54 protein-coding genes, 3 tRNA genes and 1 pseudogene (2 of these 58 only partly in view) are annotated in these 56,674 nt (G+C 62.2%); 27 read left to right on the top strand and 31 right to left on the bottom strand.

What is annotated here, in order from left to right; genetic code table 11:
* From pyk to ABEA58_RS02815, 6 genes are all read left to right on the top strand, one after another.
* Positions 1-634, top strand: partial view of a pyruvate kinase gene (gene pyk, locus ABEA58_RS02840; protein ID WP_345548652.1) — the 3' portion only. It extends 806 nt beyond the left edge of the window; the window shows 634 of its 1,440 coding nt (coding positions 807-1,440); its start codon lies off the left edge, out of view; it ends in the stop codon at positions 632-634.
* 346 nt (positions 635-980) lie between these two features.
* Positions 981-1,469, top strand: a complete 489-nt coding sequence (locus ABEA58_RS02835) for an ankyrin repeat domain-containing protein (protein WP_345548650.1) — start codon at positions 981-983, stop codon at positions 1,467-1,469.
* A gap of 36 nt (positions 1,470-1,505) precedes the next feature.
* Positions 1,506-1,934, top strand: coding sequence for an ankyrin repeat domain-containing protein (locus ABEA58_RS02830; RefSeq protein WP_345548648.1), 429 nt, complete (start codon positions 1,506-1,508; stop codon positions 1,932-1,934).
* Positions 1,935-2,133: 199 nt separating this feature from the next.
* On the top strand, positions 2,134-2,748 hold the full coding sequence (locus ABEA58_RS02825) for an NAD(P)H-dependent oxidoreductase (protein WP_345548647.1): 615 nt from the start codon (positions 2,134-2,136) through the stop codon (positions 2,746-2,748).
* A 558-nt stretch (positions 2,749-3,306) separates the two neighbouring features.
* Positions 3,307-4,032 (top strand): SapC family protein, encoded by a 726-nt coding sequence (locus ABEA58_RS02820; protein ID WP_345548645.1) that lies wholly within the window; start codon positions 3,307-3,309, stop codon positions 4,030-4,032.
* A 100-nt stretch (positions 4,033-4,132) separates the two neighbouring features.
* Positions 4,133-5,143: a sulfite exporter TauE/SafE family protein gene (locus ABEA58_RS02815; protein ID WP_345548643.1), complete on the top strand. Its 1,011-nt coding sequence runs from the start codon at positions 4,133-4,135 to the stop codon at positions 5,141-5,143.
* Between the two features lie 427 nt (positions 5,144-5,570).
* On the opposite strand, the gene ABEA58_RS02810 is transcribed toward ABEA58_RS02815, so the two are convergent.
* From ABEA58_RS02810 to ABEA58_RS02760, 11 genes are all read right to left on the bottom strand, one after another.
* Positions 5,571-5,645: transfer RNA gene (locus ABEA58_RS02810), tRNA-Gln, on the bottom strand.
* Positions 5,646-5,682: 37 nt separating this feature from the next.
* A tRNA-Met gene (locus ABEA58_RS02805) sits at positions 5,683-5,759 on the bottom strand.
* A gap of 123 nt (positions 5,760-5,882) precedes the next feature.
* Entirely contained in the window at positions 5,883-6,797 is a 915-nt protein-coding gene (locus ABEA58_RS02800) for a DMT family transporter (RefSeq protein WP_345548641.1), read from the bottom strand.
* 71 nt (positions 6,798-6,868) lie between these two features.
* The gene (gene ychF, locus ABEA58_RS02795; protein WP_345548639.1) at positions 6,869-7,960 is read right to left on the bottom strand and encodes a redox-regulated ATPase YchF; all 1,092 of its coding nucleotides are present in this window, start codon (positions 7,958-7,960) and stop codon (positions 6,869-6,871) included.
* A 71-nt stretch (positions 7,961-8,031) separates the two neighbouring features.
* Positions 8,032-8,640: an aminoacyl-tRNA hydrolase gene (gene pth, locus ABEA58_RS02790; RefSeq protein ID WP_345548637.1), complete on the bottom strand. Its 609-nt coding sequence runs from the start codon at positions 8,638-8,640 to the stop codon at positions 8,032-8,034.
* An 11-nt stretch (positions 8,641-8,651) separates the two neighbouring features.
* The gene (locus ABEA58_RS02785) at positions 8,652-9,281 is read right to left on the bottom strand and encodes a 50S ribosomal protein L25/general stress protein Ctc (RefSeq protein ID WP_345548636.1); all 630 of its coding nucleotides are present in this window, start codon (positions 9,279-9,281) and stop codon (positions 8,652-8,654) included.
* 275 nt (positions 9,282-9,556) lie between these two features.
* Complete coding sequence (locus ABEA58_RS02780) at positions 9,557-10,486, bottom strand: ribose-phosphate pyrophosphokinase (protein ID WP_345548811.1); 930 nt, start codon at positions 10,484-10,486, stop codon at positions 9,557-9,559.
* 361 nt (positions 10,487-10,847) lie between these two features.
* Positions 10,848-10,922: transfer RNA gene (locus ABEA58_RS02775), tRNA-Gln, on the bottom strand.
* 13 nt (positions 10,923-10,935) lie between these two features.
* Positions 10,936-11,874 carry a 4-(cytidine 5'-diphospho)-2-C-methyl-D-erythritol kinase gene (ispE, locus tag ABEA58_RS02770; RefSeq protein ID WP_345548634.1) on the bottom strand — a complete coding sequence of 313 codons (939 nt, stop codon included), beginning with the start codon at positions 11,872-11,874 and terminating at the stop codon, positions 10,936-10,938.
* Between the two features lie 129 nt (positions 11,875-12,003).
* Positions 12,004-12,699 (bottom strand): lipoprotein insertase outer membrane protein LolB, encoded by a 696-nt coding sequence (lolB, locus tag ABEA58_RS02765; RefSeq protein WP_345548633.1) that lies wholly within the window; start codon positions 12,697-12,699, stop codon positions 12,004-12,006.
* On the bottom strand, positions 12,683-14,716 hold the full coding sequence (locus ABEA58_RS02760) for a tetratricopeptide repeat protein (RefSeq protein WP_345548631.1): 2,034 nt from the start codon (positions 14,714-14,716) through the stop codon (positions 12,683-12,685). The genes lolB and ABEA58_RS02760 overlap by 17 nt, the downstream gene beginning before the upstream one ends.
* Positions 14,717-15,089: 373 nt before the next feature.
* Between ABEA58_RS02760 and hemA the strand changes: the two genes are divergently transcribed.
* The 4 genes from hemA (at position 15,090) to ABEA58_RS02740 (ending at position 19,306) form a co-directional block, all read left to right on the top strand.
* Positions 15,090-16,361, top strand: coding sequence for a glutamyl-tRNA reductase (hemA, locus tag ABEA58_RS02755; RefSeq protein WP_345548629.1), 1,272 nt, complete (start codon positions 15,090-15,092; stop codon positions 16,359-16,361).
* 54 nt (positions 16,362-16,415) lie between these two features.
* Complete coding sequence (gene prfA / locus ABEA58_RS02750; protein ID WP_345548628.1) at positions 16,416-17,501, top strand: peptide chain release factor 1; 1,086 nt, start codon at positions 16,416-16,418, stop codon at positions 17,499-17,501.
* Positions 17,501-18,334, top strand: coding sequence for a peptide chain release factor N(5)-glutamine methyltransferase (prmC, locus tag ABEA58_RS02745; protein ID WP_345548626.1), 834 nt, complete (start codon positions 17,501-17,503; stop codon positions 18,332-18,334). The genes prfA and prmC overlap by 1 nt, the downstream gene beginning before the upstream one ends.
* A gap of 69 nt (positions 18,335-18,403) precedes the next feature.
* Positions 18,404-19,306 (top strand): cation diffusion facilitator family transporter, encoded by a 903-nt coding sequence (locus ABEA58_RS02740; protein WP_345548624.1) that lies wholly within the window; start codon positions 18,404-18,406, stop codon positions 19,304-19,306.
* Between the two features lie 44 nt (positions 19,307-19,350).
* Here ABEA58_RS02740 and ABEA58_RS02735 read toward each other — a convergent pair whose 3' ends face one another.
* Both ABEA58_RS02735 and ABEA58_RS02730 read right to left on the bottom strand, forming a co-directional pair.
* Complete coding sequence (locus ABEA58_RS02735) at positions 19,351-20,844, bottom strand: succinylglutamate desuccinylase/aspartoacylase family protein (RefSeq protein ID WP_345548622.1); 1,494 nt, start codon at positions 20,842-20,844, stop codon at positions 19,351-19,353.
* 209 nt (positions 20,845-21,053) lie between these two features.
* Entirely contained in the window at positions 21,054-22,424 is a 1,371-nt protein-coding gene (locus tag ABEA58_RS02730; RefSeq protein WP_345548620.1) for an MATE family efflux transporter, read from the bottom strand.
* A gap of 117 nt (positions 22,425-22,541) precedes the next feature.
* Here ABEA58_RS02730 and ABEA58_RS02725 point away from each other — a divergent pair, with 117 nt between their 5' ends.
* The 6 genes and pseudogenes from ABEA58_RS02725 (at position 22,542) to ABEA58_RS02700 (ending at position 28,304) form a co-directional block, all read left to right on the top strand.
* Entirely contained in the window at positions 22,542-23,192 is a 651-nt protein-coding gene (locus ABEA58_RS02725; protein ID WP_345548618.1) for an HvfX family Cu-binding RiPP maturation protein, read from the top strand.
* A 41-nt stretch (positions 23,193-23,233) separates the two neighbouring features.
* On the top strand, positions 23,234-24,877 hold the full coding sequence (gene rhlB, locus ABEA58_RS02720; RefSeq protein WP_425563506.1) for an ATP-dependent RNA helicase RhlB: 1,644 nt from the start codon (positions 23,234-23,236) through the stop codon (positions 24,875-24,877).
* Between the two features lie 89 nt (positions 24,878-24,966).
* Entirely contained in the window at positions 24,967-26,115 is a 1,149-nt protein-coding gene (locus ABEA58_RS02715) for a hypothetical protein (RefSeq protein WP_345548616.1), read from the top strand.
* Between the two features lie 270 nt (positions 26,116-26,385).
* Positions 26,386-27,279 (top strand): annotated as a pseudogene (locus ABEA58_RS02710) (acyltransferase family protein); the annotation flags it as partial.
* A 66-nt stretch (positions 27,280-27,345) separates the two neighbouring features.
* Entirely contained in the window at positions 27,346-28,014 is a 669-nt protein-coding gene (locus tag ABEA58_RS02705; protein WP_345548808.1) for an SGNH hydrolase domain-containing protein, read from the top strand.
* Positions 27,993-28,304 carry an SGNH hydrolase domain-containing protein gene (locus ABEA58_RS02700; protein ID WP_345548614.1) on the top strand — a complete coding sequence of 104 codons (312 nt, stop codon included), beginning with the start codon at positions 27,993-27,995 and terminating at the stop codon, positions 28,302-28,304. Before ABEA58_RS02705 ends, ABEA58_RS02700 begins: the two co-directional genes overlap by 22 nt.
* A gap of 90 nt (positions 28,305-28,394) precedes the next feature.
* Here the strand turns inward: ABEA58_RS02700 and cysZ are convergent, their stop codons facing one another.
* From cysZ to gatC, 5 genes are all read right to left on the bottom strand, one after another.
* Entirely contained in the window at positions 28,395-29,225 is an 831-nt protein-coding gene (gene cysZ, locus ABEA58_RS02695; protein ID WP_345548613.1) for a sulfate transporter CysZ, read from the bottom strand.
* 50 nt (positions 29,226-29,275) lie between these two features.
* A complete protein-coding gene (locus tag ABEA58_RS02690) occupies positions 29,276-29,575 on the bottom strand; it encodes a PA4642 family protein (protein ID WP_345548611.1) in 300 nt (99 codons plus the stop codon).
* A gap of 232 nt (positions 29,576-29,807) precedes the next feature.
* Positions 29,808-31,259 (bottom strand): Asp-tRNA(Asn)/Glu-tRNA(Gln) amidotransferase subunit GatB, encoded by a 1,452-nt coding sequence (gene gatB, locus ABEA58_RS02685; RefSeq protein WP_345548609.1) that lies wholly within the window; start codon positions 31,257-31,259, stop codon positions 29,808-29,810.
* Between the two features lie 11 nt (positions 31,260-31,270).
* Complete coding sequence (gene gatA / locus ABEA58_RS02680) at positions 31,271-32,716, bottom strand: Asp-tRNA(Asn)/Glu-tRNA(Gln) amidotransferase subunit GatA (RefSeq protein WP_345548607.1); 1,446 nt, start codon at positions 32,714-32,716, stop codon at positions 31,271-31,273.
* A 50-nt stretch (positions 32,717-32,766) separates the two neighbouring features.
* Positions 32,767-33,054 (bottom strand): Asp-tRNA(Asn)/Glu-tRNA(Gln) amidotransferase subunit GatC, encoded by a 288-nt coding sequence (gene gatC, locus ABEA58_RS02675; RefSeq protein ID WP_345548605.1) that lies wholly within the window; start codon positions 33,052-33,054, stop codon positions 32,767-32,769.
* 360 nt (positions 33,055-33,414) lie between these two features.
* On the opposite strand from gatC, the gene ABEA58_RS02670 reads away from it, so the two are divergent.
* The 8 genes from ABEA58_RS02670 to ABEA58_RS02635 all read left to right on the top strand — a co-directional run bounded on the left by ABEA58_RS02670 (position 33,415) and on the right by ABEA58_RS02635 (position 44,120).
* Positions 33,415-34,449: a rod shape-determining protein gene (locus ABEA58_RS02670; protein WP_345548603.1), complete on the top strand. Its 1,035-nt coding sequence runs from the start codon at positions 33,415-33,417 to the stop codon at positions 34,447-34,449.
* 33 nt (positions 34,450-34,482) lie between these two features.
* Positions 34,483-35,325 (top strand): rod shape-determining protein MreC, encoded by an 843-nt coding sequence (gene mreC / locus ABEA58_RS02665; RefSeq protein WP_345548806.1) that lies wholly within the window; start codon positions 34,483-34,485, stop codon positions 35,323-35,325.
* The gene (gene mreD / locus ABEA58_RS02660; RefSeq protein WP_345548601.1) at positions 35,312-35,791 is read left to right on the top strand and encodes a rod shape-determining protein MreD; all 480 of its coding nucleotides are present in this window, start codon (positions 35,312-35,314) and stop codon (positions 35,789-35,791) included. The genes mreC and mreD overlap by 14 nt, the downstream gene beginning before the upstream one ends.
* Before the next feature lie 179 nt (positions 35,792-35,970).
* The gene (locus tag ABEA58_RS02655; protein WP_345548599.1) at positions 35,971-36,594 is read left to right on the top strand and encodes a Maf family protein; all 624 of its coding nucleotides are present in this window, start codon (positions 35,971-35,973) and stop codon (positions 36,592-36,594) included.
* Complete coding sequence (rng, locus tag ABEA58_RS02650; protein ID WP_345548597.1) at positions 36,591-38,078, top strand: ribonuclease G; 1,488 nt, start codon at positions 36,591-36,593, stop codon at positions 38,076-38,078. The genes ABEA58_RS02655 and rng overlap by 4 nt, the downstream gene beginning before the upstream one ends.
* Positions 38,079-38,189: 111 nt before the next feature.
* A complete protein-coding gene (locus ABEA58_RS02645) occupies positions 38,190-42,497 on the top strand; it encodes a YhdP family protein (RefSeq protein ID WP_345548595.1) in 4,308 nt (1,435 codons plus the stop codon).
* Between the two features lie 74 nt (positions 42,498-42,571).
* Positions 42,572-43,138 carry a peptide-methionine (R)-S-oxide reductase MsrB gene (msrB, locus tag ABEA58_RS02640; protein WP_345548594.1) on the top strand — a complete coding sequence of 189 codons (567 nt, stop codon included), beginning with the start codon at positions 42,572-42,574 and terminating at the stop codon, positions 43,136-43,138.
* A gap of 139 nt (positions 43,139-43,277) precedes the next feature.
* Positions 43,278-44,120, top strand: coding sequence for a hypothetical protein (locus ABEA58_RS02635; RefSeq protein ID WP_345548593.1), 843 nt, complete (start codon positions 43,278-43,280; stop codon positions 44,118-44,120).
* Between the two features lie 134 nt (positions 44,121-44,254).
* Here the strand turns inward: ABEA58_RS02635 and yjgA are convergent, their stop codons facing one another.
* From yjgA to ABEA58_RS02570, 13 genes are all read right to left on the bottom strand, one after another.
* Positions 44,255-44,767, bottom strand: a complete 513-nt coding sequence (yjgA, locus tag ABEA58_RS02630) for a ribosome biogenesis factor YjgA (RefSeq protein ID WP_345548592.1) — start codon at positions 44,765-44,767, stop codon at positions 44,255-44,257.
* A 119-nt stretch (positions 44,768-44,886) separates the two neighbouring features.
* The gene (mgtE, locus tag ABEA58_RS02625; protein ID WP_425563505.1) at positions 44,887-46,254 is read right to left on the bottom strand and encodes a magnesium transporter; all 1,368 of its coding nucleotides are present in this window, start codon (positions 46,252-46,254) and stop codon (positions 44,887-44,889) included.
* A gap of 111 nt (positions 46,255-46,365) precedes the next feature.
* Positions 46,366-46,635 (bottom strand): HPr family phosphocarrier protein, encoded by a 270-nt coding sequence (locus ABEA58_RS02620; protein ID WP_345548590.1) that lies wholly within the window; start codon positions 46,633-46,635, stop codon positions 46,366-46,368.
* Between the two features lie 19 nt (positions 46,636-46,654).
* Positions 46,655-47,515 carry an RNase adapter RapZ gene (rapZ, locus tag ABEA58_RS02615; protein WP_345548589.1) on the bottom strand — a complete coding sequence of 287 codons (861 nt, stop codon included), beginning with the start codon at positions 47,513-47,515 and terminating at the stop codon, positions 46,655-46,657.
* Positions 47,516-47,599: 84 nt separating this feature from the next.
* Positions 47,600-48,061 carry a PTS IIA-like nitrogen regulatory protein PtsN gene (gene ptsN / locus ABEA58_RS02610; RefSeq protein WP_345548587.1) on the bottom strand — a complete coding sequence of 154 codons (462 nt, stop codon included), beginning with the start codon at positions 48,059-48,061 and terminating at the stop codon, positions 47,600-47,602.
* A gap of 3 nt (positions 48,062-48,064) precedes the next feature.
* Positions 48,065-48,355 (bottom strand): ribosome hibernation-promoting factor, HPF/YfiA family, encoded by a 291-nt coding sequence (gene hpf / locus ABEA58_RS02605; RefSeq protein ID WP_345548585.1) that lies wholly within the window; start codon positions 48,353-48,355, stop codon positions 48,065-48,067.
* Between the two features lie 189 nt (positions 48,356-48,544).
* Positions 48,545-50,023 carry an RNA polymerase factor sigma-54 gene (locus ABEA58_RS02600; protein ID WP_345548583.1) on the bottom strand — a complete coding sequence of 493 codons (1,479 nt, stop codon included), beginning with the start codon at positions 50,021-50,023 and terminating at the stop codon, positions 48,545-48,547.
* A 222-nt stretch (positions 50,024-50,245) separates the two neighbouring features.
* Positions 50,246-50,971, bottom strand: coding sequence for an LPS export ABC transporter ATP-binding protein (lptB, locus tag ABEA58_RS02595; protein ID WP_345548581.1), 726 nt, complete (start codon positions 50,969-50,971; stop codon positions 50,246-50,248).
* 64 nt (positions 50,972-51,035) lie between these two features.
* Positions 51,036-51,635 (bottom strand): lipopolysaccharide transport periplasmic protein LptA, encoded by a 600-nt coding sequence (gene lptA / locus ABEA58_RS02590; protein WP_345548579.1) that lies wholly within the window; start codon positions 51,633-51,635, stop codon positions 51,036-51,038.
* A complete protein-coding gene (lptC, locus tag ABEA58_RS02585) occupies positions 51,622-52,188 on the bottom strand; it encodes an LPS export ABC transporter periplasmic protein LptC (RefSeq protein WP_345548577.1) in 567 nt (188 codons plus the stop codon). Before lptC ends, lptA begins: the two co-directional genes overlap by 14 nt.
* 81 nt (positions 52,189-52,269) lie before the next feature.
* On the bottom strand, positions 52,270-52,809 hold the full coding sequence (locus ABEA58_RS02580) for a KdsC family phosphatase (RefSeq protein ID WP_345548803.1): 540 nt from the start codon (positions 52,807-52,809) through the stop codon (positions 52,270-52,272).
* Between the two features lie 59 nt (positions 52,810-52,868).
* A complete protein-coding gene (locus tag ABEA58_RS02575) occupies positions 52,869-53,840 on the bottom strand; it encodes a KpsF/GutQ family sugar-phosphate isomerase (RefSeq protein ID WP_345548576.1) in 972 nt (323 codons plus the stop codon).
* 67 nt (positions 53,841-53,907) lie between these two features.
* Positions 53,908-54,876 carry a calcium/sodium antiporter gene (locus tag ABEA58_RS02570; protein ID WP_345548574.1) on the bottom strand — a complete coding sequence of 323 codons (969 nt, stop codon included), beginning with the start codon at positions 54,874-54,876 and terminating at the stop codon, positions 53,908-53,910.
* A gap of 255 nt (positions 54,877-55,131) precedes the next feature.
* On the opposite strand from ABEA58_RS02570, the gene ABEA58_RS02565 reads away from it, so the two are divergent.
* The 3 genes from ABEA58_RS02565 to murA form a co-directional block, all read left to right on the top strand.
* Positions 55,132-55,782, top strand: a complete 651-nt coding sequence (locus ABEA58_RS02565) for an MlaC/ttg2D family ABC transporter substrate-binding protein (RefSeq protein WP_345548573.1) — start codon at positions 55,132-55,134, stop codon at positions 55,780-55,782.
* An 87-nt stretch (positions 55,783-55,869) separates the two neighbouring features.
* A complete protein-coding gene (locus ABEA58_RS02560; RefSeq protein ID WP_345548571.1) occupies positions 55,870-56,103 on the top strand; it encodes a BolA family protein in 234 nt (77 codons plus the stop codon).
* A gap of 11 nt (positions 56,104-56,114) precedes the next feature.
* Positions 56,115-56,674: the 5' portion of a UDP-N-acetylglucosamine 1-carboxyvinyltransferase gene (gene murA / locus ABEA58_RS02555; RefSeq protein WP_345548569.1), read on the top strand. Its footprint extends 703 nt past the window's final position; the window shows 560 of its 1,263 coding nt (coding positions 1-560); it begins with the start codon at positions 56,115-56,117; its stop codon lies beyond the right edge, outside the window.

The raw sequence follows: 56,674 nt of genomic DNA, 5'->3' as shown, positions 1-56,674 counted from the left end.
GGCCAACGCACTCAACCGCGGTGTGATCACGGCCACCCAGATGATGGAGTCCATGATCACCAGTCCCACGCCGACCCGCGCGGAAGTGATGGACGTTGCCAACGCGGTACTGGATGGCACCGACGCGGTGATGCTGTCCGCGGAAACCGCCGCAGGGGATTTTCCGGTGGCGGCGGTTGAAGCCATGAGCGAGGTGATCGTGGGTGCGGAGCGCTATCTCGGCAGCGTCAACCGCCCGGCGACCCAGAGCCGGGCTTCAGACCGTATCGACACCGTTATCGCCCAGGCGGCGGTTGATGTGGCCGCAAGGGTGGAAAACCTGGTTGCCGTGGTGGCACTGACCGAGTCCGGCCGTACGCCGCGCATGATGTCCCGCGCCACCACACAGCTGCCGATCTACGCGCTCACCCGCCACCCGGCGGTGGCCCGGCAGCTGGTGCTGTTGCGGGGTGTGGAGCCGGTTTTGGACTTTGATCCGGCGGAGATTCCACTCGGGCACCTGACCGAATCCATTGTCGAGGTAGTCGGTGCGCGTATGGAACTCAAGAAAGGCCAGCGTATCCTGATTACCCAGGGCGACCGCCTGAATGTTGGTGGTCAGACCAACGCCATGCGCATTAAAGAGATCGAGTGAGCTGTGCTCGCCGCGCCCAGTCCAAACAGGCTGGGTGCGGCGAGGGCAATCCACTCACGCCGCCAGCGGCCACTCCTGATCCACTCACTATTGGGTGGTTCTTCAATCAATATTTTTCATTTGTTTTTTACTTTCTTTACCGGTTCATTTTTTCCCGCGTCACTCAGTCACTGCCCGGCTAATTTCCATCTGTTGGCAGTGTATTTCCCGCACCGGTTGTTTCTCTGCCCAGCCCAGCCCAACCCCTCTGCAATTGCCTGCAAGCGCTGGTGTCCAGTTTTGGGGAATGCGAGTGGACGCACCATACTCTTAATGGTGTTGTTTTAACGCATTGCGGGTGCGCGCCATGTCTTTGCCTCCATTGCACAGTGCCCTGGTCCAGCAGCAGTTGCCGGCGCTTGAAAGCGCCCTGAGCGGCGGTGCCGATCCGAATGCCGTGGACCCTATTATGGGCAATGCGCCTCTGCATCTGGCTGCGCAAATCCCCGATAGCCGTTTTTTGCAGCGGCTGATCGATGCCGGTGCCCTGATCAACCAGCAGACACCCCAGCATGGCGTTACGGCGCTAATGGTGGCGGTCTGGCACCGTCAGCCGGACAACGTGGCCCTGCTGCTGGCGCAGCCAACGGTCAATCTGGAGATCGTTGCGCATTTTGGTATGAAGGCCGAGGCGCTGATCGACTTTGGCGCTTCCAGCGATGATGCATTCGGCCGGCAGCAGAGCACACATATGGCGGCGCTATTTGCCGAGGCCCGCGAACAGCGGGCCACATGGCAGGCGCGGCTGCTGGCTTTCAATATTGTGGTCGATGCAATTCTTTCTGACGCCGACTAGGCCAGGCGGATTGAGGCCCTCACCGATCTCAGTCACTTGAATGGCAAAAGTCCGGTGCAGAGTGATGGCAATGATGGTCACACCGCCTTGCTGGTGGCGGCGCGGGATGGACTGCCGCTTGCGGTCAATGCCCTGCTGGCCCGGGGTGCGGATCAGACTCTGACCGATTACTACATGAAGGCGGTGCCCCTGCACAAAGCCGCTTACAACGGCCATGCCGGAGTGGTCCGCGCATTGGTTTCCGCCCCGGGGGCTGAGACGGTGCTCAACGCCCAGGGGCCCAACAATGGCTACAGCCCGCTGCATGACGCTACCTGGCACGGCCATGCGGAGGTGGTGCGCGCGCTGCTCGCTGCCGGTGCCGATCCCGGCCTGCGTGGTTTTGATGGCCGCCGCCCCCTGGATTTGGCGCGCGCCTACCACTACCCAGCAATCGTTGACCTGCTGAGCGCGCACCAGGGCTGAATCACCTTTCCTGAGGTTTGTGTTCTTGAGTTGTCACCTGTTCGCCGAAATCCGTCAGCGCTAACACCTAACACCTCACACCAAATACCTCAGCACTAATGCCTCAGCCCTAATGCCTGGGGTCTTGTCCACTGAAGGAGTCGTCATGAAGATTTTGATCGTCTGCTGGCATCCGGAGCCGCAAAGTTTCTGCTAGGCCATGTTCCAGAGTGCGGTGGATTACCTGTCCCAGCAGGGGCACCAGGTAAAAACCTCCGATCTGTTTGCCATGAAGTTTGACCCGGTTTCCGGCCGCCACAACTTCAAGACCGTGAATGACCCGAATTATTACAAACAGCAGCTGGAGGAGATGCTCGCCAGCAAAGAGAACGGTTTTGTCCCGGAGCTGGATGAGGAAATGACCAAGCTGGAATGGTGCGACCTGTTGATTATCCAGTTTCCCCTCTGGTGGTTTGGTTTGCCGGCGGTGCTCAAAGGGTGGGTGGACCGGGTGTTTGTCATGGGCCGCATATACGGCGGTGGCCGGATCTACGACACCGGGGTGTTCAAGGGCAAAAAAGCGATGCTGAGTCTGACCACTGGTTCACCGCAGGAGTCCTACCAGCCGCACGGTTTCAATGGCGACCTGATGGGCATCCTGCGCCCTATTCATAGGGGCATTCTGCAATTCACCGGTTTCACTGTGCTGCCACCTTTCACTGTTTACGGCCCTGTGCATTTAACCCCGGAGCAGCGCCAGGGAGAGTTGACTCGTTTCTGCCGCCGTCTGGAAACCATTGACAAGGATGCCCCGCTGGACATTGGGGAATACTGACCGCGTTGCAGTCACCTCTAGCGGCCACAGTGGAGTGGCTTGGCCAACGCAGCAGCCCCCTGTAAACCCGGGAAATGCAGGCCGCATCCACTGCGGAAAGCATCCCAGCCTCCGGGGAACATAGTCGGGGCGAACAAATAGAGAGGAAGTGCGGCGAACAAGACGGACAAGCAGAGCCCAGAGACAGGGCGAACAGAGAGGGCCAAGAAGGCCCCGTGAAGATACCGTGAAGATACCGTGAAGATACCGTGAAGATACCGTGAAGATACCGTGAAGAGAAAAGAGCTGCTGGCGGCCTCCAGGGGTTGCGCTTTGCCCGTCCGGTAATCGCCGGTATTGCCCTGTATTGCCCTATCCCGGGTTTCCCTATGTGGCCATCATCTGGCCGGGGGCCGTGGCCGTAATATGCGCTTAAGTGCGTCGCTGCTGCAGAGGTTGGTTGCGCCGGGTGGGTCTCTTTCCATCAGGCGCTGTGGGCACTTGTGGGCGCTGCCGCATTCTGTAAGAATCGAGCATCATTCCAATAACGAATAATCCCTGCGAATAGAGATGTAAATTATGAGTAATGAGCAGACCCCCAAAATTGTCCCCCTGAACAAGGAAGCCCATGGCAAGCTGAAGATCCGTGAGCTGGGCGGTTTTGAACACGTGAAGAGCGCCCATATGGTGCCCGTTACCGCTCATGAGTTCACGCGCTTGGGAGCCGAGTACCCGATCGTTTTTGTTAAGAACTCTGAGACCGGTGAGTTCCAGTCCGTCGCACTGCTGGGCCTCAAAGTCGGTCAGAACCTGTTTTTGGATGGTGACCAGTGGCAGGGCGTTTTTGTTCCTGGCAGTGTGCGCAACCACCCGTTCGTGCTGGCTCCGTCCGGCCAGAACAAAGACCAGCTGCTGGTCGGCATCATCGAGAACAGCCCGCTGGTCAGCGACGCCGAGGGCAATGCCCTGTTTACCGATGAAGGTGAAGAGACCGACTACCTGAAGGCCAAGAAAGAGACTCTGGTGAGCTTCCTGGAGAGTGACCAGGTGACCAAGGCTTTCGTGAAGGTTCTGACCGATAAAGAACTGCTGGCTCCGCAGTCCGTTACCATCAATGCCGGTGAAGAGAAGATCAACCTGAACGGCCTCTACATCGTCGACGAGAAAAAACTCAACGAACTCGGTGAGGAAGACTTTGCCGATTTCCGCAAGCGTGGCTTCCTGCCGGCGCTTTACGCACAGCTCGGTTCCCTGCACCAGCTCTCCAAGCTGGCCAAGATGCAGGCCACTGGCGCGACCGCTTAAAAACGGATCGCTAGAGGCGCCGGGACTGTTTCAATAGTCCCGGCGCTCTCCACTTCTGCGCCACCTTTCCTTTACCTTACTTCCCCTAACGCCAAGCCCTATGCGTTCCCCATTGATTGCCTGGTTCTGCTTCCTGGCGGCCTTTTATGCTTGCTGGATTGGCATGGTCCTGCTGGGTGACCTTTGGCATCAGGTGGTCGCCCACTGGCCCATGGCCCTGTCCATGGCTATCGGCAGTTATGCCGCCGGCTCGACCCCGATGGGTGGTGGCACGGTGGGTTTCCCGGTGTTGGTATTACTGTTCGATATGCCGGCCAGTCTCGGGCGGGATTTCAGTTTCGCGGTGCAGTCCATCGGCATGGTCAGCGCCAGCCTGTTTATTCTGGCGCGGCGCCAGGTGCTCGCCTGGCCGATGCTGCGCGGCGCCATGTTGGGCTCCCTGTTCGGTACGCCGCTCGGGATTCTGTTGGTGGCGCCGGCGATAGCGGACCTGTGGATCAAGCTGGTGTTTGCTGTCCTCTGGGGAAGTTTCGGGCTTCTGCACCTGTATCGGCTCAATGAAATCACCGCGCACAACGCCTGCCCGCACAGCGAGCCGGAACGGGATTTCAGGCTGGGTGTGTGGCTGGGTGCCGCGGCCGGGGCCACCGCGGTGGCCACCACGGGCGTCGGTATCGATATGCTGATCTACGCCGTGCTGGTGTTGATGTGTCGGGTGGACCTGAAGGTGGCCATCCCCACCTCGGTGGTCATTATGGCGTTCAGCTCGGTGATCGGCGTGGTGGTGAAAACGCTTTCCGGGGACTGGCACCCACAGGTGTTTGGCAACTGGCTGGCGGCGGCGCCTGTTGTGGCCCTGGGAGCGCCTCTGGGGGCGTTTGTGGTGAGCCTGATTGGGCGCAAACCCACACTGCTGGTGGTCGCCTGCCTGTGCGTTGTGCAGCTGTTGTGGACCTGTTACGTGGAGTGGCAGACGCTGGGGGTTACCGGTGCCGTGATGGTGGCCATTGCCGTGCTGCTGGGGCTTTTTGCCTTCGAATGGCTGCGGGCCATTGGTCATCGGCGCCCCCGCTCACAGTCCTCCGCTGACGCCTCTCTGGCGCCTCTCTAGCGCCTTCGCAGCCTCAGGCGGGTTGAGGGGTCCGGTTGATAGTCGGCCTTTGCTGCCTTTCCCGCTTTCCCGCTTCCTTGCGTTTCCCCACCGCCTTCGTTTCCCTTCTTCTCCTCAGCCGCTGGACACATTTCTCAGCGCATAGCGCCGGGAGTGAGGGCGGCAGGCCTGACCGGCCCGGTGCGCTCGATCCTCGCATGCCGGCAGCTTTGCCATTGACTTGAGACAGTGGGTGCAGCGGCGGGCAGGGCTGGGCAGGCGCTGTGGGCCGCAACAGAGATGGCGCGGGGAGATGATGATGCGGCGCCGCGGTGTTGCAGAGGAATGGGATGGTGGAATGAGATGCTGAGAGACGGTCAGTTTTTTCGGCTGCATCGATCCCTGCCGCTGAATTCACAGCAGAGTGTTGTCGGGATCGAGAGGAAAATGGCTGGGGTGGTAGGATTCGAACCTACGCATGACGGGATCAAAACCCGCTGCCTTACCGCTTGGCTACACCCCAGTAAAGGCGCTGCGAGAAGCCTCTCGCAGAAGGAAAATGGTAGCAAGGGGGAGACTTGAACTCCCGACCTCAGCATTATGAGTGCTGCGCTCTAACCAGCTGAGCTACCTTGCCACTGAAAGTCTCGGCTAACCGAGGGCGCGAATTATGGGGCGCCGGGATAGGGCTGTCAACCCCCTTTTTTGTTGAATTTTCAGTGAGTTAGCGTCGTCACCCAAGTTCGCCCGCCGCCGCCCTTCAGCGCCCCCTGCCGATGGCGGCGAGCAGCGAGCCAACGGCCACCGCGGCGGCGCCCAGCCAGCTGAGTCCATTCATCGGCTCCACTTCAATATAGTCCGGCCACAGGGTGCCGATGAGCGAACCGGTGGCCAGTGTCAGCAAGGGCACCAGTGCCAAGGTGGCGCTGACCCGCGAGGCTTCCCAATGCGCCAGTGCTTTGCTGAAGGTGCCGTAGGCGATCAGTGTGTTGGCGGTCAGGAATATCAGCAGCGCCCAGCCCAGCCCATCCAGCGCCAGTGCGGACATGGGGTCCGCCAGCGGCAGGAAGCACAGGGTGCCGGCAATATAGATCAGAACCAGCAGGTCCTGCGGCTTGGCGTGGCTCAGGATCTTTTTCTGGAAGAAGCCATAAATGGCCCATCCCACCGCGGCGAGCACGATCAGGCCGAGCCCCAGCAGGTAATCGGGGTTGTCGCCGCGCAGCAGCTCCGGCAGTCGCTGGTTGAAAAACAGCGGCAGTCCCACAACCACCAGGGCCACCCCGAGCCACTGGCGCGGGGAAAAATGCTCTCCGAGCAGCAGTACGCTTGAGGTCAGCAGCAATAGCGGCGCCAGCTGGATCAGCACCTGGGCGGCGCCGGCGGTGATGAAGTGCAGGCCCGAGGCGTAGGTCAGGTAGTTGCTCAGCAGCCCCAAAACGGCGATGACCGTCAGCGGCAGAACCCCGCGCTGGAACAGTTGCCGCAGGTTCAGCTGCCGCCGCCAGCCGTAGTAGGTGCCCGCCAGCAGGGCGGCGCCGACAAAGCGGTACCAGGTGGCGGTGGTGGCGCTCATGGAGTCCAGCAGGCCTTTTAAGGCGATGGGCAGCAATGCCCACATCACGGTGGTGATCAGGGCCAGCGGCAGGCCGACTCGCCAGTTGGATGCTTGCATGGTGGCGACCGTGGGGTTGGGCGTGGCTGCCCCCCCGGTGGGCGAGGGGCAGCTGAGGATGGGGAGGGGGCTTAGACGTTGAAACGGAAATGGATCACGTCGCCATCGGCCACCACGTATTCCTTGCCCTCCAGGCGCCACTTGCCGGCCTCCTTGGCACCGGCTTCGCCGTTGGCGGCGACGAAGTCGCTGTAGCCGACCACTTCGGCGCGAATGAAGCCTTTCTCGAAATCCGTGTGGATTTTGCCGGCGGCCTGCGGCGCCGTGGCGCCGAGGGGGATGGTCCAGGCGCGCACTTCTTTGACACCGGCGGTGAAGTAGGTGTGCAGGCCCAGCAGCTGGTAGCCCGCGCGGATAACCCGGTTGAGGCCCGGTTCTTCCATGCCCAGCTCTTCGAGGAATTCCTGCTTTTCGTCGTCGTCCAGTTCGGCGATTTCCGCTTCCAGCTTGTTGCAGATGGGCACCAGTATGGCGTTTTCCTCGGCGGCGATGGCGGCCACCGCGTCCAGGTGCGGGTTGTTCTCGAAACCGTCCTCGTCCACGTTGGCGATATACATGGTGGGCTTGATGGTCAGCAGGCTGAGCTCGCGCAATGCGGCCAGCTCGTCGTCGCTGAGACCGAAAGAGCGCAGGGGCTTGGCTTCGTCCAGGTGCGGCTGAATCTTTTCCAGCAGCGCCTTCATTTTGATGGCGTGCTTGTCCTGCCCCTTGGCGGCACGGGTAAAGCGCTGCAGGGCTTTTTCCACGGTGTCCAGGTCGGCCAGCGCCAGTTCGGTGTTGATGACCTCGATGTCCGCCAGCGGGTGAACCTTGTTGGCCACATGGATGACGTTGTCATCCTCGAAGCAGCGCACCACGTGGGCGATGGCGTCGGTCTCGCGGATATTGGCCAGGAACTTGTTGCCCAGGCCTTCGCCTTTGGAGGCGCCGGCGACCAGGCCGGCGATATCGGTGAACTCCATGGTGGTGGGGATCACCTTCTGCGGCTTGACGATTTCTGCCAGCTTGTCGAGGCGGGGGTCGGGTACCGGCACCACCCCGGCGTTGGGCTCAATGGTGCAGAAGGGGAAGTTTTCCGCATCGATGCCCGCCTTGGTCAGGGCGTTGAACAGGGTGGATTTGCCCACATTGGGCAGGCCGACGATTCCGCAAGTAAAACCCATGGTGTTCTTTCCGTTGCGAGTGGCGCCGTGGCGCCGGTTGATTCTGGGGGCGCCTGTGGGACGCCGCGAGGTTATTTTGCCGGGCTGGCCGCCGTGTGCAGTGTTTTCATGGCCGCGCTCCAGTCGCCTTCGGCGGCGCTGGGCATCACGTCGATGGCGCGCTCGATCGCATCGGCCAGCTGTTCCTGCTCCGCCCGCGGGGCGCGCTGCAGCACGAAGTTGACCACTTCGCGGGCGCTGCCGGGGTGTCCGATACCGAGCCTCAGGCGCATGAAATCGCGGTTGTTGCCGAGCGCGGAGATGATGTCCCGCAGGCCGTTGTGTCCACCGTGGCCGCCGCCGGATTTCAGCCTTGCGGTGCCGGGGGACAGGTCGAGTTCATCGTGCGCGACGAGGATAGCTTCAGCGGGGATCTTGAAAAAGTTCGCCAGCGGGGCGACGGACTGTCCGCTGCGATTCATAAAGGTGGTGGGGATCAGCAGGCGCACTTCCTGGCCGCCGATCCGTACCCGGCCGGTGAGGCCGCGGTACTTGCTGTCGGACGCGAGCTGGGCGCCATGGCGGCGCGCCAGCTCGGTGACAAAGTCGGCACCGGCATTGTGACGGGTCCGGTCGTACTCGGGTCCGGGGTTGCCCAGTCCCACGATCAACTGGATCGGTGTATCCGGTGCCTTGGCCAAGGTGTTGACCCTTACTCTTCGCCGCCTTCAGAAGCTTCGCCTTCAGCCTCGGCCTCGATGGCGCCGCGGGGCTTGTGAACGGAAGCAACAACCAGGTCGTGGTCTTCGCCGTGGGACAGGTCCACTGACTCGACGCCGGCCGGCAGCTTGATGTCGGAGATGTGCACGGTGCCGTCCAGTTCCAGGTCTGCCAGGTCAACTTCGATAAACTCGGGCAGCTTGGAGGCCGGGGCGCTGATGTCCAGCTCGGTCAGGGTGTGGGAGACGATGCCGCCCGCTTTCACGCCTTTGCACTTGTCTTCGTTCAGGAAGTGCACAGGCACTTTCAGGTGAACCTTGGTGTTGGCGGAAACGCGCTGGAAATCGGCGTGCAGCAGGATCTGCTTGGCCGGGTGGCGCTGCAGGTCACGCAGGATTACTTGCTCTTCCTTGCCTTCGATATCGAGGGTCAGTACGGAGGAGAAGAAGGATTCGTCTTCCAGAGCCTTGAACAGGTCCTTGCTCAGCAGGGAGATGGAGCTCGGCTCGGCTTTGCCGCCGTAAATAACGGCGGGTACACGAGCTTCCTCGCGACGCAGGCGGCGGCTCGCACCTTTCCCTTCGTCGCTGCGGACGTTGGCGTTCAGTTTGAAATCAGACATGGGATAAACCTCGGGTTGTCTGCCCAGAGCGACCTGCGACCGGACCACTCTGGCGTTGCTGTAAATGGGCTGCGGAAAGCTGTGGAAAGTGCCGCACACCCAATAGTAAACGCCCGGCGGTGCCGGGCGGGCGCGTATTCTAAGGGAATCGCGGGGAAAGCGCTACACAATCTACCTGGGCTGTCTGTTGGCGGTCACCCCTTGGCAGGTGGCCGCCGGAGCCCCGGTGGGAATGCCGGGGCGTCAGCTGAACACTTTGGCTGAAGGCCGAGGTCTCAGCGGAACATGGCCGACAGGGATTCCTCGTTGCTGATGCGGCGCACGGACTCCGCCAGCATGGCGGACAGGGTCAGCTGGCGGATTTTGGGTGCCTGCTGCATTTTGTCGCCCAGGGGGATGGAGTCGGTGACCACCAGTTCATCGAGAACCGAGTTGTTCAGGTTGTGGATGGCGTTGCCGGACAGTACCGGGTGGGTGCAGTAGGCCACGACCTTGTTGGCGCCGTGCTCCTTGAGGGCGTTGGCGGCGTTGCACAGGGTGCCTGCGGTATCGACCATGTCGTCCACCAGCAGGCAGGTGCGGCCGCTGATTTCACCGATGATGTTCATGACCTCGGCGACATTGGCGGCGGGGCGGCGCTTGTCGATGATGGCCAGGTCGCAATCGAGGCTCTTGGCCACGGCGCGGGCGCGCACGACGCCGCCGATATCCGGGGAAACCACCACCAGGTTTTCGTACTTCTGGCGCTCAATGTCGTCCAGCAGTACGGAGGAGCCGTAGACGTTGTCCACCGGCACATCGAAGAAGCCCTGGATCTGCTCGGCGTGGAGGTCCACGGTCAGTACGCGGTCGATGCCCACGCTCACCATCATGTCGGCAACCACCTTGGCGGAAATCGGCACGCGCTGGGAGCGCACGCGGCGATCCTGGCGGGCGTAGCCGAAGTAGGGCACTACAGCGGTGATGCGGCCGGCGGAGGCGCGGCGCAGGGCATCCACCAGCAGGATCAGTTCCATCAGGTTGCGGTTGGTGGGCTGACAGGTGGATTGCACCACGAAGACGTCGCGGCCGCGGACGTTATCGGTGATTTCCACGGCAATTTCGCCATCGGAGAAGCGCTTGACCGTCGCCTCGCCAAGGGGGATTGCCATATGGTCGACAATCTTCTGCGCCAGTTCCGGGTTGGCGTTGCCGGTAAAGACCATTAAGTCAGCCACTGCGAATACCTTTGGTTCTGTTGAGTTCTTAGGACGTGAAAAGTGTAGATGCCTGTCTGTGTATAAGCTTGTAGCGCGCGGTTGCGTCACCTTTTGCTGTGGCGGCACAGGCGGCCGCGGGGGGTGTTGCCCGGATTTTGATCCGGTGTCGCCCGGGAGGGCGGCGGCCAGCCGTTCGGGGCTGGACCTGTATCCCGCACACAAGGCTGTTGGGCGGGGTCTGCAATGGCCGGAGTGTCGGGCCTGCGCCGCCTGTGGCCGCGCCGGGCTGACTGAATCCGCTCGTCTCCATTTCGACTCTGCTGGTCGGCGGAGAGCCCGTCTGCGTTGACGCTGGCCGGGCTGAATATGGCTGGGGTGGTAGGATTCGAACCTACGCATGACGGGATCAAAACCCGCTGCCTTACCGCTTGGCTACACCCCAATAATTTTTTGTCTCACGCCCGATGCGGGCCTGTGAGTTTCGCGAGAGCCGCATGTGCCGGTGAGGTGTTCACGCCGGCGGCGATAAAACCTCGCCATCCTTGCGGCCTCTGCTGGAACACTGTGCGCGCTTCGGATTCGCTGGCGAAAGCGGCGAAAACACAGGCGCCGGTACCAGTCAGCTGCGCCGGAGCGAACTGCTGCAGCCACTGCCGAGCCTTTTTGATCTCGGGGTAGAGCTGCTCTACCAAGGGCTCGCAATCGTTGCCCGCGTGGCTATGCAGCCATTCGCCGTCCAGCACCCTGTCGCGAAGGTGCGCTAATGTAATTGCGCCGGAATCTCTTGTCAAACGCGGATGGCCGAATACGGCCGCGGTGCTGACATGGCAGTCGGGAGCGAGGACCAGAAAGTGCCGTGGCGGGGTTTTCACCGGGATCAATCGCTCGCCGGCTCCCTCCGCCAGTGCCGTGTGGCCGGCAATAAATACCGGCACATCGGCGCCCAGTTCGCGCCCCAGTTGCGCCAGCTGTTCGATGCTGAGGCCGCAGCCCCAGAGGTGATTCAGCCCCAGCAATGCGGTGGCGGCATCGCTGCTGCCGCCGCCAATGCCGCCACCCGCCGGCAGTTTTTTGTGCAGGCGGATATGGGCACCCTTGGCGGTGTCGGCGGCCCGTTGCAGCAGTTGCGCGGCCCGGTAAACGAGATTGTCCCGCTCGGGCACATCCAGCCCCGGGGCTTCCAGCGAGAGCGCCTCGTGGTCGCGCAGCTCAAACTCGAGGGTGTCGCCGTAGTCCAGCAGTTGGAACAGTGTCTGCAGCTCGTGGTAGCCGTCCGCGCGGCGGCCGAGGATGCGCAAAAACAGGTTCAGTTTTGCCGGTGCGGGAAGCCGCAGGGGCTGGTGACGGTTCTGGTGACGGTTCTGGTGAGAGTTCTGGTCGGGGTGCAGGGGCATGCTTCGTTTATCGGGCGGATATAAAGGGCCGCCATGATAGCGGCCCGCGCCGGGTGGCGCACTTGGCAATACTGTGGAGAATCTGCGGGGCGCGCTGGGTTCAGGGGCGTGTGGCGCCGCCAGGCGGAGTCACAGCAGCCACTCTTTGATGACCAGCGTCACTTTGACCGGCCCCGCCGCCTGGCGGGTCTCCGCCTTGATGCGGGTGGGCAGCACATAGGCGCCGATATTCTGGTAGCCGCTGAAACTGAGCTGCCAGCCGGCCTGCCGCAGGGATTGCAGCAGGCCCTGGGCATCGCGCTCTTCACCGCTGCTCTGCCCCGGGGCGGGCAGACCGCGCACCCAGTAAAACATCTGCTCCACCGGTAGCGGCCAGCCCAGGGTCTGCGCGGTCAGCTGTGAGGGGGTGGCGGCGTGGGTGGTGGGCGCATCACCGCGCTGCATGCTGACGCCCGCCGGGGTGCCGCTGATGACCGTGGAGCCGGCCCCCATCGGGCCAGTCAGGAGAATGCGGTAGAAGGGTTGCGACTGCTGTTGCCAGGTGAGGTTGGCGCTGCCGTTGTCGCTGCTTGAGCGTACCCCCAGTTTGCCCTTGATGGTCCACTGCTGCAGTTGCAGCACCGGTTGCTCCGGGGCGGCCGGTGGCTGAGGAGCCTGGCTGGCGCAGGCGCTGAGCAGCATCAGCAGGCAGGGCAGGGCTGCCCGCAATAGGAGGTTGCCGCGCATTGAGCGGCCCGCTGTCTGGCCGATTGAGCGGCTTGAGGACCGGTTGGGCGCCAGGCGGCGATAAGTGGATGGGGTGAGGCGGTCAGTGATCGGATACATGCTGCTCCAGTGGGCTCTTGTTCTTCAGTCGTTCCATGGCTGCCGGAATGATTTCACTGTCGGGATTGATTTGCAGCCCCCGCTGCCAGACCTGTATGGCGCGCTTGCGGTTGCCCTGCATCCAGAGAACCTCCCCCAGGTGGGCGGCGATCTCGTGGTCCGGCAGTTTCTCCAGCGCCTGTTCCAGATAGCGGATGGCCTCGGCATGGTTGCCCAGACGGTACTGTACCCAGCCCATGCTGTCGATGATGGCGGGATCATTGGGGTTTAATTCCAGCGCTCTGCTGATGAGTTGCAGAGCCTCCTGCAGGCGGCTGTCGTCGTCGAGAAGTTTGTAGCCCAGCGCGTTGAGCAGGGCGCTGTCGCCCGGGTCCTGCGCCAGCAGCTGGCGCATTCCCTGCTCGAATGCCTCGGTGTTTCCCAGTTGCTCGTGGAGGCTCGCCTGCAGGTAGATCAGGCGGCTGCTACCGGGATGCTGTTGCAGGGCGGCGCCCAGCAGTTGCAGCGCTTGCCGTGGCTGGTCGTACTTGTGCAGCAGGTTCGCCTCGATCACAAAGAACTGCTCGGACTGTTTGGGGTGGCGCTGGCGCAGTTGCGCGAACCATTCTTGGTTTTCATCCTCCCTGCCCGCCGCGGCCAGCAGCTCCGTGCCGCGGCTGATGGCCTGCATATAATCGTTGCCCGGCTCCACCTTGCGGTAATGTGCGACGGCGCGGAGGGGGGCGCTGGCCTGCTCGGCAATGCTGCCCAGATAGAAGTGCGCGGCGGATTCGTGCTGCTGCAGTTGCAGCAGCCGCTCCAGTAGCGGCCTGGCGGCGGTGAAGTGATTGCCCTCCATTTGGATCAGCGCCAGTGAAAGGATCAGGTTGCCGTCCTGCGGCCGCTGTTCCACCAATATGGCGAACTGCTGCTCCGCCTGCTGCAGATCCCTGTTTACCAGAAGTCGCGCATATTGCAGGCGGATGCGGGGCTCCCACGGGTAGGTCTCGACCATCTGCTCCAGCATGGTGAAGGCCTCCTCCTCCCGGTCGAGATCGATCAGCAGCTGGGATTGCAGCAGCGGGGCATCCAGCATTCCCGGGTGCTCTTCCTCTACCCTGCGCACAATGGCCAGTGCCTGCCGGTACTGGCCGGCGGCGCGCAGCATCATCCCGTGGGCCAGCACCACTTCGCCATTGTTCGGGTATTTCTCCGCTAGGCGGCGGAATTCCGGCGCAATGCGCTTTACCAGTTGCGGATTGGAGACGGCAGTGGCTGCCAGGGATTGCAGGGGGGCGTCGCCGCCCAGCTCCAGGGCTTTCTCGGCGTGAACCAATGCCGCGCTGAGTTCGCCGGCCAGGGTCAGTTCCGCAGTGGCGGTGAGCTGGGCCTCCGCCTGGTCTGGCTCCAGTTCCACCCACAACTGGGCGGAGTGCAGGGCCGCGCGGCGGGCGTTGAGAAAGCGCGCGATTCTGGTGGCGCGCGCGGCGACGCCGGCATCGCGGGTGCTCTGGGCCTGCTGGTAATAGTTGGCGAGGGCGACGTCGAAGCGCTCCCGGTTGCCCGCCACTTCTGCCACCAGCAGGGTATAAAGGGTTTCGACCGGGAAGGCGCGAGCTGGAATGGCCGCCTGCGCCGCTTTTGCCGCTATGGTTTCATCCGCTGCGGTTGCGGTTGCGGTTGCGGCGGTGGCCCGGCGCGGGGACTCGCTGCCTGGCAGGGCATTTTCTTTTCCATGTTCTCTGGCGTTCGCTCCACCGTTCTTTTCTGCACTCTCTCCCACGCTGTTTTCAACAGCCGCATCGGCACTCATGCCGCCCGAATCGGCACTTGCGCCGCTGGCCTCTGCACTCGTTTCCCTGCCGCGGGAATGATCCCGCAGGGTGGCGGTGGGGTTTTCCGGCGCTGTCAGCGCCACAGAATCGCTGCCGGTGAACGGCTGTGCGCAGGAGGCGGTCAGCAGGCTGCCGAGCAGCGCGATGGCGGCCACACTGAGCGCGGCGTTATGCGAATGGGGCGTGTGTCGTGCTTGGTGCATGGGGGTGTCCGTTCGTTATGGCCGCACCGTGGTCGCATCTTTCCCTGTGCGTTGCGGTGGCTGGGCTGATCCGCAGGGCGGTTGCAGTCTGTTGTGGTTATGAATCGTGCTATGTGTTGTGGCTGTGGCTCAGGTCTGGGGCTGGTGGGGCCACCATTGAGTCTAGACACGATTTGGGTTGTCACGGTTTGCTGGGGAGATCGCAGCTGCCAGCTTCGCTGCCGCCATAAAACCGCGCCTTTCTGCATCTGTCCGCGGCGGCGCTTGCAAGGTGTGAGGTCGAACGGGAAAATGCGCCCCCCGGAGCCGCGCATTCGCGCGCTTTTCGGGCCGATTTCACCACTGTCAGCCACAGCAATATCGACGGGAGCCTATGCCAATCCTCGCCCTGGGAATCAACCACGACAGCGCTCCGATCGAGGTGCGCGAGCGGGTGGCATTTGCCCCGGAGATGATGTCCGGGGCCCTTGGCGATGCGCGCCAGGCCCTGCAGTGCCAGGAGCTGGCGATTCTCTCCACCTGTAACCGCACCGAAATCTACGGTGAGGTGACCCGCGAGCGCCTGCTGCGCTGGCTGTCCGACTATCACCGCGTGCCGCTGGACCAGCTGACCGCCTGCAGCTACAGCTACAGCGGCGAGGAAGCGGTTCGCCATATGATGCGGGTCGCCTGTGGGCTCGATTCACTGGTGCTTGGGGAACCGCAGATTCTCGGCCAGATCAAGTCTGCCTATGCGGTGGCGCGGGAATCCGGCGCCGTGGGCAGCCTGTTGCACAGTGTGTTCCAGCAGGTTTTTGCCGTGGCCAAGCGCGTGCGCACCGAAACCGCCATCGGCGAAAACCCGGTGTCGGTGGCCTATGCGGCGGTTTCCCTGGCTTCGCGGATTTTTACCGACCTCGGCCGGCAGACGGCCCTGCTGATCGGCGCCGGCGAGACCATCGAGCTGGTGGCCCGCCACCTGCTGGAGCAGGGGGTGAGCCAGCTGATCGTGGCCAACCGCACCCTGAATCGCGCCGAGCAGCTGGCGGAAAACTTCGGTGCCGAGCCCATTCTGCTGGCGGACATTCCCGATCATCTGGCGCGCGCGGATATCGTCATCAGCTCCACCGCCAGCCAGCTGCCGATTCTCGGCAAGGGCGCGGTCGAGACCGCTCTCAAGGCCCGCCGCCACAGGCCCATGTTCATGGTGGATATCGCCGTGCCGCGGGATATCGAACCCCAGGTAAACCAGCTCGACGATGTCTACCTGTATACCGTTGACGACCTGCGCGGGGTGATCGACGAGGGGCGCCGCTCGCGGGAGAAGGCCGCCGAGGCGGCGCACGAAATTGTCGAGCAGGCGGCGACCGAATTTATGCGCCAGCACCGCGCCCTCGAGGCGGTGGATACCATCCGCAGCTTCCGCCAGCGCGCCCAGCAGATCGGCGACGCCGAGCTGGCGCGGGCCCTGCAGCAGCTGGACAAGGGCGGCGACCCGCGGCGCCTGCTCGAGCAATTGGCGCGCTCGCTGACCAACAAGCTGATCCACGCGCCGACGGTGAGCTTGAAGCGCGTCTCCGCCGAGGGCGATGCTCAGCAGCTGCGCCTGGCGCGGGAGATTGTCGGCCTGGAGCCGACTCCCGGTGAGCGGGAATCCATGGACTGAATACCGTCCGCCGGTCGCCCTCGGCGCCGGATCACTATTGAGAAAACGCAAGCAATGAAAGAGTCGGTACGCAACAAACTGGAAAACCTCGTCGATCGCCACGAAGAGGTCTCGGCCCTGCTCGGCGAGGCGGAAGTCATCAGCGACCAGGACCAGTTCCGCGACCTTTCGCGGGAATACGCCGAGCTGGAAGAGGTGGTGAAATGCTACAACCGCTACCGCCGTCTGCAGGAGGATATGGCCGCGGCGCGGGAAATGCTCGAGGAGAGCGATGCGGAAATGCGCGAGATGGCAAAGGAGGAGATCAGCGAGGCCGAGGCCCAGATCGAGCCCCTGGAGCGTGAACTGCAGACGCTGCTGTTGCCGAAAGATCCCAACGACCGCAAGAACGTGTTCCTGGAAATTCGCGCCGGTACCGGTGGCGATGAGGCGGCGATTTTTTCCGGCGACCTGTTCCGCATGTACTCCCGCTATGCGGAGCGTCAGGGCTGGCGCGTGGAAGTCATCAGCGAGAACGCCGGCGAACACGGTGGTTACAAGGAAATCATCAGCCGCGTGGCCGGTGAGGACGTCTATGCCAAGCTGAAATTCGAGTCCGGCGCCCACCGGGTGCAGCGGGTACCGGAAACCGAATCCCAGGGGCGCATCCACACCTCTGCCTGCACCGTGGCGGTCATGCCGGAGCCGGATGAGCGCGAGGCTGTGGACATCAACAAGGCGGACCTGCGGGTGGATACCTACCGCGCCTCCGGCGCCGGAGGTCAGCACGTCAACAAGACCGACTCGGCGGTGCGCCTGACCCATATTCCCAGCGGAATCGTGGTCGAGTGTCAGGACGAGCGCTCCCAGCACAAGAACCGGGCCAAGGCCATGGCGCTGCTGCAGGCGCGCCTGTCCAGCGAGCAGGAGGCCGCCGCTGCCAAGGAGATCTCCGATGCGCGCCGCAATCTGGTGGGCAGTGGCGATCGCTCCGAGCGCATCCGCACCTACAACTTTCCCCAGGGGCGGGTGACCGATCACCGGATCGGCCTGACCCTGTACAAGCTCGATGAGATCATGCAGGGCGGCCTCGAAGAGGTGATCGATCCCCTGCGCACCGAGCACCAGGCGGACCAGCTGGCTGCCCTCGGCCAGAGCTGATGGCCACGGTTAAAGAAAACCTGTTGCGCGCGGCGGAACTGGCGCAGAGTGATTCCGCCCGTCTCGACCTGGAGGTGCTGCTGGGGCATGTGCTGGGCCGCAGCCGCACCTGGCTGTATACCTGGCCCGAGTACGCCCTCTCCGACAGCGAGCAGCAACAGTTTGAGCGGCTGCTAAAACGCCGTGCCGCCGGCGAGCCGGTGGCCCACCTCACCGGTGAACGCGAGTTCTGGTCGCTGCCGCTCCTGGTGGACAGCTCCACCCTGATCCCCCGTCCGGATACCGAGCTGCTGGTGGAAACGGCGCTGGCGCTGTGCCCGCAGAGCCGACAAAGGGTGCTGGATCTGGGCACCGGCAGCGGTGCCATCGCCCTGGCGCTGGCCTCCGAGAGGCCGGCCTGGCAGTTGCTGGCGGCGGATAAATCGCCACAGGCGCTGGCGCTGGCGGAGCGCAATCGCAGCCGCCTCGAACTCGGCAATGTGCAGCTGCTGCAGAGCGACTGGTTCGCCGGGATCCCGGCGCAAACCTTCGACCTGATTGTCAGTAATCCCCCCTATATCGATGCCGCCGACCCGCACCTGGAGCAGGGGGATGTGCGCTTTGAGCCGCGCTCGGCACTGGTGGCCGGGCGCCAGGGGCTCGCCGATATCGACACCATCGTCGCGGCCAGCGGAGATTACCTTGCCCCCGGGGGCTGGTTGCTGGTGGAGCACGGCTGGCAGCAGGCCGCTGCCGTGCGGGCGCTGTTTGCCGGCGCGGGCCTGGTGGGCGTGGACAGCCGCCGGGACTATGGCGGCCACGAGCGCCTGACCCTGGGTCGCCGCCAGTGTTAAATTGTTGCCCTGTCTGATCGCGCAATCGAAAACAATATCGCGAAACCAATAAGGAAGCCGGCAGGGAGCATGCACGAGCACACCCACCACCGCCGCGGTAGCGGCCATCTGCGCCCCCTGGTCTGGGGCTTAGTCATCACATTTGCCTTTGCCTTGGTGGAGGCCGTCGGCGGCTGGCTGTCCGGGTCTCTGGCGCTGATGGGGGATGCCGGCCATATGGCCACCGATGCGCTGGCACTGGCGCTGGGTGCCGTGGCGGCTGTGCTGGCGCAAAAGCCTGCGGATCGCGAGCTGTCCTTTGGCTGGGGGCGGGCGGAGGTGCTGGCGGCGGTGGCGAATGCGCTGTTTATGCTGCTGGTGATCACCGCCATTGGGCTCGCGGCCATCGACCGCTTGCGCGCACCGCAGCCGGTGCAGGGAGGCATGGTGATGGTGATCGCCGCCATCGGCCTGGTGGTGAATCTGGCGGTGGCCTGGGTGCTGCACCGGGGCGAACAGACCCTCAATATCCGCGGCGCGCTGCTGCATGTGCTGGGGGATTTGCTGGGGTCGGTGGCCGCGCTGCTGGCGGGTGCGGTGATCTACTTCACCGGCTGGACGCCCATCGACCCGATCCTGTCGCTGCTGATCTGCCTGCTGATTTTGATCTCCAGCCTGCGCCTGCTGCGGGATTCCATCGATGTGCTGATGGAGCGGGTGCCCCGTGAGCTGAGCCTGCCGGTGGTGGGCGAGACTCTGGCGGCGGTCGAGGGGGTGCGCTCGGTACACGACCTGCATATCTGGCGCCTGGACTCCAGCACCATCTCCCTTTCCGCGCATATCGTGGTGGATGACCTGCGGGCCTGGCCGGCGGTACTGGAGCGCTTGCGGCAGACTTTGATGCGCCGCTTTGATATCCACCACATCACCCTGCAGCCCGAGCCCCTGCACGGCAGCGGGGTGGAGATCATCGATCGCATATCGAGCTTTTGATGGCCCTCTTGAGCAGAAACTCTGACCAGAAACTGTGCGCCGGTCTACTCATCGTCGCTTTCTGGGTTGGCGACTTCCGGCCGTTCGCCGTCATTGCCAACATTGCCGGCATCGCCGGGCGGGGCCTCGCGCTTGTCCGCCGCCTCCTGTCCAGCAGGCTCGCCATTTTCCGTAACGGTGTCCGTGGGCTCGTCGCTGCCTGTGCCAACTGGCTGATCTTTGCCTTGCGCCGCTGCGGTTTCCTCTGCCGCCCCTTCTTCGCTGATCGCCGGTTCTTCCCCTGAGGTCGCTGAGGGGAGTTCCGCCGTCACTTCTTCGGGCGCGCTGATCTGTTCCTCCGGGGCCTGAATGCCGATGTGGTAGGCGGCGAAGCCCGGCTGCACCACCTGGTTCAGCGCCATACCGAGGATGCGGCCGTTGTGCGCCGAGCGGATTTCCGTGCGCACATTGGTGATCGGGTTGGTGACTGTGCCCAGCAGCTCTCCCTGGCGCACGAACTGACCCAGTTTCACCTTGCTGAAAATGATGCCGCCGCTGGTGGCGCGCTGCCAGGTGGAGTTGTAATAAACCGGTTCCGGGTCGCCCCACAGGCGGAATTTGTTCACCATTTCCAGCTGGTTCAGCAGGGTGTGAATGCCTTTCACGCTGTGACTCACGGATAGCTCATCGAGCACCATCGGCGCTCCGGCTTCCAGGGTCACGGTGGGAATACCGGCATTGACGGCCGCCCGGCGCAGGGTGCCCTTGGCGCCGTCGCTGTGCAGTACCACGGTGGAGCCGAAGCCCTTGGTAAGCTTGACCACTTTCGGGTTGCTCAGGTCGGCGCGCAGCTGCGGCAGGTTGGTGCGGTAAAAGGAGCCGGTGTGCAGGTCCACGATGGCGTTGCAGTGGGCGACGATCTCGTGGAAAAACGAGTGGGCGATGCGGGAGGCCGAGGAGCCATCGGGGTCGCCGGGAAAGTGGCGGTTCAGGTCGCGCCGATCCGTGAGGTAGCGCGAGCCGCGATGAAAACCCTGCAGGTTCACGATGGGTACGCCGATCACCGCCCCTTTGAGGCTGTCGGGCTCCAGGTTGTACATGACCCGGCGCACCGTCTCAATGCCATTCAGCTCGTCGCCATGCAGGGCGGCGGTCAGGCACAGCGTCGGCCCCGGTTCGGCCCCGTTGACCACCAGTACGGCGGTGGAGCTGTAGACCCCCTCGAAGTGCTGGTTCGGTGACCAGGCGAGCCTGGTGGCGGTGGCCGGGGGGACTTCGGCCCCGAGCAGGCGCAGGGGCTTGGCCTCGGTGGTCTCCGCCGTCGCATTCGGCTCTGTCGGTTCAGTCTCTGCGTCGTGTTTGTCGTTCGCGGCCGGCTGTGGCGGGAGGCCGTCGGTACTTTCCGGCGTCTGTGGCGCCGTGACCTCGGGCTGCGGCTCTCCAGTGGACTCGGGGTCGTCGGCGTCTTCGGTGGGCCAGCCCGGCAGGGCGGTCAGTAGCAGGGTTGCGGCGAGTATCCGGGCGAGACTTCTGGGGCTCATGCGCGAGTGCAATGGCATTGAGCGGCTCCCTTTTGTTTTGGCGCTTATTGTAGCTCTGTTGTCACAGATCGGTTGTTGTGGATCTGCCGTCATAGATTCAGGGACCAGGTCCAGTTTGGCGGCGCAAGTTGATTGAGGCAGCTGCCGAGGCTGAAGCGCGAGTATAGCCAAAGTGCTCCCGGCTCCGCTGGCTGTACGCAAAAATCCCCTGCCGAAAACAGGTTCGGTCAGGGCGCTGCGGGGAGGGCGCGCACAGCAATGGCCCGGCCGCTGGTGCGCTGCAGGCGCAGGCCCAGCAGCAGGCAGGCGAACCCCAGCCCGATACAGATGCCAACCCAGTAGCCGTATACCCCCCACAGGGTTTCCCCCAGCCAGTAGGCGCTGGTCAGCCCAACCAGCCAGTAGGAAAAAATCTGTATGGCCATGGGCGCCCGCGTGTCCCTGTAGCCGCGCAGCGCCCCCGAGGCCATGGCCTGGGCCACATCCACCATCTGGAACGCGGCGCACAGCAGCAGCAGGTTGGTGGCCACGGTAATAATCTCGGCATTGCTGGTGTAGGCCATCACCAGGGGGTGGCGCAGGGCGATCAGCAGCACACCGGTGGCGGCCGCGTAGAGTAAGCCACTGCCCACACCCACGGCGCTGGCAAAGCGGGCCCGCCGCGGGCGCCCCTGGCCCAGGAGCTGCGCGGTGCGGATGCTGAGCGCCTGCGCCAGCGCCAGCGCCACCAGATAAAAGATGGTGCCCACGTTCATGGCGATCTGGTGGGCGGCCACGATGGTGGCGCCGTAGGGGGCGAGGAGGATGGCCAGGCTGGCGAAGAAAGTCACCTCGCTGGCGGCGCCAATACAGATGGGCAGTCCCACCGCCAGCAGATGGCGCTGGGTCGGCCAGTGCGGGCGGGGTGGCAGTAAAGTCAGCTTTAGCTGGCGGTAGGCCGGTTCCCGGCGCGCATGCCAGAACAGTGCGCCGGCGATGGACCAGCTTGCCAGACTGGTGGCCCAGCCGCAGCCGGCACCACCCATGGCGGGAATCGGACCGGCGCCGAATACCAGCAGGATATCCAGCGGGATATTCAGCAGGGCGGCGGCCAGGTAAATCCGCATGACCGGCTGCACCTGTCCCATGCCCTCGCAGTAGCCCCGCAGTGCCGTGGCGAGGGCAAAGGGCAGGGTGCCGGTGGTCAGGGCGAGCAGGTACTGCTGCATCACCTGCCGCACCGGCGGCTCGGTATCAATCCACTGTCCCCACCAGGGCACCGCCAGCAGCAAGGCGATGACAATGATGCCGCCGATAAGAGCGATCCACTGCGCCTGCTGCAGTTGTCGGGCGCAGCCGGCCTCATCTCCGGCGCCGCGCAGGTGCGCCACCAGTGGCGAAACGGCAGCCAGCAGGCCGATCAGGGTCACGGCGCAGACCGCCCAGATACTCGACCCCAGCGCCAGCCCTGCCAGATCCACCTCGCCGGCGCGCCCGGCCACCAGTGTGTCGGTGACCCCCATGCTCACCACGGCGAGGTTGCTGACCACCAGCGGTCCGCCCAGTTTTGCCAGGTGTCGCAGTTCGGTGCGGGAAGCGCGTGGGTAGATCCTGAGCATGCTGCGGCGCCGGGGCTATCTTTGCGAGGATTGGTGTAACAGACTGTCCAGTCGAGAGACCAATACACCACCAGGCGCACAGTGGGCGCACATGGATACGGAAAAGAGGGCTGAATTATGGATAAGGCACTGCGTGGCTTCAATGCGTTTTATCAGTGGTTTTTACGCGCGATAGGGCATGTGGACTGGCTGGGCCCACTGGCCTTGCGGATTTTCCTCGCGCCGATTCTCATGCTGGCCGGGCTGAATAAACTGGGCAGTATTGATGAGGTGGCCACCTGGTTTGGCAATCCGGACTGGGGGCTGGGGCTGCCCGCCCCCTATCTGATGGCCTGGCTTGCCGGGCTGACCGAACTGGTGGGTGGCGCCGCCCTGCTGTTGGGGCTGGGGGTGCGCCTGGTGGCTATTCCGCTGCTGGTTGTGATGGCGGTGGCCGCAGCCACGGCGCATTGGGAATATGGCTGGCACGCCCTGCCGGAGAAGACGCTCACCATGCCCTGGGAGTGGCGGCAGGACCTGATTGAGCAGGCTGTAGTGCGCAAGGAAAAGGCAACAGCGCTGTTAAAGGCCCACGGCAACTACGGCTGGCTGAGCGAGGCGGGCAGCTTTACGGTACTGAAAAACGGTATCGAGTTTGCCGCCACCTACTTTGTGATGCTCCTCGCCCTGCTGTTCTCCGGTGGCGGGCGCTGGGTGAGTCTGGATTACTGGCTGTCGCGGGCGACTGGGCATACAGGAACTATTGAAGTCGTCAAGCCATATAAATGATATACTCGCCGATTATTTGATCGTTTAAGCGAGTATTACTCTTGATAGGAAAGTTGTTCCGCCGTTCATCATCGGCGACAGACAAGCCCAACACCGCCGCAACCGAGGCGGACGGAAACAGCGCATCTGGCGCCGGGCAGCGTGGTCGATCCGGGCCTGATAGCAGGGGCCCGGGCAAAGGTTCCGAGAGGGGACCGGCAAAGGGCGCGGACAAGGGGCCCGGAACCAGGGTCGGCCGCAACAAAAAAACTGGCGGCAGCCGCACCCATGCGGAACGGGATTCACAGGCCGACGGCAAAGCAGAGCAGCCGGCAGCGGAATCCGCTCAGGAATCCCGTCAGCGCCACCGTGGCGAGCGGGATCGCAAGCGCAAGAGCGCAGCCCGGGATACCTTGCCCTGGTCACTGGCGGATTTTCCCGTGCCCGAACAGGAAGGCAAGGTGCGCTTCCACGATCTGGACCTGCCCGACGAGCTGATGCACGCGATTCAGGACCTGGGTTTCCAGTACGCCTCGCCGATTCAGGGGCAGTCATTACCTCATACCCTCAATGGACATGATCTGGTCGGCAAAGCCCAGACCGGCACCGGCAAGACCGCCGCCTTCCTGGTGACCATCATTGACGACCTGCTCAAAAACCCGCTGGAAGGCGAGCGCTACGCCGGCGAGGCCCGCGCGCTGGTGATCGCCCCCACCCGGGAGCTGGTGATGCAGATCGCCGACGATGCCAAGGCCCTTTGCAAGTACACCGACCTGGAAATCCATACCCTTGTGGGTGGCATGGACTACGCCAAACAGCAGCGCGGGCTCAACGAGCGGCTGGTGGATATCCTGGTGGCCACGCCGGGGCGCCTGCTGGACTTCGCGGGTAACCGCGATTGCTATTTGGATCAGGTGGAGATTCTGGTGATCGACGAGGCGGACCGCATGCTGGATATGGGCTTTATTCCCCAGGTTCGCCGTATCGTTCGCCAGACCCCGCGCAAGACGCACCGCCAGACCATGTTTTTTTCCGCCACCTTCACCCCGGAGGTGGATTCCCTGGTCGAGCAGTGGACCGAAGAACCGGTGATTGTGGAAATCGAGCCGGAGCGGGTGGCCACAGACTCGGTGGAGCAGCACGTATACCTGGCGTCCAGCGACGAGAAATACACCCTGCTTTACAACATTTTGCAGAGAGACGATGTTGAGAGCCTGATCGTATTCGCCAACCGCCGCGACCAGTGCCGCCGGTTGCATGAAAACCTGCTGGCGCACGGTATTTCCGCCGGACTGCTGTCCGGGGAAATCGCCCAGAACAAACGCGTGCGCACTCTGGAAGATTTCAAGAGCGGCAAGACCAAGGTGCTGGTGGCCACCGACGTTGCCGGTCGCGGAATCCATATCGACGGTATCAGTCATGTGGTCAACTTCACCCTCCCCGAAGAACCGGAGGATTACGTGCACCGCATCGGCCGCACAGGCCGCGCCGGCAAGACCGGCACCTCGATCAGTTTCGCCTGTGAGGACGACGCCATGCGTCTGGAACCCATCGAGGCGCTGCTGGGGCAGAAGCTGAAGTGCGAACAACCACCGGAGTCGCTGCTGGAGCAGCCCCCCAAGGTGCATGTAAAACGCAGCAGGGAAGAAAGCCGCGGCGGTCGCCGCAGTGGTGGAGGCGGCGGAGGCCGACGGCCGCGTCGCTGAGGAAAAGCGCGGGCACAGCCCGCGTTTTTTCTACATGTCCGGGCATCATTGCCAGATAGTCAAACCTAGATCACGATTTTTTAGCGCTCATGCGAACTCTCTACCTGCATATCGGTTTCCACAAGACTGGCTCGACCTCGCTGCAACTGGCGCTTACCCAGGGGCGGAAATGTTTGTCCGCTGAGGGGTTTGAGTTTGCTGCTTTGGGTAAGAAGGGAAATTCTTCTGGAGCCGTCGACGTACATAAACACGATGGACGTGTTAGCTACTCTCTTAATGGGCGTTTCGATCAGCTACTGAGGTCCGCTGTAGGGGAAAAGGTTATTGTCTCCGCCGAGCACCTTTCTTTTTTCCATACTGCCGAACAAATAGCGGAAGTGCACAAAATCTGTCGGCGTTACTTTGAGAGCACCGTTATCATCGCCTATGTACGTCGACAGGATCGTCAGGCGATATCTTTTAAGCAGCAGGCTGCGAGGGGGTGCGAGAGGGACCGTAGTTCGTCCAGTAAGTTGCTTGGTCACGAAAGCGGAGCATTCCCCCGGCTGACAGAGAGCGTTCGTGACTATTACGATTACGCTGCCAAGCTGCATCTGTGGGTCGACCACTTTGGCGGGCAGGCTTTGCGTGTCCGAAGGTTTGATACAGGCGATCTGAAAGGTGGTGATATCGTCACCGATTTCTGCGCCCTGTTGGGCCTTAGCCCAGAGCTGGAGTCTTGCAGAACAAATGAGGCTGTCTCACGCAAAGAGTTTTTATTCAGTCACAGGCTTATAGAGTTGGGGTTGGACCCGCAGCAGCTAAAAAAGCTCAAGCCCCGCTTGCAGCAAGATGATAGTCGCCTAGAGCCGGCCCGCGCCGCCGCCCGGGCATTCTGCCTACAGTTTGAGCAGAGTAATCGTGAACTGGATCGGTGTTATCTACCCCATGTATCGGGCCTCGCTTTCAGCGATGACTTCAATGGCTACCCGGAAGAGGGTAATGATCAGCTGGAGCTGGCGGACATTGCCGAGTGGACATGCGACCTTTTAGCTAGTGGGTTGCGAAACCCTCTCGCTCTGCGTGACGCCTTGCTGATAAGGCCGCTGCAATCTCTTTGTGAGGTTAGTGGCTTGACACCCGAGTATAGGCGACAGTTGGAAGCTTTGAAGCGAAGCCTTGAGCGAACAGCAGAGGTGCCACAGGAGCGAGTAAGGTGGTGGCGCCTCTTGCTGGGTCCAAAGCGTAGTGGCCGTTAACCCAAACTCTGGACGAGATTGCTTGAACGCCGCCCTAGTTTCTTCCGGCGTTTCGCAGAAATGAATGCCAGGGTTTGAAACCTCATATTGGGCGCTGCGGTTGCATCGTCAGGGGTAGGTTTATCTCAATATTTTTTTATTTAACAGTAAGTCTACGGTTGTTCTCGTGAATAAATCTGCATACCGTTCCGATATTGATGGCTTGCGCGCTTTTGCGGTTCTGCCGGTTGTCTTCGCACACGCAAAGTTGCCGGGGTTTTCTGGTGGTTTTTCGGTGTCGATGTGTTTTTCGTTATCTCTGGATTTCTGATTACTGGCATTTTGTCCCGGGAGATCAGCGAGAGGCGGTTTTCGCTGTCAGATTTCTATGAGCGCCGCGCGCGGCGAATTCTGCCCGCTCTCTTCGTGGTTTTATTGGCCACTATCGCCGGTGGCTGGCTGGTGTTGCCGCCCGATCCATTCAGGGAGTTGGCCCAGTCGGTTCTGGCGACGGTATTTTTTGTTTCCAACTTCTGGTTCTGGCAGAGCACTGGGGATTATTTCGGTACTGATGCGGAGTGGCAGCCTCTCCTTCACACCTGGTCACTTTCCGTAGAAGAGCAGTTCTACCTGGGCTTTCCGTTATTGTTGGCCTTCCTGCTGGTGCGCGGCCGTCGAGCAATGTTAATAGGGGTGCTTGGTCTCAGCTTGCTCTCGTTCGGTATTTCTATCTGGGCAACTACTGCGCAGCCGCTCGCGAACTATTTCCTTACCCCGAGCAGGATTTGGGAGCTTGGATTGGGTGCGCTAATCGCATTGGGCCTGATGCCCCCGGCCAGCCGGCCAGCCGGCCAGCCGGCCCTGGCAGGCGGAGCTGGCGGCTGCGATGGGGTTGGCCATGATTCCTGCAGTGTCGTTTTTTATGACGCATCGACCCCATTCCCGGGTGTTGCTGCCCTATTGCCTTGTGTCGGTGCCGCCGCGCTCATCTGGGCTGGTGGGCAGCACTCGACACTGACTGGGCGGCTTCTCGCTTGGAGGCCCTTTGTGGCGGTTGGGCTGATTTCTTATTCTCTGTATTTGTGGCACTGGCCTGTGCTGGTATTGTTCCGGTTGCTGCATGGCGGCACTGAACTGCCGATGGTGCTCGCCTTCCAGGGCATCTTTGTATCCCTATTGTTGGCCTGGGTGAGTTGGCGCTTTGTGGAAGCCCCTTTCCGGCGCCCCGAGCCTGTCGGTTTCTCTCGGATAATGGTTGTTCGCGCCTGCGCGGGGCTGGCCACAGTGATTATAACCCTGGCACTGGTTATCAACGTCAATAAGGGGCTGCCCAGCCGTTTGCCGGAAGACCTCTATGCAACCTACCGCAATGCCATAGAGCGGACGCCGGAGCAGCGTCGCTGCATGGGGCGGTCCCCCAGCGAGGGGTTGTGCGAGTTTGGCGGCAGGGTTTCAGAATCGGCAGGGGCCGATTACCTGTTGTGGGGAGATTCTCATGCAGGGGCCTTTCTGCCGGGTTACCAGCAGTGGTTAGAGGCTAATGGCCACCGGGGCTTGGCCGCTGTGAAATCTGCCTGTGCCCCGGTAATGGGCGTTGTGCGGCGAGAAATGGGCCCGGAGCATGGCTGTGACATCTTTAATGCTCAAGTAATAGAAATGTTGGAGGACCGCGAGGACATCGGCACGGTGATTCTGGTGGCGCGTTGGCCGCTGGTGGTGGAGGGTAGTCGCTCCCCCGGGGAGAGTGGCCCGCCGGTTGTGATGGGGTTTGCTGGTGCCAAAGAACAGTCTCTTTCGGGGGCTGATCTTGATGTTGCCCAGCATAACGCGGAATTAGTGGCTCGGGGCTGGCCGAGACAGTGGCCCGAATTCGTGCGACAGGGCGGGAAGTACTCATTGTGGACAGTATTCCCGAAGTAGCCTTTTCGGTACCCATGGCTATTGTCAGTGCTGAGTTTGTCGGTGCCCGGCTACAGGCTGCTCCGACACTTCCGGAGGTGCAGGCCCGTAACCGCAGGGTCAGTGAGATTTTTGATGCACTGGAGGATGAGTTTGAGGTGCAGCGCGAGAGCCTTGTGCCGGATCTGTGCCAACCCCGCTGCCAGATCCAAGCGGGCGGGAAGCCTCTGTATCGGGATGATGACCATCTGAGTAAATTCGGCTCCGAGCAACTGGTGCCGCAACTCCTCGACCGTTTGCCCGCAGGTTAAGCAGACTGCCTGATTGGGGCCGTGGAAAACATCAGCCGACAAAAAACGCGGACTCAGCCCGCGTTTTTTCTCTCTGTTATTGGTCTTCAATTAATGTCTTTGCGTCATCTCAGCGCCGGGATCCCCCTCCCTGCGCAGGCGCTCCACCCATAGCAGGGTGCCGCCTGCTACGGCTGCGGGCATCACAAAAATATTCAGGACTGGAACCATTTTTGCCAGCATCACCGCACCGCCAAACCCCAGTGAAGTGAACTTGCGACGCAGCAGTACGCTTTTCAGTTCGTCAAACGGACGCTGGTGGTTGTCGAGGGGATAGTCGACATATTGGATCGCCATGCACCAGGCGCCCCAGAGTGCGCCTAGGATAGCCGGAATAAAGACCGTCCAGCTGGTGAGCATGGCGAGCACAAAGATCACGAGACCCCAGCCGAGAAAATAGACGAGTTTGCGCAGCTCCCGGCCAATGGTTCGCCACACCATGGCGTGCAGGGGTTCTGCGGCTGGTGCGCGGCCAGTTAGCAGTTCCTCAACTTTCTCGGCGAGAAGACCGTTGAATGGGGCGGCGATGATGTTGGTGATGATGCCGAAGGCGTAGCCATACACAAACAGGAACAGTGCCACCACGGCGATGGCGATCAGCCACGCCAGCCACTGGAATGCCGCTGCCGCCCAGGCGGCGCCTTTGGCCATAATGGCGCGCCACCAGGACATGTCTTCGGTGTTGACCGGGCTGTGCGTGAGCAGGCTGCTCAGATAGTCCGCCAGCCCGCTGATCTGTGAGAGCATCAGGATAGTCAGCGCGACAAACAGCACCAGGTTGATCAGCAGCGGCATGATGATAAATGGGCGCAGCTCCCGGCGTGTCAGTAACCTGGCGCCCCCTAGCAGGGCGTCGACGCCGTGGGCTGGATTGGATGTCATGAGCGCGCCCCCTATTAGCGGATAAGTAGCGGATAAGTCGCGATCGGCGCTTAGGCTTCGGCGCCGGCGTCGCGAAGTATGCTGGCGTAGTCGCTGCCCTGACGGTGTTCGCCGATTCTGGCGAGCAGGGTCTGCCCCTCCGGGCTGTGGGCGTTGACGTTATTTCCCTGGGCCTGGAAGAGTTGCACAAAAGTGGCGAAGCTCTCCGCTTTCATGCCGCGGTAGGCGCGCTCCAGCAGGTAAAAGTCCCGCTCCATTCCCTCGGGCGCGTCGCCGACCAGGAAGTCGGAGATGCGTTCATCGTCGAAGACTTCGCCGAGGACTTTCTGTTTGTCTTTTTTCAGGCTCACGGGTTCATTCCTTGTGTGTATAGTTGCAGTTGGCCGGCTGTGCTGGATTCTACTGGTCATTGGTTCCGGCAGGTGGCTGATTCCAAGAGGGCGAGAGCCGGCTTTTATTAAGGGTCCGGGTGTTAAAGGTCCGGGCCGGTTCGCAAAGGCGCGCTTCACGTATTGATTCATGCGCACCACGCGAAACCGGCCGCTGCCAGCTTCGCGGGAATAAGTCTGGAGCCAGTTTCCGTTACAGCAGCGCGTCCAGTTTTTCCTTGAGAATCTTGTTGATGAGCTGCGGGTTCGCCTGCCCCTTGGAGGCTTTCATAATCTGCCCGACAAAGTAGCCCATCATCTTCGGCCGTTTTGACTCGTCCGCACCGCGATAATTTTCCACCTGGGCGGCGCTGTTGGCGATGACGTCGTCGACCATTTTCTCGATGGCACCGGTGTCGGATACCTGCTTCAGGCCGCGCTTCTCGATCACGGTGTCGGCATCGCCTTCGCCATTGGCCATGGCTTCAAACACCTGCTTGGCGATCTTGCTGGAAATGGTGTTGTCGACGATGCGCTCGATGAGACCGGCCAGCTGCTCGGCGCTGATCGGCGACTGGCCGATGGCGATCTCCTCACGGTTGAGCAGTGCCGCGAGCTCGCCCATCATCCAGTTGGCCACCAGTTTCGGCTGCCCACAGCGCTCGGCGGCAATCTCAAAATAGTCCGCGGTGGCGCGGTCCTGAATCAGCTGGTCGGCATCGTAGGCGGACAGGTTGTAGTCGCTGGCAAAGCGAGTGCTTTTGGCGTCGGGCAGCTCCGGCAGCTGCTGGCGGATGCTGTCGATATATTCGTCAGTCAGCTCAACCGGTAACAGGTCCGGGCAGGGGAAGTAGCGGTAATCATTGGCCACTTCCTTGCTGCGCATGGAGCGTGTTTCGTTTTTGTCGGCGTCGTAGAGGCGGGTTTCCTGTACCACCTTGCCGCCGTCCTCGATCAGGTCGATCTGGCGCTGTGCTTCCACCTTGATGGCGCGCTCGACAAAGCGGAAGGAGTTGATGTTCTTCAGCTCGGTGCGGGTGCCCAGTTCTTCCTCGCCTTTGAGGCGTACCGAGACATTGGCGTCGCAGCGCAGGGAGCCCTGGGACATGTCGCCGTCGGAAATACCCAGGTAGGTGACAATACTGTGGATTTTTCGCAGGTAGGCCACGGCTTCGGCGGCGCTGCGCATATCCGGTTCGGAGACGATCTCGATCAGCGGGGTGCCGGCGCGGTTCAGGTCGATGCCCGACATACCGTGGAAGTCTTCATGCAGGGACTTGCCGGCATCCTCTTCGAGATGGGCGTGGTGCAGGCGCACTTTCTTGCTGCTGCCGTCCTCAAGGTGAATCTCCACCTCGCCGGGGCCGACAATCGGTTCCGCCAGCTGGGTGGTCTGGTAGCCTTTGGGCAGATCGGGATAGAAGTAGTTCTTGCGTTCGAATACCGAGCGCTTGCCGATTTCCGCATTCATCGCCAGGCCGAACATCACCGCGTAGCGGAAGGCCTCCTCGTTGGGTACCGGCAAGGTGCCCGGCATGGCCAGGTCGATGGCGCAGGCCTGGGTGTTGGGCGCGGCACCGAAGCGGGTGCTGGCGCCGGAGAAAAGTTTCGACTGGGTGGAGAGTTGCACGTGCACCTCCAGCCCGATAACGATTTCCCATTCCATGTGTTCGCCTCCTAGACTGCGCTGGCGTTATGCCAGTCGGTGGCCTGCTGATATCGATGCGCGACATTGAGCATGCGCGCCTCGTCGAGATAGTTGCCAATGATCTGCAGGCCCACGGGCAGGCCATCCACTGTGCCGCAGGGCAGCGACATGGCCGGCAGGCCGGCCAGGTTGATGGCGATGGTATAGATGTCTTCCAGGTACATGCTGACCGGATCGGCCTGTTTGGCGCCCAGCGCAAAGGCGGGGGAGGGTGCCGTGGGGCCCATGATCACGTCCACTTTCTCGAACGCCTGCACAAAATCCTGCTTGATCAGCCGGCGCACCTGCTGGGCCTTGTTGTAGTAGGCGTCGTAGTAACCGGCGGACAGCGCATAGGTGCCGACGAGGATGCGGCGCTGCACCTCCTCTCCGAAACCCTCACCCCGCGAGCGCATGTACAGGTCGCGCAGGTCGGCGGGGTTTTCGCAGCGGTGTCCGTAGCGAACGCCATCAAAGCGCGACAGGTTGGCGGATGCCTCTGCCGGTGCGATCACATAGTAAGCGGGGACCGCCAGGTGGGTGTGCGGCAGGCTGATGTCCACCAGCTCCGCTCCCAGCTTTTCATACTCTGCCAGCGCGGCCTGCACCCTGTCGCCGGTGGCGCTGTTCAGGCCTTCGCCGAAATATTCTTTGGGTACGCCGATACGCAGGCCGGCAATCGACTCGTGGAGTGCGCGGGTGAAGTTCTCGGCGGGGCGCTGCAGGTTGGTGGAGTCGCGGCTATCGCTGCCGGCCATGACCGACAGCATCAGCGCCGCGTCTTCGGCGGTGCGGGCAATGGGGCCGCCCTGGTCCAGACTTGAGGCAAAGGCGATCATGCCCCAGCGGGATACACGGCCATAGGTGGGTTTGACGCCGGTGGTGTTGGTGAGGGCCGCGGGCTGGCGAATGGAGCCGCCGGTATCGGTGGCGGTAGCGCCGGGGCAAAGCTGTGCGGCCACCGCGGCGGCGGAGCCACCGGACGAACCGCCGGGCACGCGGCTGGTATCCCAGGGGTTTTTCACCGGACCGTAAAAACTGCTCTCGTTGGAGGAGCCCATGGCGAACTCGTCCATATTGGTCTTGCCCAGGCTGACCGCGCCGGCCTGTTCAAAATTCTCTATCACCGCCGCATCATAGGGTGGCACGAAGTTGTCCAGCATGCGCGAGCCGCAACTGGTGCGAACACCGTTGGTGCAGAAGATATCCTTGTGGGCAATGGGCACGCCGCACAGGGCTGGCGCGTCACCGCTGGCGAGGCGCGCATCGGCGGCGGCGGCCTGCGCCAGCGCTCTGTCCGCGGTCACGCTGATAAAACTGTTGTAGCTGGGGTCCAGCTGCTGGATGCGTGCAAGCAGCTGGCGGGTGATCTCCACGCTGGAGAACTGCCGCTCGCGCAGCCCCTTGATGATGTCGGCAATGGTTAACTGGTGCATGAACTTCCCGGGTTGTTCGTATCTCTGGGTGGGCAGCGGGACTGCTGGGCTCAGTCGATGACCTTGGGGACCAGGTAAAGCCCGTCTTCGGTCTGAGGTGCCTGCGCCTGCATTTGCTCGCGGCAGTTAGCCTCCGTCACCTGGTCTGGGCGGAGCTGCTGGATGGCGTCCAGGGGGTGGGCCATGGGGGCAACGCCCTCGGTGTTGACGGTCTGCAGCTGGTCAACCAGCTTGAGCACGTCACCGAGGCGGCCGCTCATGTCCTCCAGGGTTTCCTCGGAGATGGCGATGCGGGCCAGCTCGGCGAGTCGATGTACGGTTTGCGCGTCAACGGCCATGGATGGGCTCCAGCTTGCATTTTATGAAATTGTTTTTGGGGTTTTGCTGCTGCCAGGCGGTCGAGGCCGGGCAGGGGGCCGCAAATTTAGCACAGTCGTCGCCGATTCTCACCGGCACTTGCCGATTGCGGCCCGAGGTGGGTGCGGATGCGCGCAGGGGGATTCAGCCTTGCCCTGAACCTGCGCGGTTGTTAGAGTTTGCCGATTCTGCCAAAGGTACGCCCGGAGCCGGGCAAGAGCCCCGAGTTGGGCTTCGGCACTCAGAATAAACCCCGCGGACTAACCGGTTTGATGACGAATCAGTCCGCGCTCGCGCACCCGCATGCGGTGTCGTCATTTTGTACAAGGTAACCGAACTCCATGTTTAAACGTTTGCGCGGCATGTTCTCCAGTGATATTTCCATCGACCTGGGAACCGCCAACACGCTGATCTACGTTCGCGATCGCGGTGTGGTTCTCGATGAGCCCTCTGTTGTTGCCATTCGCCACTACAACGGGCAAAAGATTGTGGAAGCGGTGGGCGTTGAGGCCAAACGCATGCTGGGGCGCACACCGGGCAATATCACCGCCATCCGCCCACTGAAAGATGGTGTGATCGCCGACTTCCAGGTAACCGAGAAGATGCTGCAGCACTTTATCAAGAAAGTGCACGAGAACAGCTGGATGCGCCCAAGCCCCCGGGTTCTGGTGTGTGTGCCCTGTCAGTCCACCGAGGTGGAGCGCCGCGCGATCCGCGAGTCCGCGCTGGGCGCCGGCGCCCGCGAGGTATGGCTGATCGAGGAGCCCATGGCTGCGGCCATCGGTGCCGGTCTCAAGGTGGAGGAGGCCAGTGGCTCGATGGTGGTGGATATCGGTGGCGGCACCACCGAGATTGCGATTATTTCCCTGAACGGTGTGGTGTACTCGGATTCTGTGCGTATCGGCGGCGACCGCTTCGACGAGGCCATCGTCAACTATGTGCGACGCAATTATGGCAGCGTGATCGGCGACGCCACCGCCGAACGCATTAAAGAAGAGATCGGCTGCGCCTATGCCGGCAGTGAGGTGCGCGAGATCGATGTCCGCGGCCGCAATCTGGCCGAGGGCGTGCCGCGCAGTTTTACTCTCAATTCCGATGAGATTCTCGAGGCCCTGCAGGAGCCGTTGACTGGTATCGTGCAGGCGGTGAAGAGCGCCCTGGAGCAGTCGCCGCCCGAGCTCGCCTCCGATATCGCCGAGCGCGGCATGGTCCTGACCGGTGGTGGCGCGCTGCTGCGTGACCTGGACCGCCTGCTGATGGAAGAGTCCGGACTGCCGGTGATTGTCGCCGACGATCCGCTGACCTGTGTGGCTCGCGGTGGTGGCAAGGCGCTGGATATGATGGACAAAAGCCGCCTGTACCTGGTGTCCAACTGATAATAAAAATGAATTTATTAATGGGGGTTTCCCATTAAGCCGCTGTTTACCCGAGGTCCCTCCCCCGAGTCCCGCATTCTGTTGCTGGGGCTCGCGGCGACCGCGTTAATACTGATCAATCACTACACAGACTGGCTGCAGCCGCTGCGGGAGCGTGCGGTTGCTCTGGTGACCCCCTTCTACTGGCTGACCGACGCCCCTTCGCGTGTCACCGGCTGGGCGGGCGACCAGCTGCGCACGCGCGAGGAGTTGCTGGAGGAAAACGGTCGTCTGAAGCGGCAGCTGCTGCTGCTGGAGCAGCGCAGCCAACTGCTGGCGGCGGTGAAGGCGGAGAACACCCAGCTCAAGGAGTTGATGAACTCTGCCGAGATGCTGGACGAGCGGGTGCTGGTTTCGCAGGTGATCGGCGTGTCGCCGGACCCGCTGGAGCATGTGGTCGTGATCGACAAGGGGCGGGACGACGGTGTGGTTGTGGGTACGCCGATTATGGACGCGGCGGGCCTGCTCGGGCAGGTAATCGAGGCCGGCGGCTCCAGCAGCCGCGTGCTGCTGATTACCGATGCCAGCCATGCCCTGCCGGTACAGGTATTGCGCAACAGCGTTCGCGCCGTGGCCGAGGGCACGGGCGACCTCTATCGACTGAAGCTGCGCCACCTGGCCAATACCAGTGATATCCGCGAGGGAGACCTGCTGTTGAGCTCCGGGCTCGGCGGTCGTTTTCCACCGGGATACCCGGTGGGCGAGGTGGTTTCGGTCACCCGCGATCCCGGGCGGCCATTCGCCGAGGCCGAGGTGCAGCCCCGCGGGCGCATGAATCGCAGCCGCTTTGTGCTCGCCGTCCTGTCCGGCGAGGAGCAGTCCGTTGGAAGCGAATAACCGCTGGGTCATTATCGCTTCGGTGGTCATGGCATTGCTGCTGGCGGTCATGCCGCTGCCGCAAAACTGGCTCTGGTTTCGCCCCTCCTTTACCGCGCTGCTGGTTATCTTCTGGATCACGCGTATGCCCCAGAGCCTCGGGGTGGGTTTCGCCTGGCTGGTGGGCCTGGCGCAAGATCTGGTGACTGGCGCTGCGCTTGGCAGTCATGCTCTGGCCCTGGCAGTGCTGGCTTACTTCAGTCTCCTGACCTATCAACGGACCCGCGCCTTCAACTCCGCGCAGCAGCTGCTGTGGGTGTTCGTGCTGGTAGGGATTCAGCAGCTGGTGGGCAACTGGGTGCACAGTCTGGCCGGTAAACCGGTGCCGGGCCTGACTTTTCTCTGGCCGGCGATCACCACGGCATTGCTCTGGCCCTGCGTGACCCCCTGGCTCAACCTGGTGGCGGGACGTCTGCAGGTACGCTGAATGCCTGTAGACCTGGATAGATGTTCTACTTATAAGTGCTGGCGCAACAGTCACTCTGAAGGCCGTCACATTTTGCCGCATGGCCAGCACCAGTTTGCTTTAAACGGGGCAAAGAGGCGATCATTTTTCGACCGATAGCGCTATAATCCCTCGCTGACTCACCAACAATAAAGACCGCAGTGCCGAATACTCCCGCCGACAAACCACTTCTGCTTGCCTCCGCCTCCCCGCGTCGTGCCCAGTTGCTGGCGCAGATCGGGGTGCGCTATGTGCAGCGGCCGACGGCGGTAGCGGAAGAGCGCGGCCCGGGGGAGGCCCCGGCCGTCTATGTGGCGCGACTCGCGCGGGAAAAAGCCGCTGCCGGCCTGGCCCTTGTCAGTGGTGAAGGGGCTCTGGTGCCGGAATGGTCACTGGGTTCTGACACGGTTGTAGTTGCCGCCGGACAGGTGCTGGAAAAACCCCGCGACTTCGATGATTTCGCCACCATGATGTCCCTCCTCTCCGACAGTGAGCACTCCGTGCTGAGCGCAATCTGCCTGACCGGCCCGCAGCCCACGCTGTGTGAAACGGTGGAGACGCGAGTGCGATTTCGACCCCTTGAGCCGGCGTTGATCGAGGCTTACTGGCAGACCGGCGAGCCCCGTGACAAGGCGGGTGGCTACGGCATTCAGGGGCTCGGTGCGGCGCTGGTGACCTCGGTCAGCGGCAGTTACACCAATGTGGTCGGCTTGCCGCTGGAGGCACTGGTGCCGATGCTGGATAACGCCGGTATCCGCTACTGGCAGGGAGAGGGAAGCCCGTGAGCGAAGAGCTGTTGATCAATGTGGCGCCCACAGAGACCCGCGTGGCTCTGGTGGAAAATGGTGTCCTGCAGGAAGTTTACCTGGAGCGCAGCGCGCGCCGGGGGATCGTCGGCAACATCTACAAAGGCAAGGTGGTGCGTGTGCTGCCCGGCATGCAGGCGGCATTTGTGGATATCGGCCTGGAGCGGGCGGGTTTTATCCACGCATCCGATATCGCCCCGCTGGATGAAGACGGCATGGAATCCCGTGAGTCGGAGGTGGCGGATATCCGCGCCCTGGTGCGCGAGGGGCAGTCGCTGGTGGTGCAGGTGGTCAAAGATCCCATCAGTAGCAAGGGCGCCCGCCTGACTACCCATCTGTCCGTGTCGGCCCGCTATCTGGTTTATATGCCGCAGACCCGGCATATCGGTATTTCCAACCGGATCGAAGACGAGGGTGAGCGCGAACGGTTGCGGGGACTGGTGGATCTGGCCAGCGCCAAGTTGGCCGAGGAGGGCCAGAAGGGCGACGGCGGCTTTATTCTGCGCACGGTGGCGGAGGGGGTCAGCGAGGAAGAGCTGCTGCGGGATATTCCTTTTCTCTACAAGCTCTGGCATGAACTCGAGCAGCGTATTCGCAGCCGTCCACAGCCGTCGGTGATTTACGAGGACCTGCCGCTGTTTATGCGCGCCCTGCGCGACCTGGCGCGCCCCTATACGGAAAAAATCCGTATCGACTCCCGCGAGGCCCATGGGCGCGCGGCGGAATTTGCTAGTAAGTACGCCCCGGAGATCGCCGGCCGCCTGGAGCACTACCCCGGCGAGCGCCCGCTATTCGACCTCTACGGGGTTGAAGAGGAAATCCGCAAGGCGCTGCACAACAAGGTGACGCTCAAATCCGGCGGTTACCTGATCGTCGAGCAAACCGAGGCCATGAGCACCATCGATGTGAACACCGGTGCGTTTGTTGGCCACCGCAATCTCGAGGAAACCATCTTTAAAACCAATCTCGAGGCTGCCACCGCCATCGCCCGCCAGCTGCGCTTGCGCAACCTCGGCGGCATCATCATTATCGACTTTATCGATATGAAAGACCCGGAGCACCGCCGGCAGGTGCTGCGCACCCTCGAGAAAGCCCTTGAACGGGATCACGCCAAGACCAGCATCACCGGTGTTTCCGAGCTGGGGTTGGTGGAAATGACCCGCAAGCGGACCCGTGAATCCCTCGGTCAGATTCTCTGTGAGGCCTGCCCGGTTTGCGGGGGACGCGGTTCACTGAAAAGCGCCGAGACTGTCTGTTTTGAGATTTTCCGCGAGATCATCCGCGAGGCGCGGGCCTATGACAGTGAGAAGATCATGGTGCTCGCCAGCCAGGTTGTGATCGATTTGTTGCTGGATGAAGAGTCTGCCAATGTCGCTGACCTGGAAGAGTTTATCGGTCGACCGATACAGTTTCAGGTGGAGCCCATTTACAACCAGGAGCAGTACGATATTGTTCTGGTCTGAGTGCCCACGGCATGATTTTCGCCTGCGCGATAGCATCCTTTGCGCTGGCACGTCCTGTGTCCCCATGCCCTGTGCCAGTGCGCGGCCGCCCACGGGGGAGGTTCGGCGTTGATGGCGCGGTTGCTCCCGCTGCTGCGCTGGCTGGCGCGCAAGTTCTGGCTGCTGGTGATCACACTGGTGATCTCTCTCGCCATCCTGGTGCAGACCGGCCGTCTGCTCTCACCCTATGTGCAGGAATTCCGTCCGCAGATCAGCGCCTGGTTGTCCGCCCGTCTCGGTGTGCCGGTGCAGGTGGAGCGCCTGTCGGTGCGCTGGGAAGCGCTCGAGGTGGCGTTGCAGGTGGAGGGCTTGCGGCTTGGTGAGCAGGGTGAGATGCAGATGGGTTACGGCCTGTTTCATCTCGACCTGTTGTCGACTTTGTGGAACCGGGACCCGGTTTGGGAAAACCTGGAGGTTCGTCAGTTCAAGGCCGGGGCCCACCGCAACGCTGCCGGCCAGTGGCAGCTGAATGGCTTCCCCTCTGCGCCCATGTCCGCTGGCGAGGCCCGCGCGCCGAGGCAGATGGGCGATCCGGCCCGGCTTTTCCAGTTGGGGCCGAAGATTCAAATTCGCGATGCCAGTATCTCTGTGCGCCTCGACGACGGTCAGTTGGCGGAGCTTTATTTGCCGCAGGTACTGCTGGAAAACAGTGGCGATTTCCACCGCCTGATAGGTAAAGCTTCTATCAGTCGCCCCAGCAGTCGCCCCAGTGATGAAGCCGATGCCCAGCGGGCGCAGGCCACGGCGGAGCATGAGACCCTGCGCCTGATTCTTGAGGGGCGGGGAAATCCCCGGGACAGAGAGAATTTTCACCTGCGCGGCTATTTGCAGCTGAATGAACTGCTGGTGGACGCCGACGTGCTCGACCTGCTGCAACGGCTTACCCCCCTGCCGGATCGCTACCACTGGTCTGGGCCCAAGCTAGCGCGAGGCAGTCTGTGGCTGGATGGGCGCAGTGGCGGCTACCAGCTGCGCGGCCACCTGGATTTGGCACAGGCCGCGGATGACACGGCAGCGGAACCTTCTGAACAGGCAGAAAGCGAGCACGTTGGCGGTAGCGGAGGCGCGGCGCTGGCACCCCTGGACTCTGTTGCGGGAGATATTTCCGGCGATTGGCATCCGGGGCAAAGCTGGCGCATCGCCCTGCAGCAAGTGAAGATTGGTTGGCGGGATCTCGCGGTTCCCAGTTTTAATCTGCAGGCCCGCGGCAGTGCAGGCCAGGGCTTCCACCTCGCCGTCGATACTGTTGATCTGGCGGTCTGGAGCGGCATCCTGAAGCGGATGCAACTGTTGCGTGGCCCCGCCGATGAGTGGCTGCAGGCACTCTCTCCGTCAGGTCGGCTGCAGCGCCTGCAGTTTTCCCGCGACGGCGACGCGCAGGTGTCCCTGTCAGCCGAGCTGCGGGACATCACCGTAGCCGCCTACAAGGGTTCCCCGGCGATAGAGCAGCTAAACGGTTATCTGCGCATGCGCGGTGGCAGCGGCACCGTGATGCTGGATGCGTCGGAGGGCTTCACGCTGCACCTCCCCAACCTCTATGAGCAGCCATTTGAACTCGACCGTTTGCGTGGCGCGCTGTCCTGGGCGATAGACCGCGATAAAAACTCCGTGCAGGTTTACTCCGGACCCCTGTCTCTGCGAGGAGCCATCGGTGAGATCGACGGGCAGTTTCTGCTGCAGCTGCCGTTCACGCCCAACAGCGGGGCGACGGAATTGACCCTGGCGCTGGGGCTGCATGATGCGCCCCTGAGTGCGCAGCGTTTACTGGTGCCTTTCACCACCAGTGAGGAGTTGCGCAAGTGGCTTGACGCGGCTGTCGGTCAGGACAATCCCGGGCGCGTGCGCCAAGCAGGTTTTATTTATCGCGGCTACGCCTATAAACGGGGCGCAGACGCCAGCCTGTTGGCGCTGGGTGAACATCCGCAGCGGCAGACTGTGCAGTTGGCCGCAGAAATTCGCGATGCGGAGCTGTTGTTTGCCGGCGGCTGGCCTCAGGCGCGCAAGCTGGATGCGCGCCTGAAAATCTATGATCGCCATGCCCGGGTCAATGCGTCCACTGCGCGCCTGTGGAATATCGAAGCGCGGGAGATCGAGGTGAAGATCAACCCGGATCCATCGGGAGATGGGGCCATGCTCGGTGTTCACGCCAGCCTCAGTGGCCCGGCTGGGGATGGTTTGCGCCTGCTGCAGGAGTCGCCGCTGCGGGAGCGGCTGGGCACAGACTTCGATGGCTGGCGCCTAGGTGGGGATATGACCGGCGATCTCGCTCTGCAGCAGCCGCTCGGTGGTGCCGCTCAGGCACCGCGCCAGACTGTACGGGTAGAACTGCAGCGGGCCGACCTGTTGATGGAGCCGCTGAATCTGCACGTTCGTGGACTCAAGGGTGAAGTGCGCTTCGATTCTGAGACCGGCCTGGCCGGCAGCGGCTTCGAAGGGCTGCTGTGGGGTCGCAACCTCAACGCCGAGATTACCCATCCGCAGGAGGGGAAACAGCGGGATACCCAGATAGTTATTCGCGGCAGTGCCGCGACCGAGAGCGTCCGCGAGTGGAGTGGTCGGCCGGAACTCGACTGGATGGACGGCGAGCTGGATTATCGCACCCTGGTGACCATCCCCGCGGCTGAGCGCGAGCTTCCCTATTCGGCGATTGTTCAGGTGAACTCCGATTTGGCGGGAGTGGCGGTGGATCTGCCCGCGCCCCTGGGCAAAGCGGCTCAGGAGCGCACGGAGTTTGTCCTGCGCATTCCCATCGGTACCGAGGGGAACCTCTATCACCTCGGCTACGGCGAACATCTGCAGGGGCAGTTCTGGCAGGTGGACGGCGCGCTTGATCGCGCAGCGATTGCGCTCAATGCCCAGGCGCAGCTTCCCGATGAACGGGGAATCTCCATTACCGGCGACCTCTCCAGTATCGATTTCCCCCGCTGGCGCGACCTGTTGCAGATATACAGCGACGGCGATCCCGAGCGGCAGAGTACAGGTGAATTGGCGGACGAGAATCCGCTGCCGCTGCGTCTCGACCTGAGCACCGACCAACTGCTGCTCGGCGCGGTGACGGTGGAACATATCCACGTTAGCGGGCGGGGGCTGGGTGCCGATTGGCAGTTGAGCTTTGACAGTGAGATGGCTGCCGGCAGTGTGAGCGGCGTGCTCGGTGCGGAAACGCCACTGCAGGTGCAGCTGCAGCATCTGCGCCTGCCGGTTCCGGATCCACAGGATACTGAACCTCTGCAAACCGCAGGGGAAGAACGCGCGCAGGCGCAAGGACAGGCACAACTCCAGACTCAATCCCAGGATGGCGCCGACAGGCCGGATCCTCTGGCGGGCTTCGACTTCACCCAGCTGCCGCATATGGATTTCAGCACCCAGAGCCTGTGGTATGGGGAGGATAATTACGGCCGCTGGTCGTTCCGTGTTCGCCCTTCCGCGGAGCGCCTCGTTGTCAGCGACATCATCGGCGCAGCGCGCGGGGTAAGGGTCGAGGGTCGTGGTGAGGGCGCCAACAAGCTGGGTGCTCAGCTGATGTGGATGCGCGATGCCGATGGGGTGGAATCCTCGCAGTTTATCGGCCGCCTCAGTGCGAAAGATCTGGCGGATGTCCAGCGCGCATCGAGCCAGGAACCACTCATCGAGAGTCAGTCGGCCATTTTTGACATGGCACTGCGCTGGGATGGCTCCCCCCTGCAGATCACTCCCCGGCAGATGAACGGTGAACTGAAAATCGACATTCGCGATGGGCGCTTTTTGCGCGCGAGTGACAATGCCGGTTCGGCGCTTCTGCGGCTGCTGTCGCTGTTCAACTTCGATACCTGGGCGCGTCGCCTGCGGCTGGACTTTTCGGACCTTTACCAGAGCGGGATGGCATTCGACCGCGTGCGCGGTGAGGTGTTCTTTGAGGGAGAGGGCGAGCTGCTGATCGCCGTACCCATTCAGGTCGAGGGGCCCACCAGTGAGCTGCAAATGGCGGGCCGGGTCAATCTGGTGCAGGAGGACCTGGACCTCAGCCTGGTGGCGACTCTGCCGGTGGGTAATAACCTGGCGCTGGTTGCCGCACTGGCCGGCGGCCTGCCGGCGGCGGCGGGGGTCTACCTGATCAGTAAGGCGTTCAAAAAACAGGTGAACAATGTCGCCAGTGTCAGTTACCGCATCAGCGGTGACTGGGCCGATCCGCAAGTGCGTTTTGACAAGCTTTTCGATGGCGATGGCGCAACACGGCAGGGCAGCGAGGCTGAGCAGCAGGGCCGCCTGTTGCGCGAGAGACGGGCGGACGAAGGGCAGGCGGGCGAAAGGCAGACGAACGGCAGGCAGGCGGAACACAACGGCGAGCCGGAGGATGGCGCCGATACCCCCGCCGCGGATTCCGAGCACTCGGCGGGTTAGCCGGAACTGTAACCTGTGCCAGTACTCCAATTGTTTGCGCTAGCAAAAATCCATGGGGCAAAGAGGAGAGAGGGATGCTGATGTACAGAAGTGTGATGCTGTTGCCTTTACTGGTATTGGTTTCGATCCTGCCTGCCTGTGGTGAAGCTGATGATCGCGGCGGAAATGAGAAGCGCGGCGAGGTTCGTGACGAGACGATGACGGTGGCCGAGGCCAGGGCGAATATCGACACGGGCGCGCACTTGTCGGCAATTCCCCAATCGGTGTGGAAGCAGTTGCTACCCGCGGACCAGTATGCGGTGCTGTGGGAAAAAGACACGGAGCGGCCATTTACCGGCAAGTGGTTGCATAACGAAGCTGAGGGCACCTATGTCACGGCGGGCTGCCGGCTGCCGGTTTTCAGTTCCGAGCACAAGTTTGACTCCGGCACCGGCTGGCCCAGCTTCTGGGACATCGCGCATCCGCAGCATGTGGTATTAAAAACGGACTATAGCTGGGGCATGAAGCGCACCGAGGTTCTCTCCAGCTGTGGTGAGCATCTGGGGCATGTTTTCAAGGATGGACCGGCGCCCACCGGGCTGCGTTACTGCCTCAACTCCCTGGCTCTGGATTTTGTACCGGCGGTTGCAAAAACCGAATAATTGTTCGATATTGTAGGCTGCCAGCGTCGGCTTGACTGATCGGCGCCGGGCCGCAAGAGGTGGTGCCGGGGTGGTGCGTGCGGCACGCGCGCGTGCGCCCGGACTCCCCGAATATAATCAATAATAGAGGTCCGAGTAGATGTCAGAGGTGGCCACATTGGCGGGTTCCCGCTTCAACCGCTACACCCTGTTCCGGGTGTTCAAATACACGGTTTATTTGTTACTCGCCCATAACGCATACGCTTTTTTCCTTGAGAATCACGCCGCTGCTAACACCCTGTTCGTCGACGGTGTGCAGTTTGGTCGGTTGATCGAAACTTACAACGATTCTATTGATACGCTCGCATGGGTATTGCTGCTGCTGGTGTTCGAGCTGGAAACCTTCGTGTTGCCGGACGATAAAATCCGCGGTTGGGTGAAGTGGGCTCTGAACAGCGTATCCGCTTTCTGTTACCTGTTTATCGTCTATTCCTTCTACGGCTATGTGGCGGAGATGGCTTCGCTAACCAACCTGCTGCCAGTGAGCCAGTCGGCCTGTGAGCTGGCGGCACGCGGCGACTGGCTGATGGTGATCGGTCAGGACACCTATATCCCGCTGGCGGCAGAGAACTGCGCCGGGCTTGCGGATACCCAGGTGCTGCGCCTTGCTGGCGCTCAGGTGTTGGGTAGTGTGGAGACCTGGAGAGATATCAAGTGGCTGGCGTGGACCGATGTGATTAACGCCGGTGCCTGGCTGCTGGTGGTGGCCATTCTGGCGTTCGATGTATGGCTGCAGTTGCGTCATCAGCTGTCGGATGCGGTCATGCGCTATTCCCAGGTCATCAAGGCGCTGCTCTACTTTACCCTGCTGCTGTGTGCTGTTTACTGGGGTGTTAACGGCAGCTTCCTCGACTTCTGGGATTCATTCCTGTGGCTGGTGGCCTTCTTCTTCATCGAGCTCAACCTGTTCAAATGGCAGGCGGAGACCAGCGCCGAGGAGTAGTTTCAATTACCTGCTGGGAAGCAAAACTCGCGGTAAATAGAAAGGGCCCCACCAGTCATGGTGGGGCCCTTTCTTATGATGGATTCTGTGGACGGAATAGCCACAGCCACTGGGTATTGGTGGCGCGGCGCGCACTACTCGCTTTGCATAAACAGGTCGCGCAGGTAGCGAAACAGCTTGCGCTGACTGGCGGGCGGCTTCTGGTGTTGGATTTCCCGACTGGCATCCCGCACAAGCTGTCGCAGGTGCTGGTGATCGGCCTGGGGATAGCTTGCAAAGAAGGCACTTTGGGCTTCTTTTCCATCCTCCAGCAGGCGCCGCCGCCAGTCTTCCGCCATGCGATCAAAACGCAGGTGTTGCTGGTCGCGCTCCTTGAATTTATCCAGCGTCGCCTGGATAGCCTCGCTATCGGCTGAGCGCATCAGCTTGCCGATATATTGCAGCTGGCGCCGGCGCGCCTCGTTGGAGCGAATGCGGTGCAGGGTTTCGATGGCCTCGCGCATATCCCGGTCGAGGGGCACTTCCGCCAGCTGGGCCGGCCCCAGTTCGGTCAGTTGCCGTCCCAGCTCCTGCAGGTCGTGCATTTCCTGTTTGACCTGGGTCTTGCTCTTGGGTAAGTCGTCGTCAAAATCTTCGTGATCGTACATAGCGTTCAGTCGTTGGGGTTGCGGTCATTGGCCTTAGGGTCATTGGGTTTGGGTCTTTGGCGATGAATGCTGTTAGCGGTAAAGCCCTCAGTCATAAAAGCCCTAGGCCATGAATAGGTTTAGCCATAATACAGGGTGGCGAGGCCGAGGAAGGCCATAAAGCCCACCACGTCGGTCACGGTGGTCAGCGCCACGCCCCCGGCCAGGGCCGGATCGATGCGCATGGCCTTCAGAGCTACCGGCAGAATAGCCCCCGCCAGCGCCGCGGTGATGAGGTTGATCACCATTGCCACGAGGATGATCAGGGCAATCCGTGTGTCATCGAACCACAGGCCCGCGATCACGCCGATTACCACTGCCCACAGGATCGCATTGAGCACCGCCGAACCCAGTTCCCGCGACAGCAGCCAGTTGAGGTTGCTGCGGCCAATCTGCCCAAGGGCCATGCCGCGGATCACCACCGTCAGGGTCTGGCTGCCGGCCACGCCGCCCATGCTGGCGACAATGGGCATCAGCACGGCTAGTGCCACCACCTTGTCGATGGTGGTCTGAAACAGGTTGATGACCCAGGACGCGAGCAGGGCGGTGAGCAGGTTGATGCCCAGCCACACGGCCCGGCGAGGCGCGGTTCTGCGCACCGGGGCAAAGGTGTCCTCCTCCTCGTCGAGACCCGCCATACTCATCAACGAGTGGTCCGCATCTTCGCGGATGACATCCACCACGTCATCGATGGTGATGCGGCCCACAAGGCGCTGTTTGTCGTCGACCACCGGCGCGGTGATCCAGTCGTACTTGGCAAACAGCCGCGCCACCTCGGTATCCGGCATCTGCGCGGGTATCGGCTCCACGTCAGTGCTCATGACCTCGCGCACGGTCACCGAGGGATCGGTGGTAAGCAGGCGTGCAAGGGGGAGCTGACCGATGTACTGCCCCTGGCGATTGACCACGAACAGGCTGTCGGTGGATTCGGGCAGTTGCTCGTGGCGCCGCAGATAGCGCAGGACCACATCCAGGCTGAGATTGGGGCGCACGGAGATGGTGTCCGTGTCCATCAGGCCGCCGGCGGTTTCCTCGTCGTAGGCCAGTACGCTTTCGACGCGCTCCCGGTCAGTTTCGCTCATGGCCGAGAGGACTTCGGCCATCACGCGTTCGGGTAATTGCTGCAGGATATCGGCCACGTCGTCAGCGTCGAGACCCTCCATCACCGCCACCATTTCCTCGGTGTCCATGGTGGCGAGGATCTGGCTCTGCACGTCGTAGGAGAGCTCCTGCAGGACGTCGCCCTCGATCTCCTTGTCGATCAGTTTCCACAGGATATGGCGAATGCGCGGTGGCGAGCTCTCCAGCAGCTGGGCAATACTCTGCGGGCTCAGGGTGGCGAGCATCCGCCGCACTTCCTGCCCGGTACCGCTGTCCAGCGCGGTAAAGAGCTCACTGAGCTGGCTCTGTGCGCGGAAGTTGATTTCGGCGGAAGGGGGGGCGGACACGGCTTTTCCTCGGCTGCGGGCGTGTTGCGGTGAGCTGGTTACTGCGCGGAGAGTGGGATTCTATGCGGATAAGGGAGCGCCCGCCAGCAAAAGGGGGGAGGCCGACGGAGGTTACTCTCCCTCGCCGAAGCGATCCGCGATGAGTGCCGCGATGGCTTCCAGAGCCGCCTCTTCATCGCTGCCGCTGACTTCAAGCTCCAACTCGGTGCCTTTGCCTGCCGCCAGCAGCATCAGTGCCATTACGCTTTTGCCGTCGACACATTTACCGCGGCAGTGGACGCGCACATCGGCCCCGAAGCGCGCGGAGGTTTGTGCGAATTTACTGGCCGCGCGGGCGTGCAGCCCAAGCTTGTTGATGATTTCCAGTCTGCTTTTTTGCATTTTTTGTTCTCCGGCCAGCCTATTTCTGCTGCTGGCGATGGCGGATCTGCACATTGTCAAAGTGACCGGCAAAGTATCTGGCCAGTTGTTCCACCATATAGACAGAGCGGTGTCGGCCACCGGTGCAGCCGATTGCCACGCAGGTGTAGCTGCGATTGCTTTTCTGGTATGAGGGCAGCCAGCGTTCCAGGAAGCTCTTGATATCCCGCTCCATGTCCGCGGTTTCAGGATGAGCGCGCAGGAACTCCGCCACCTCGGGATCGAGGCCGGTTTTGTGGCGCAGCTCGGCAATCCAGTAGGGGTTGGGCAGGCAGCGCAGGTCGAATACCAGATCCGCATCCACCGGCACGCCGTGCTTGTAGCCGAAGGACTGGAACAGAATCGCCATTCCCGGGCTGGCTTTGCCCACCACGCGGGTTTTCACCAGATCCCGCAGCTGGTGCAGGCTCAGGCTGCTGGTGTCGATTACCAGGTCGGCCATGGCGGCCAGCGGTGCCAAGAGTTCCTTTTCCTGGTTCAGGGCTTCCAGCAGGTGAGTGCGGTTGTCACTGAGCGGGTGTTTGCGGCGGGTCTCGCTGAAGCGCTGAACCAGTACGGGCGAACGGGCGTCCAGGTAGATGACGTCGCAGTGAATGCCGCTCTGGCGCAGCTCGTCGATGACCCTTGGCGCCTGTTGTACATCCTGCCACAGGTTGCGGGCATCGATGCCGAGCGCCAGACGTGTGTTATCCACCGGGGGCTGGTCGCTGACGCGCCGCACCAGCTCCGGCAGCAGGCTGGCCGGCAGGTTGTCGATGCAGTTGAAGCCCACATCCTCCAGCAGCTGCAGGGCGGAACTTTTCCCCGAGCCGGAGCGGCCACTGATGATTACCAAGCGCATGAATGCAGATCCTTCAGTCAACAGGCGCGGATTGCAGACGGCTGGGACCTCCAGCCGCTGAAATTTGCTGCGGAATGGCGTTGATTATGCAGCGGCAGAGCTGTCGATGGCCAGCGCGTAAAGCTCGTCGCCGGTTTCGGCCGCGCGCAGTTTGTCGCGCACGCGGCTGTCGCTGAAGAGGCCCGCGATCTGCGCCAGGGTGTCCAGGTGTTCCTGTTCGTGGCCCTCCGGCACAAGCAGGGCGAACAGGAGGTCTACCGGCTGGCGGTCTGCGGCGTCGAAGTCGACGGCGGGGTCGGTGGTGCAGAGCACACCGATCGGATGTTCGCACCCGGGCAGGTGGCAGTGCGGGATGGCCACCCCCTCACCAATGCCCGTGGAGCCCAGGCGCTCACGGGCGATCAACTGGTTGAAAACAGTGTCGGAATCGAATTGTGGATATTGTTCTGCAATGGCCTGGGCGATATTCAACAGCAACTTCTTCTTGCTGCTCCCCGCCAGATTACAGAGGCTCAGGCGGGGAGAGAGTAATGCATCCAATGTCATAAGCTAGCGGTGCTTGCGCAACTTCTCTTTATGTTTCAACAGCTGGCGGTCGAGCTTGTCGGTCAGGCCGTCGATCGCCGCGTACATGTCATCCGCCTCGGAGTTGGCGAAGACTTCAGACCCGTTGACATGCATCAGGGCCTCCGCGCGCTGGACTTCCCTGTCGATCGACAGGGTAACCTGCGCAGTGGTGATCAGGTCGTTGTGGTGAACCAGCTTGTCCATTTTTTCGAGACAGTAATCACGAAGAGCTGGGCTTACATCCAGGTGACGGCCACTGATGTTGATCTGCATGGAAATCTCCTCAAAGAGTGTATCGCTTTCCGGCGCTACCCCCTTCAGGGCGGCAACCCTACTAGGAAGTTCGCCAGATTGGAAGGATACACTCAAACTTCGCGCTTCGGTTGTCACGCCCGTATGAACGGGCGCCAGAGGGCTGTGACCGCCGGCATAAGTGCGGTCAGGATTTGGCTTTGGGAAGGGTCAGACCAGGCGCTTGCGCTCGCTGGATGAGGGAATACCCATGGACTCCCGGTACTTGGCCACGGTGCGCCTCGCGACCTTGATGCCCTGGCTGTCCAGCTCCTGGGTAATTTTGTTGTCAGACAGCGGTTTGCGCGGCGGTTCGGCGTCGATCAGTTTGCGGATCAGGGCGCGGATGGCGGTGGAGGAGGCGTCTTCACCGGAGTCGGTGCTCACATGGCTGGAGAAGAAGTACTTGAGCTCGAAAACCCCGCGAGGTGTGAGCATAAACTTCTGCGTGGTCACGCGGGAGATGGTGGACTCATGCATGCCGATGCTCTCGGCGATGTCCGCCAGCACCATGGGGCGCATGGCTTCCGGGCCCTGTTCGAGGAAGCCCTGCTGTTTTTCCACAATGCTGGAGGCGACCTTGAGCAGAGTCTCGTTGCGGCTCTGCAGGCTCTTGAGGAACCAGCGGGCTTCCTGCAGGTTGTCCTTCAGGTAGCTGTTGTCGCTGGAGTTGTCGGCGCGCTTGATCAGCGAGGCGTAGCTGCTGTTGATGCGCAGCTTCGGGGTGGTTTCCGGATTCAGCTCCACCAGCCAGCGCTGTTCGCGGCGGCTGACGATAATATCCGGCACCACATACTGGGTCTCCTCGCCACTGAAGCCCTCACCCGGGTGCGGGTTCAGCGTCTGGATAAGGCGCACCACATCGCCCAGCTGCGCCTCGCTCAGGCGGGTGCGTCTGCTCAGCTGGCGGAAGTCGCGCTTGCCGAGCAGCTCCAGGTATTTGTCCACCACCAGCTTGGCCTCATCCAGCCACGGGGTGCCGGGAGGCAGTTGGCGCAGTTGCAACAGCAGGCATTCGCGCAGGTCGCGAGCGCCGCAGCCGGCGGGCTCGAACTGCTGGATGGTTTTCAGTACGGCGAGCAGCTCGTCTTCCTCGACCTGCAGTGCTGCGGATAGCTCTGCGGTGGGGGTCTGCAGGAAACCGGCGGGGGAGATATCGTCGATCAGTGTCTCGGCGATCTGCTTGTCTTCGGCGGAAAGGCCGGTCAGGTTGAGTTGCCACAGCAGGTGGTCGGCGAGGCCGATACCGGCGGCGTTGCGCTGCTCGAAACCGCTGTCCTCGCTATCCTGGCTGCCGCTGTAGCTGCCAGAGCCGTAGATGTCGTCCCACTGGGTATCCACGGGCAGGTCGGTGGGGATGTCGGAGTTCCACTCTGGCTCCTGTTCAGGGGCGGTGGATGCCTCTCTCTGGTCGTGTTCGCGCTCGCGCTCGGCGCTGGTTTTAGACTGGCTGTTTTCGTCCGTTGTGCTGTCGCCGCTTCGGTCGCCGAAATCCTCGCCATCAACTTCCAGCATGGGGTTGCTGTCCAGCGCGGACTGCACTTCCTGCTGAAGGTCGAGGGTCGACAGCTGCAGCAACCTGATCGCCTGCTGAAGCTGCGGCGTCATGGTCAGCTGGGTGCCGAGTTTTAACTGCAGGGACTGCTTCATACGGTGGGCTTACACGCGTTCGGCGGATGAATCGACTTGAACGACGCAACAGACTACCCCCCGTCTGAGCGGATTACAAGCAATAACTATGCCTACTATTTACGGGCAATCTGCGGTGAAAGTTGCGGTGAAAGTTGCGGTGAAAGTTGCGGTGAATAGGCGCGGTGAAGGCGGGAGTTGCGCCCCACGGCGCAACAGTGCGATACGGGGCGCGGGTGCGCGTCAGATGGTGAATTCGTGTCCCAAATACACCTCGCGCACCTGCTGGTTGGCAAGCACTTCGGCGGGGCTGCCGGCGGCGATGATATGGCCCTCGCTGACGATATAGGCCTTCTCGCAGATATCCAGCGTCTCGCGCACATTGTGATCGGTGATCAGTACGCCGATACCGCGGTCGCGCAGGTGGCGGATGATCTGCTTGATGTCGTTGACCGAGATGGGGTCGACACCGGCGAAGGGTTCGTCCAGCAAGACGAAGTCCGGGTCTGTGGCCAGCGCGCGGGCAATTTCGACCCGGCGCCGCTCGCCCCCGGAGAGGGCCATGCCGAGGCTGCTCTCTATGTGGGTGATGTGGAACTCTTTCAGCAGTTCCTCCAGGGCATCCTCCCGCTGCGTGCGGGACAGGTCCTTGCGGGTCTGCAGGATGGCGAGAATGTTGTCGCGCACGGACAGGCGACGGAACACTGAGGCCTCCTGCGGCAGGTAGCCGATCCCTTTGCGGGCGCGACCGTGCATGGAGAGACGGGTGATGTCCTCATCATCGATGAGCACCTGGCCGGCATCGGCCTGTACCAGCCCCGCGATCATGTAGAAGCAGGTGGTTTTGCCGGCGCCATTTGGGCCCAGCAGGCCCACGACCTGGCCACTGCTGACCTCGACGGAGACGTCCTGAACCACCTTTCTTTTCTTGTACTGTTTGGCGAGGTGTAGCGCTCTCAGCCTTGGCATAGTGAATTCCGCAGTCTTGATGGTCTGTGCCCGGGGGCAATTGGGTGGGGCGGGTACCTTATTCTCAGGGAGTGTCTTGTGCCTGCGGGTTCTGCACCGCTGGAACCTCGCCTCCCTCTTGTCCCTCTTGTCCCTCTTGTCCCCCTGGGGGTTGGCCCGCCACTTTTTTCTCCGGCTGCCAGATCATCTCCACGCGGCCGTTGCCGGACTGTCCCTGAGCCTCGATCTGCTCGCTGATCAGGTCGTAGTCGATCTTCTCGGCGGACAGGGTGTTGCCGTTGCGATCCACCTGGGCATCCCCGGACAGCTGCAGTGCGTCGGCATTGACGCGGAATTCGATGCGGCGGGCCTTGGCTTTAACCGGCGTCTGGCTCTGCTGTACCTGCTGCTGGAAATGCGCGGGCTCGCCGGTGGCGACCACTTTCTGGATTTCGCCCTCGGCGGTGCCGTGCACCTCGACGCGATCGGCGAGAATCCGCAGGCTGCCCTGGGAGATCTGCACGTTGCCAATATAAACGAACAGGTTATCGGCCCGGTTGCCGTCGAAATGCTCGGATTTCACCCGGATGGGCTGGTTGCGGTCTTCCGGCAGGGCGAGGGCCTGGGCGCTCAGTACCAGCAGGGCAAAGGCGGCGATGGGCCGCATCAGATTATTGGTTTTCATAGATGCTCTGTACCTCGGAGAGGATTTCCACCCGGTCTTCTTTCAGGTAGGCGCGCAGGCCGCGGCCCTCGGTGCGGTTGGCGCCGGCCGCAATCTTAACAACTTTGTCGGTTTCGGCGAATTCCTCGCGCGGTTTGATGGTAATGGCGGCAGTCTGCAGGTGTATGCCGCCGGCTTGTGGCAACTCCCAGATATTCACGTCGCCGCGCAGTACCACCCGCTCCCCGTTATTGTAGGCCACCCCGGTTTCGGACTCGGTGCGCCAGCGCGGTGACTGCCCCTGATAAAACACAATGCGCGGCTGATCCAGATTGGCCCGGTCGCGACGGGCGAACTGGAAGTAGGTGACGCTGTCGGCATCCAGGCGGTAGGCGAGGGTGCCCTCGGGGCTGAAGTGGCGGGTCTTGGCTCCGCGGATGATCAGGTCCGCCGCGCGATCGAATTCCTTTGGGGTCGGTCGCTTGCCGAGTAATTGCTGCGGCGGGCTCTCGGAGAACCAGAGCCCCACGCTGATCAGGGCGACGACGATAGCCAGAGGTAGCCAGGTGCGCATTGGGGCGTCTCCCAGTAGCCGTATAGGGGCCGTATAGTGGCCGTAGAGTTAGGGGCCGTAAAGTTGTGGCCGCGGTGCCGGTCAGTCGGCGGAATGCAGGTAGGGGGCCAGCGCCGCGTCAAAAGTGCCCTGGGCTTTCATGATGCGATCGCAAACCTCGCGCACAGCGCCCTCGCCACCCCGGGTGTCGGTAACCCAGATGGCCCGCTCGCGCACGGCGGCGGCGGCGTTGGGTACCGAGATAGGGCAGCCCACCCGGGTCATCACCAGGAGATCGGGGTAGTCGTCACCCACATAGGCGATGTCTTCCAGCCGGTAACCCTCATCGCCGAACAGCTCCTGCAGGGCGGTGAACTTGTCTTCGCGCCCCTGGATCAGCTTGTGCACGCCCAGGTCGTGTGCCCGGCGCTCCACCACGCTGCTGCGCCGGCCGGTAATGATGGCGACCTGTACCCCGGATTTCTGCAGCATTTTGATGCCGTGGCCATCGAGGGTATTGAAGGTTTTCAGTTCGTTGCCGTTGTTATCGAAAAAGAGGCGGCCATCGGTGAGAACGCCGTCCACATCCAGTACCAGGTGGCGCACCTGTGCGAGTTTGTGATCGAGCTGCTCGGCGTCTATTAAGTGTTGTTTATTGTGTTGTGAATGCTGTTGGCTCACGGGGTTTGTTCCTTAATTGCTCAGATGACGCCGGCGCGGAGTATATCGTGCATATGCAGCAGACCGATGGGATGGCGGGCTTCATCCTCTACCACCAGCGCGGTAATACGGTTGTCCTCCATGATGCGCAGTGCTTCCGCCGCCAGGGTATCTTTGGACACGGTTTTTGGCCGGCGGCTCATGACCGTGTCCATGGTGGCGGTATCCAGCTCGATCTTGTGATCGATAACACGGCGCAGGTCGCCGTCGGTGAAAACGCCAAGGAGAGTGCCCTTGTTATCCACCACGGTGGTCATGCCGAAGCCCTTGCTGGTCATTTCCAGCAGAGCCTTGGAGAGGGGAGTTTCCGGTGAAACCTGCGGCAGCTCTTCGCCGGCGTGCATGACATCTTCCACTTTGAGCAGCAGTCGCCGGCCCAGAGCGCCACCGGGGTGGGAGAAGGCAAAATCCTCTGCCGTAAAGCCGCGCGCCTCCAGCAGCGCCACGGCCAGGGCGTCGCCCATGACCAGAGTGACGGTGGTAGACGAGGTGGGCGCCAGGTTCAGCGGGCAGGCCTCGGTGGCCACGGAGATGTCGAGATTCACATCGGCGGCCTGGGCCAGCGGCGACTCCGGCTTGCCGGTCATGCTGATCATGGGGATGCCCAGTCGTTTCAGTAGCGGCAGCAGGGTCATCACCTCGGCGGAAGAGCCGGAATTGGAGATGGCGATCACCAGGTCCTCGCGGGTGATCATGCCCAGATCGCCGTGGCTCGCCTCGCCGGGATGCACGAAAAAGCTCGGGGTTCCGGTGCTGGCGAGGGTGGCTGCAATCTTGCCGCCCACATGGCCCGACTTGCCCATGCCGGTAACAATGACGCGCCCGCGGCACTGCAGGATCAATTCGCAGGCGGTCTTGAAGTCAGCGTTGATGCGTTGCTCCAGCGCGGCTACCGCTTCGGTTTCCATCAGTACGGTGCGCTGGCCCGCTTGTAAGATCAGGTCCTGGGTCATTACTTTTCTCTTCAAACCGCCTTTGTTGATTGTAGGAATTCCGCTCGCACTGCCGCTCAGTAGCCGATCAAAAGTTGTGCAGCAACAGTCCGTAGTAGGCGCCGTAGCAGCCCAGCAGCAGGGCTCCATGCCCGCGGCCTAGGCGCGCGTCGCTGGGGTGGCGCCACAGGCTGTAGGTGATGGCGCTGACCAGCAGCAGCGTCATCGCCAGCATGGCCAGGTAATCACGCGAGAAGACTGCCGGCTGTATATCCAGGGGGGCGATGATACCGGGTACAGACATTACTGCCAGAATATTGAATATATTGGAGCCAATGATATTGCCGATGGCCAGATCGAAATGGCCTTTAACCGCGCTGGCGACCGAGGTGGCGAGTTCCGGCAGGCTGGTTCCCACCGCCACCACGGTGAGGCCGATAACCAGCGGGCTGATGCCGGCAGCGGCGGCGAGTTGGCTGGCGCCCCATACGAGAATATCGGCGCTGGCCAGCAGTATCGCGAGTCCGAGGCCGAACCAGAAAAAACCGCCTGCCGCTGTGTAGTCTCGGACCTCCACATCCTCCTCTTCGCTGCCGTGGTGGCGCTTTTTCAGGCGCACGGTCACCCATAGCAGAAGAATAATCAGCGCGAGCAGGAACAGCCCTTCGGCAGCGCTGAGGCGGGCGTCGTGCAGTATAAAGCCGGCCAGGACGGTGACCATCAGCAGGGCGGGGATTTCCTGCCCGAGCAGGTGGCGCTGTAACGGAATGGGCGCGATAAGTGCCGTCACGCCCAGTACCAGGCCGATATTGGCGAGGTTGGAGCCGAGCGCGTTGCCGATGGCCAGTTCACCCGCACCCCGTTGGGCCGCGCTGGTCGCCACCATGATTTCCGGGGCCGAGGTGCCAAGGGCGACGATGGTGAGGCCAATAACCAGTTTTGAGAGGCCCAGGCGCAGAGCCAGTGCCGCGCTTCCCGCGACAAAGCGGTCCGCGCCCCAGACAAGCCCCGCCAATCCGGCCAGCATTGCCAGTGCCGCCAGCCACACTTCCGGCATGCTAACCTCAAACAATGAATTAGGTGAAAAGTGAGAGATGCGCGTGTGCCCGGCTGTCATTGACGCCTCAACACCCGCGGGGGCGGTCATGGTATAGTCTGCCGCCGCCGCTGTCAGCCTTACCCGCGCCCGCAAGCGCTGGGACAGGTCCAGGACGGGGAGTGGGGCTGATCCAAGAAGGAGAAGTGGCAGTACTGTGGCACTTTAAGGCGCTGTTTGCGCTCAAGGAACGATTCGCCAAATGGGAGATACTTTGTGAACGCATTTTCTGAAACGGGCCGCCAGTCGCCGGCCCTCTGGGTACAGGCCGCTCTGTGTGCGCTGCTGCTCAGCACCTGGGTTCCGGCGGCAAGCGCCGCGCAGAATCCTTACACCGTGATTGAGGGAGTATCCCAGGAATTGCTGGGGGTGATCCGCTCGAATTCCGAATATCTTAATTCAGACTCTCAGCGCTATTACAACGCCGTCGAAAGAGTACTGGACCCGGTGGTGGACTTTGACTTCATTGCCCGCGGCGTGATGGGCGGCTATGCCAAGCAGGCCACCCCCGCGCAGCAGGCGCGCTTTGCCAGTGCTTTCCGTCGCGATCTGGTGGCCACTTTCGCCCGCGGAGTGGCGAGCTTTGGCGATATGGATGTGCGCGTCGTCAATCCCGGCTCCATGCCGCAGGGCAATCGCGTCAACGTGTTGCAGGAAGTGCGCAGTAACGAAGGCCTGACCAAGGTCTCCTACACATTGGTGCGCAACCGTGCCGGGCAGTGGAAGCTTATTAATGTCATTCTCAATGGCGTGAACCTGGGCAAGACCTTTCGCAGCCAGTTTTCCCAGGCCATGCAGACCCATGGCGATATCGATAAGGTGATCGCGAACTGGTCCGCAGATCAGTCTGCCGATCAGGTCAGCTGAGTGCGTTGCCGGTTCGCGCGGCTGCGCGGACCGGCGGTTTCCAGTACACTGCCGCGCTGTTTTGCAACTCAACTTCGTACCCCGCCTATGCAACCTGAAGAAATCAAAGCCCTGATCGAGGGGCATATTCCAGACAGCCAGGTCGATGTCACCTTCGAGGGCAGCCACCTGATGCTCACCGTGGTCAGTGCCTCCTTCGAAGGGCTCAGTCGCCTGAAGAAGCAGCAGCTGGTCTACGGCGCGCTTGGCGACAAGATTGCTGACGGCACCCTGCACGCGGTGCAGATGCAGACGCTCACGCCAGCAGAAGCCGGACAGTAGGCCCCACGCACATGGACAAACTGATAATCGAGGGCGGCGGCCCCATTTCCGGCACGTTGAAAATTTCCGGTGCCAAGAACGCGGCGCTGCCGATTCTGGCGGCGGCTCTGCTGGCGGATGGCCCGGTACATATCCATAACCTGCCGCACCTGAATGACATCACCACCATGATCACCCTGCTGCGGTGCATGGGCTGCGACGTCACCATTGATGAAAAACTCGGCGTGGAAATTGATCCGCGCTCTGTCAACGACCTGACGGCGCCCTATGAGCTGGTAAAGACCATGCGCGCGTCGATCCTGGTGCTGGGGCCACTGCTGGCCCGCCACGGGGTGGCCAATGTGTCCTTTCCCGGCGGCTGCGCCATCGGCAGTCGCCCGGTGGATATCCACCTCAAGGGGCTGGAGGCCATGGGCGCCGAGATCACCATCGACGAGGGTTTTATCCGCGCCCGCTCCAATGGCCGCCTGAAAGGCGCCAACATTGTGATGGAGAAGGTGACCGTCGGCGGTACCGAAAACCTGCTGATGGCGGCGGTGCTGGCGGAAGGGACGACTGTCCTGCACAACGC

The organism is Microbulbifer aestuariivivens (assembly GCF_039545115.1).
Lineage (GTDB): Bacteria > Pseudomonadota > Gammaproteobacteria > Pseudomonadales > Cellvibrionaceae > Microbulbifer > Microbulbifer aestuariivivens.
The sequence above is the reverse complement of the archived record's forward strand: the minus strand, read 5'-3'. Positions and strand labels throughout refer to the sequence as shown.

Coding starts and splice junctions, on each gene's coding strand:
- ABEA58_RS02560 (WP_345548571.1), top strand. CDS start 55,870: ATGCAACCTGAAGAAATCAAAGCCCTGATCGAGGGGCATATTCCAGAC.
- ABEA58_RS02835 (WP_345548650.1), top strand. CDS start 981: ATGTCTTTGCCTCCATTGCACAGTGCCCTGGTCCAGCAGCAGTTGCCG.
- ABEA58_RS02780 (WP_345548811.1), bottom strand. CDS start 10,486: ATGGTCTTTACCGGCAACGCCAACCCGGAACTGGCGCAGAAGATTGTC.
- ABEA58_RS02645 (WP_345548595.1), top strand. CDS start 38,190: ATGGCGCGGTTGCTCCCGCTGCTGCGCTGGCTGGCGCGCAAGTTCTGG.
- rapZ (WP_345548589.1), bottom strand. CDS start 47,515: ATGCGCTTGGTAATCATCAGTGGCCGCTCCGGCTCGGGGAAAAGTTCC.
- hpf (WP_345548585.1), bottom strand. CDS start 48,355: ATGCAGATCAACATCAGTGGCCGTCACCTGGATGTAAGCCCAGCTCTT.
- ABEA58_RS02800 (WP_345548641.1), bottom strand. CDS start 6,797: ATGCAAGCATCCAACTGGCGAGTCGGCCTGCCGCTGGCCCTGATCACC.
- ABEA58_RS02740 (WP_345548624.1), top strand. CDS start 18,404: ATGCACGAGCACACCCACCACCGCCGCGGTAGCGGCCATCTGCGCCCC.
- msrB (WP_345548594.1), top strand. CDS start 42,572: ATGCTGATGTACAGAAGTGTGATGCTGTTGCCTTTACTGGTATTGGTT.
- prfA (WP_345548628.1), top strand. CDS start 16,416: ATGAAAGAGTCGGTACGCAACAAACTGGAAAACCTCGTCGATCGCCAC.
- ptsN (WP_345548587.1), bottom strand. CDS start 48,061: ATGACATTGGATGCATTACTCTCTCCCCGCCTGAGCCTCTGTAATCTG.
- ABEA58_RS02705 (WP_345548808.1), top strand. CDS start 27,346: ATGGTTGTTCGCGCCTGCGCGGGGCTGGCCACAGTGATTATAACCCTG.
- lolB (WP_345548633.1), bottom strand. CDS start 12,699: ATGTATCCGATCACTGACCGCCTCACCCCATCCACTTATCGCCGCCTG.
- ABEA58_RS02570 (WP_345548574.1), bottom strand. CDS start 54,876: ATGCCGGAAGTGTGGCTGGCGGCACTGGCAATGCTGGCCGGATTGGCG.
- ABEA58_RS02725 (WP_345548618.1), top strand. CDS start 22,542: ATGGATAAGGCACTGCGTGGCTTCAATGCGTTTTATCAGTGGTTTTTA.
- gatA (WP_345548607.1), bottom strand. CDS start 32,716: ATGCACCAGTTAACCATTGCCGACATCATCAAGGGGCTGCGCGAGCGG.
- ABEA58_RS02730 (WP_345548620.1), bottom strand. CDS start 22,424: ATGCTCAGGATCTACCCACGCGCTTCCCGCACCGAACTGCGACACCTG.
- ispE (WP_345548634.1), bottom strand. CDS start 11,874: ATGCCCCTGCACCCCGACCAGAACTCTCACCAGAACCGTCACCAGAAC.
- ABEA58_RS02715 (WP_345548616.1), top strand. CDS start 24,967: ATGCGAACTCTCTACCTGCATATCGGTTTCCACAAGACTGGCTCGACC.
- ABEA58_RS02670 (WP_345548603.1), top strand. CDS start 33,415: ATGTTTAAACGTTTGCGCGGCATGTTCTCCAGTGATATTTCCATCGAC.
- ABEA58_RS02620 (WP_345548590.1), bottom strand. CDS start 46,635: ATGCAAAAAAGCAGACTGGAAATCATCAACAAGCTTGGGCTGCACGCC.
- ABEA58_RS02820 (WP_345548645.1), top strand. CDS start 3,307: ATGAGTAATGAGCAGACCCCCAAAATTGTCCCCCTGAACAAGGAAGCC.
- cysZ (WP_345548613.1), bottom strand. CDS start 29,225: ATGACATCCAATCCAGCCCACGGCGTCGACGCCCTGCTAGGGGGCGCC.
- gatC (WP_345548605.1), bottom strand. CDS start 33,054: ATGGCCGTTGACGCGCAAACCGTACATCGACTCGCCGAGCTGGCCCGC.
- ABEA58_RS02760 (WP_345548631.1), bottom strand. CDS start 14,716: ATGCACCAAGCACGACACACGCCCCATTCGCATAACGCCGCGCTCAGT.
- ABEA58_RS02825 (WP_345548647.1), top strand. CDS start 2,134: ATGTTCCAGAGTGCGGTGGATTACCTGTCCCAGCAGGGGCACCAGGTA.
- lptB (WP_345548581.1), bottom strand. CDS start 50,971: ATGCCAAGGCTGAGAGCGCTACACCTCGCCAAACAGTACAAGAAAAGA.
- yjgA (WP_345548592.1), bottom strand. CDS start 44,767: ATGTACGATCACGAAGATTTTGACGACGACTTACCCAAGAGCAAGACC.
- gatB (WP_345548609.1), bottom strand. CDS start 31,259: ATGGAATGGGAAATCGTTATCGGGCTGGAGGTGCACGTGCAACTCTCC.
- ychF (WP_345548639.1), bottom strand. CDS start 7,960: ATGGGTTTTACTTGCGGAATCGTCGGCCTGCCCAATGTGGGCAAATCC.
- ABEA58_RS02600 (WP_345548583.1), bottom strand. CDS start 50,023: ATGAAGCAGTCCCTGCAGTTAAAACTCGGCACCCAGCTGACCATGACG.
- lptC (WP_345548577.1), bottom strand. CDS start 52,188: ATGCGCACCTGGCTACCTCTGGCTATCGTCGTCGCCCTGATCAGCGTG.
- prmC (WP_345548626.1), top strand. CDS start 17,501: ATGGCCACGGTTAAAGAAAACCTGTTGCGCGCGGCGGAACTGGCGCAG.
- lptA (WP_345548579.1), bottom strand. CDS start 51,635: ATGAAAACCAATAATCTGATGCGGCCCATCGCCGCCTTTGCCCTGCTG.
- hemA (WP_345548629.1), top strand. CDS start 15,090: ATGCCAATCCTCGCCCTGGGAATCAACCACGACAGCGCTCCGATCGAG.
- ABEA58_RS02785 (WP_345548636.1), bottom strand. CDS start 9,281: ATGTCTGATTTCAAACTGAACGCCAACGTCCGCAGCGACGAAGGGAAA.
- ABEA58_RS02735 (WP_345548622.1), bottom strand. CDS start 20,844: ATGCCATTGCACTCGCGCATGAGCCCCAGAAGTCTCGCCCGGATACTC.
- ABEA58_RS02635 (WP_345548593.1), top strand. CDS start 43,278: ATGTCAGAGGTGGCCACATTGGCGGGTTCCCGCTTCAACCGCTACACC.
- ABEA58_RS02575 (WP_345548576.1), bottom strand. CDS start 53,840: ATGACCCAGGACCTGATCTTACAAGCGGGCCAGCGCACCGTACTGATG.
- ABEA58_RS02815 (WP_345548643.1), top strand. CDS start 4,133: ATGCGTTCCCCATTGATTGCCTGGTTCTGCTTCCTGGCGGCCTTTTAT.